The following is a 51626-nucleotide window of genomic DNA, read 5'->3' on the forward strand; positions in this document are numbered from 1 at the left end:
AGCGCGGCCTTTCGCAGGAAGAGGCGGTCGGCCTCGTCGTCAACGGCTTCGTCAAGGACGTGCTGCAGCAGCTGCCGATGGAGTTCGCGGTGGAAGCGCAGAAGCTGATCTCGATCTCGCTCGAAGGAAGCGTCGGATGACGATATTTGGACCCAGCAGGCAGGGAGAAGTGTGATGACGGCGCTCCTGGAGATTCGCGGACTGAAGGCCGAAATCGACGGCCGCCAGATCCTGAACGGGCTCGATCTCACCGTGAACAAGGGCGAGATCCACGCCATCATGGGCCCGAACGGCGCCGGCAAGTCGACGCTGTCCTATGTGCTGTCGGGCAAGCCGGGCTACGAGATCACCGGCGGCGACGTGTTCTTCAATGGGGATGACCTGCTTGCCATGGATCCCGACGAACGGGCGGCCAAGGGGCTGTTCCTGGCCTTTCAATATCCGCTCGAAATCCCCGGTGTCGCCACGCTGACATTCCTGCGCACGGCGTTGAATGCCCAACGCAAGAAACGCGGCGAGGAGGAACTGTCGTCACCCGACGTGCTGAAGCGAGTGCGTGAACTCGCCAAGCAATTGAGTATCGACCCGGAGATGCTGAAGCGGCCGCTCAATGTCGGCTTCTCCGGCGGCGAGAAGAAGCGCAACGAGACGCTCCAGATGGCGCTCCTGGAGCCAAAATTGTGCGTGCTGGATGAGACCGATTCCGGGCTGGACATCGATGCGCTACGCATCGTCGCCGATGGCGTCAACCGCCTGCGCGCGGCCGACCGTGGCATGATCGTGATCACCCACTACCAGAGACTGCTGGACTATATCGTGCCAGATGTCGTGCACGTGCTGTCGGCAGGACGCATCGTCAAGACCGGCGGCAAGGAGCTTGCGCTCGAGCTGGAGGCGACCGGCTACGCACAATATCAGCACGAAGCGGCGTGACTCCATGAATGCTCAGATCCGTCCCGTGAAGACTGCCGCCGAAATTGGCTTCGCCGATTTGTTCGCGGCTGTACTCAAGGACCTGCCCGGCGGCAGCAGTACCCAGGCGATACGGTCTGATGCCTTCGATCGCTTCGCGGCACAGGGACTGCCGCATTCCCGGGTTGAGGCGTGGAAGTATACCGACCTGCGGCGTCTGGTGTCCGATGCCAAGCCGCTGGCGTCGCGGCCTGATGCGGCCGCCAAATCCGCGGCCGGCGGAGCCGGGGCAGTGTTCGCCGGTGTTGACGCTCGGCGGCTGTTGATTGTCGATGGTGCCTTTGTACCCGAATTGTCCGATCTTGCTGCTCTCGAAGCCGGTGTCGCCATTCGCGCGACGGTCGAGGCGCTGGGGGCGGAGGAGATCCCGCTTCCATTTGGCATGGCCAGCACCGATCCGGTCGCGGCCCTCAATACCGCGCTCGCCGGCGACGGTGTCTTGATCACGGTTGCCGCCGATGTCATCGTGGAGCGGCCGATCCATCTCGTCTTCGTGACGACGCGCACTGCGCCGGGAGCGATGTTTACGCGATCTCGGCTGGAGCTTGGCAGCGGTGCCTCGCTGACGCTGGTCGAGACCCATGAAGGACCGGATCAGTCGGACTACCAGGTCAATGCGGCCCTGCAGGTGGACATCGGTGACAAGGCCAGCCTGGATCATATCAAGATCACCAGCGAAGGCGCGGCAGCGCTGCATCTTGCGACGCTGGAGGCGCTGATCGGCGCGGGTGCGAATTACCGCGAGTTCGGGCTCACGATGGGCGGTGCCGTGGTGCGCAACCAGCTCTTCCTGAGACTTGCCGGCGAGGGAACCAACACCAGCGTGCACCAGGCGAGCCTTCTGGCCGGCGATCAGCACGCGGATACCACGCTCACCGTCGATCACGCCGCCGCCGGCTCGCAGAGCCGGGAGGTGTTCAAGGCCGTGGTCGACAACGAGGCGCGCGCCGTTTTCCAGGGCAAGATCACGGTGCAGCAGGGTGCGCAGCAAACTGACGCCAGGATGATGGCGCGGGCGCTGCTGCTGTCGGACGATGCCGTCGTCAATTGCAAGCCGGAGTTGGAGATCTTCGCAGATGACGTGCAGTGCGGGCACGGCACCACGACGGGCGCGCTCGACGATCAGTTGAAGTTCTACCTGATGGCCCGCGGCATTCCGGAAAAGGAGGCCGAGACGCTGTTGATCGAAGCCTTTGTCGGCGAGGTGATCGACGCCGTCGCGCACGATGATCTGCGCGATGCATTGTCGCAGACGATGCTCGCCTGGCTCAAGAGACGGAAATGATGCGATGCATCCCGCGGTGAGCAATGGAAGCTATGACGTCACCCGAGTTCGCCAGGACTTCCCGATCCTGTCGATGCAGGTGCACGGCAAACCGTTGGTCTATCTCGACAATGCCGCCTCGGCCCAGAAGCCAAAGGCGGTGCTCGACCGGCTGACGGAGGCCTATACCAGCGAATACGCCAACGTCCATCGCGGCTTGCATTACCTCGCCAACGCGGCCACCGAAGCCTATGAGGGCGCGCGCGACAAAGTCGCGAAGTTCCTGAACGCGGAGCGGCGCGAGGAGATCGTGTTCACTCGTGGCGCCACGGAGGCGATCAATCTCGTGGCCCAGACGTTTGGCCGCGAGCGGATCGGCGCAGGCGACGAGATCGTGCTCTCGATCATGGAGCACCACGCCAACATCGTGCCATGGCACTTCCTGCGCGAACGGCAGGGAGCCGTGATCAGATGGGCGCCGGTTGACGATGATGGCAATTTCCTGCTCGACGAGTTCGAGAAGCTGCTGAACGAGCGTAGCAAGCTGGTCGCGATCAGCCAAATGTCGAACGTGCTCGGCAGCATCGTCCCGGTCAAGGAGATCGTTCGCCTGGCGCATGCGCGCGGAATTCCCGTCTTGGTCGACGGTTCGCAGGCCGCCGTGCACATGGACGTCGACGTCCGCGATATCGGCTGCGACTTCTACGTCATCACGGGCCACAAGCTGTATGGACCGACCGGGATCGGCGCGCTCTATGGCAAGTACCAGCATCTCGCAACGATGCCTCCGTTCAATGGCGGCGGTGAGATGATCCGTGAGGTCTCCCGCGACACCGTCAGCTATGGTGAGCCGCCACACCGCTTCGAAGCCGGGACGCCGCCGATCGTGCAGGCGATCGGCCTCGGCGCGGCCATCGACTATTTGGAATCGATCGGCAAGGGACGGATCCGCAAGCACGAGAACAGCCTGCTGGACTATGCTCAGGAGAGGCTGCGCGGAATCAATTCGCTGCGGATCATCGGGAGCGCCGCCGACAAGGGGCCGGTCGTGTCGTTCGAGATGAAGAATGCGCACGCCCACGATTTTGCAACCGTCATCGACCGCTCCGGCGTTGCGGTGCGGGCCGGCACCCATTGCGCGATGCCGCTGCTCGACCGCTTCGGCGTGTCCGCGACCTGCCGCGCCTCCTTCGCGCTCTACAACACCATGGAAGAGGTCGACGCGCTGGCCGAGGCCTTGGTCAAAGCCCAGGAGATGTTCTCATGAGCGACCAGATCGCAGCCAAACCGCGGCCTATCTCCCGCATCGTCTGCGATGCCCGTCGGCGGCGAACTAGGCAGAGCATGGAACGGCGGTTCACTGGCGAATTCTCGCTTGGCGAGCCTGTCCGCGCCGCGACCGTGATCAGGAACGACGGCACGTATCCGCACAAGGACATCGGCGAGCCGCTGGTGCATCCCGGCGATACCGGCATCGTCCGCGAAAGCTGGAGCTTCCTCGGCGAGATCTACTATACCGTTGAATTCATGGCCCGGTCAGTGTTCGTCATCATGCGTGGCCACGAAATGGCGCGAATGGGAACCACGTTCGACGTGGTCTGACCGGTTGGCGGATATCACGCGGCGTCGACCAGCACGGCAGTCGCGTCTGCGCGCATCCGGGTTACCATCGACCGGAAGCCGTTCGACCGCTGCGGCGTCAAGTGCTCGCCGAGTCCGAGGCGCGCGAACAGGGCGAGGGGGTCTTCGCTCGCGATCTCAGAGGCGGACCGTCCCGACAAGAGCGCGATCAGGATCGCAACCAGGCCGCGGACGATATGCGCATCGCTGTCGCCGAGGAATGTGAGGACCGGCTGCCCGTTCCGATGCCCGACGGTGGTCGCCAGCCAGACCTGGCTGGCGCAGCCCTGCACCTTGTTCGCATCCGAGCGGAGCGCCTCGGGAAACGCGGGTAGCTGGCGTCCGAGCTCGATGACATAGCGGTAGCGATCGTCCCATTCATCGAGCAGTGAGAAGTTCTCGATGATGTCCTCGATGTGTGTCGGTCGGGAAGTGGTTTCAAGCTGCATGGTCGCCTCGATGCGTTGGTGAGATGCATCAAGCAAGCTCCATACCGCGGCCGGTCGATGTCTCCGGGCAGGAAAATTCATGTTCGAAGCCGTCCGGCAGCGGTGCATTGTTTTGTTTCGGACAGCCTTTCCGCGCACGCGCATGTCGACATGATGCGATGTCGGGTTTGCAACAATCGAAGGCTTCCAAGCTATCTGTCTCCAATCGCTTCGTTTTTTGTCGTGCGAAGCCGCTGGCACACTCGTTGCAAAAGTCCTTATGCAAGGCGACCTCGCGGAGAGATCGCGAGAGCGGCGCGCCGGTTGAGGCGTCCGATCGTTCACACAGGGATAACCGAGGGATATTCGTATGAGCCTAGCAACCACCGAGAGCGTCGCCGAGATCAAGGCCCGCAACAAGCAACTGATCGACGAGGTCTTGAAGGTCTATCCCGAGAAGACCGCCAAGCGTCGCGCCAAGCACCTCAACGTCCACGAGGCCGGCAAGTCCGATTGCGGCGTCAAGTCGAACCTGAAATCCATCCCCGGCGTGATGACCATCCGCGGCTGCGCCTATGCCGGCTCCAAGGGCGTGGTGTGGGGTCCGATCAAGGACATGATCCACATCAGCCACGGCCCGGTTGGCTGCGGGCAGTATTCCTGGGCGGCCCGGCGCAACTACTATATCGGCACGACCGGCATTGACACCTTCGTCACCATGCAGTTCACCTCCGACTTCCAGGAGAAGGACATCGTGTTCGGCGGCGACAAGAAGCTCGCCAAGATCATCGACGAGATCCAGGAGCTGTTTCCGCTCAACCACGGCATCACCATCCAGTCGGAATGCCCGATCGGCCTGATCGGCGACGATATCGAGGCCGTGTCGAAGGTGAAGTCCAAGGAATACGACGGCAAGACCATCGTTCCCGTGCGCTGCGAAGGCTTCCGCGGCGTCTCCCAGTCGCTTGGTCACCACATCGCCAACGACGCCGTGCGCGACTGGATCTTCGACAAGGTCAACCCGGAAGCCAAGCCGGCATTCGAGCCCACGCCCTACGACGTCGCGATCATCGGCGACTACAACATCGGAGGCGATGCCTGGTCCTCGCGCATCCTGCTCGAAGAGATGGGCCTGCGCGTGATTGCGCAGTGGTCCGGCGACGGCAGCCTCGCCGAGCTGGAAGCGACGCCCAAGGCGAAGCTCAACGTCCTGCACTGCTACCGCTCGATGAACTACATCTCCCGCCACATGGAAGAGAAGTTCGGTATTCCGTGGTGCGAGTACAACTTCTTCGGACCGTCCAAGATCGCGGAGTCCCTGCGCAAGATCGCGAGCTTCTTTGACGACAAGATCAAGGAGGGGGCCGAGCGTGTCATCGCAAAATACCAACCTTTGATGGATGCTGTGATCGCCAAGTATCGCCCGCGCCTCGAAGGCAAGACCGTGATGCTGTTCGTCGGCGGCCTCCGCCCCCGCCACGTCATCGGGGCCTACGAGGACCTCGGCATGGAGGTGGTCGGCACCGGCTACGAGTTCGGTCACAACGACGACTACCAGCGCACCGCCCAGCATTACGTCAAGGACGGCACGCTGATCTATGACGATGTCACCGGCTACGAATTCGAGCGCTTCGTCGAGAAGATCCAGCCAGATCTCGTCGGCTCGGGCATCAAGGAAAAGTACGTCTTCCAGAAGATGGGCGTGCCTTTCCGTCAGATGCATTCCTGGGATTATTCGGGTCCCTATCACGGCTATGACGGGTTCGCGATTTTCGCCCGTGACATGGACATGGCGATCAATTCCCCGATCTGGAAGAAGACCAAGGCACCCTGGAAGGATGCCCCGCGGCCGAGCCTGATGGCGGCGGAATAGCAGCACGGCCCGGCTCCTCCCGAGGGAGGGGCCGGGGCAGGCGATCGAACACGAAATCAAACCAAGGTGCCATGATGACACAGAATGCCGAACACGTGCTCGATCACTTCGAGCTGTTCCGAGGTCCGGAATACCAGCAGATGCTGGCCAACAAGAAGGCGCTTTTCGAGAATCCGCATGACCCTGCGGAAGTCGAGCGCATCCGCGAATGGGCCAAGACGCCCGAATATCGGGAGAAGAACTTCGCTCGCGAAGCCCTGACCGTCAATCCCGCCAAGGCCTGCCAGCCGCTCGGCGCGGTGTTCGTCGCCGTCGGCTTCGAGGGCACGCTGCCCTTCGTGCACGGCTCGCAGGGCTGCGTCGCCTATTACCGCAGCCATCTGTCACGGCACTTCAAGGAGCCGAGCTCCTGCGTGTCCTCCTCGATGACGGAGGATGCGGCGGTATTCGGCGGCCTGAACAACATGATCGACGGCCTCGCCAACACCTACAGCATGTACAAGCCGAAGATGATCGCGGTTTCCACCACCTGCATGGCGGAGGTGATCGGCGACGACCTCAACGCTTTCATCAAGACGGCAAAGGAGAAGGGATCGGTTCCGGCGGAGTACGACGTTCCGTTCGCTCATACGCCAGCTTTCGTCGGCAGCCACGTGACCGGCTATGACAACGCGCTCAAGGGAATCCTTGAACACTTCTGGGACGGCAAGGCCGGCACCGCGCCGAAGCTCGAGCGCAAGGAGAACAGCAAGGTCAACTTCATCGGCGGCTTCGACGGCTACACCGTCGGCAACATCCGTGAGATCAAGCGCATCTTCGAGCTGATGGGGATCGAGTACACCATCCTCGCCGACAACAGCGACGTGTTCGATACGCCGACCGACGGCGAGTTCCGCATGTATGACGGCGGTACGACGCTCGAGGACGCGGCGAACGCCATCCATGCCAAGGCGACCATTTCGATGCAGCAATACTGCACCGAGAAGACGCTGCCCTTCATCCAGGGGCATGGCCAGGAGGTCGCAAGCTTCAACCATCCGGTCGGCGTCAGCGCCACCGACGAGTTCCTGATGGCGCTGTCGCGCATCACCGGCAGGCCGATCGCGAAGGCGCTGGAGCAGGAGCGCGGCCGCCTCGTCGATGCCATGGCCGACTCCAGCGCCCATATCCACGGCAAGAAATTCGCGATCTACGGCGATCCCGATCTCTGCTACGGGCTCGCAGCCTTCCTGCTCGAGCTTGGCGCCGAGCCGACCCATGTGCTCTCCACCAACGGAAACAAGGCCTGGGCGGAGAAGATGGAAGGGCTTTTCGCCAGTTCGCCGTTCGGCAAGAACTGCCATGCCTACCCGGGCAAGGATCTCTGGCATATGCGCTCGCTGCTGTTCACCGAGCCGGTCGATTTCCTGATCGGCAACACCTACGGCAAGTACCTCGAGCGCGACACCGGCACGCCGCTGATCCGCATCGGATTCCCGGTGTTCGATCGCCACCATCACCACCGCTATCCGGTGTGGGGCTATCAGGGCGGCATGAATGTGCTGGTGAAGATTCTCGACAAGATCTTTGACGAGATCGACAAGAACACCAACGTGCCTGCCAAGACCGACTACAGCTTCGACATCATCCGCTGATGTCGCGAAAATCTGCCGCCGCCTCACGTGCAGGCGGCGGCAGACCACAAGTCTAGCCAGAGCGATCGAGACTGCGGGGCGAAGTGCTCGCGCAGCGGGTCCAAGAACGGGAGAGACGAATGAGCTCGCTGTCGGCCACCATCCAGGACGTCTTCAACGAGCCGGGTTGCGGCAAGAATGCCAACAAGACGGAGGCCGAGCGCAAGAAGGGTTGCACCAAGCAGCTCCAGCCCGGCGGGGCCGCCGGCGGTTGCGCCTTCGACGGCGCCAAGATCGCGCTCCAGCCCTTCACCGACGTCGCCCATCTCGTCCACGGCCCGATCGCCTGCGAGGGCAATTCCTGGGATAATCGCGGCAGCGCCTCGTCGGGCTCCGATCTCTGGCGGCGCAGCTTCACCACCGACATGAACGAAACAGACATCGTGTTCGGCGGCGAGAAGCGGCTCTACAAGGCGATCAGGGAAGTCATCGAGAAATACGATCCCCCGGCGATCTTCGTCTATCAGACCTGCGTCCCCGCCATGATCGGTGACGACATCAATGCGGTCTGCAAGGCTGCCGCAACAAAGTTCGGCAAGCCGGTCATCCCGGTCAATTCGCCGGGCTTTGTCGGCCCGAAGAACCTCGGCAACAAGCTCGCCGGCGAGGCGCTGCTCGAGCATGTGATCGGCACTGAAGAGCCCGACTATACGACGCCTTACGACATCAACATCATCGGGGAGTACAATCTCTCCGGCGAGTTCTGGCAAGTGAAGCCGCTGCTCGACGAGCTCGGCATCCGCATCCTCTCCTGCATCTCCGGTGATGGCAAATATCGCGAGCTCGCCTATTCGCACCGTGCCAAGGCTGCGATGATGGTGTGCTCCAAGGCGATGATCAACGTCGCGCGCAAGATGGAGGAGCGCTACGGCATCCCGTTCTTCGAGGGCTCGTTCTACGGCATCCAGGACTCCAGCGACTCGCTGCGCGAGATCGCGCGCATGCTGATCGAACGCGGCGCGCCGGCGGAGCTGATGGAGCGGACCGAGGCGGTGATCGCGCGAGAGGAGGCCAAGGCCTGGGCCGCGATCGAGCGCTTCAAGCCGCGGTTCAAGGACAAGAAGGTGCTGCTGATCACCGGCGGCGTGAAATCGTGGTCCGTGGTCGCCGCGCTCCAGGAGGCGGGGCTCGAGATCGTCGGCACGTCCGTGAAGAAGTCCACCAAGGAGGACAAGGAGCGGATCAAGGAGCTGATGGGCCAGGACGCCCATATGATCGAGGACATGACGCCGCGCGAGATGTACAAGATGCTGAAGGACGCGAAGGCGGACATCATGCTGTCCGGCGGCAAGTCCCAGTTCGTCGCCCTGAAGGCGGCGATGCCCTGGCTCGATATCAATCAGGAGCGCTGCCACGGCTATATGGGCTACATCGGCATGGTCAAGCTGATGGAGGAGATCGAGAAGGCGCTTTACAATCCGATGTGGGCGCAACTCCGCAAGCCGGCTCCATGGGACGATGCCGGCGTCAACTGGCAGGCCAAGGCAATGGCGCAGATGGACGCGCAGGCTGCCGAGATCGCCGCCGATCCGGTCCGCGCCGAGGAGGTCAGGCGCGCCAAGAAGATCTGCTTCTGCAAGACGGTCGACCTCGGCACCATCGAGGATGCCATCGCCGCGCACGGCCTTGCCACCGTCGATGGCGTCAAGGAGCATACCAACGCCTCGGGCGGCTGCGGGGCCTGCAAGGGACGGATCGAGGACATCCTCGTCGCGCAGCCGGCGCCCGTGCTTCAGGCGGCGGAGTAGGGCTCGGCCGATGGCGATTGTCACCGCTTCGAAGAAGGCCTGCTCGGTCAATCCGCTCAAGATGAGCCAGCCGATCGGCGGCTCCTTCGCATTCATGGGTCTGCGCGGTGCGATGCCGCTGCTGCATGGCTCGCAAGGCTGCACCTCGTTTGGCCTGACGCTGTTCGTGCGGCACTTCAAGGAAGCGGTGCCGATGCAGACCACCGCGATGAGCGAGGTCGCGACCGTGCTCGGCGGCTATGAGAATGTCGAGCAGGCGATCCTCAACATCTACAACCGCACCAAGCCGGAGATCATCGGCATCAACTCGACCGGCGTCACCGAGACCAAGGGCGACGACGTCGAAGGCTTCATTCGCTTGATCCGGCAGAAACATCCCCATCTCGAGAAATTTCCGCTCGTTTACGTTTCCACGCCCGATTTCAAGGATGCGTTCCAAGATGGCTGGGAGAAGACGGTTGCGCGCATGGTCGAGGTGTTGGTCGATCCCGTCGAGGCGGGGGCTGCGCGCGATTTGGCGCGCGTTAACGTGCTGCCGGGCTGCCATCTCACGCCCGGAGATCTCGATGAGCTGCGCACGATCTTCGAGGATTTCGGTCTCAAGCCGTCCTTCCTGCCTGATCTTGCCGGCTCGCTCGACGGCCATATCCCCGACGAGTTCACGCCGACCACGATCGGCGGCATTGGCGTGGACGAAATCGCCTCCATGGGGCAGGCGGCCTGGACCATCGCGATCGGCGCGCAGATGAAGCGCGCGGCCGAGGCCATGCAGGAGAGAACCGGCGTGCCTTTCCGCCTGTTCGAGCGGCTCTGCGGCCTCATCCCCAACGACGAATTCATCGCCTTCCTGAGCGAGATCAGCGGCCGGCCGGTGCCATTGAAGTACCGCCGGCAACGTGGCCAGCTCGCGGACGCGATGCTGGACACGCATTTTCATATCGGCGGCCGCAAGCTCGCAATCGGCGCCGAGCCCGATTTGCTGTTCGACCTGTCGAGCATGCTCTACGAGATGGGCGCCGAGGTCGCAGCGGCGGTCACCACGACGACCTCGCCCGTGCTGGAACGTGTCAAGGCGCAGGAGGTGCTGATTGGCGATCTCGAAGATCTGGAAGACCTCGCCAAGGCGCGCGACTGCGATCTCCTCATCACCCATTCGCACGGCCGCCAAGCGGCGTCGCGCCTGAAGATCCCGTTCTACCGGGCGGGTTTCCCGATGTTCGACCGGCTCGGCGCCGGCCACCAGCTTTCGGTCGGCTATCGCGGTACGCGCGACCTGGTGTTCGATCTCGCCAATCTCGTCATCGGCGACCGCGAGGCCAACCACCAGCCGACGCCCGACACCTGGCGGACCACGGACAGCGGCCTTCAGGTCGTCCCACCGCAACTGCACTGACGGAAGAAGAGGACCAGACCGATGAAAGTCGCCTTTGCCACCCAGGACCTGAAGCGCGTCGATGCGCATTTCGGCTGGGCCAAGAACATCGCCATCTACGACGTAAACCCGGACGGCCATCGCTTCGTCGAGGCGATCCAGTTCGACGGCGATCTCAAGGAAGACGGTAACGAGGACAAGCTGGCGCCGAAGATCGAGGCGATCAAGGACTGTACGATCCTCTACGTCGCCGCGATTGGCGGATCGGGCGCGGCCCGGGTCGTCGCCAACAACATCCACCCGATGAAGGTGGCGCAGCCCGAGGCGATCGACGACCTCTGCGTCAAGCTCGAGGACGTGCTGAAGGGTTCGCCGCCGCCGTGGCTGCGCAAGGTGCTCGCCAAGGGCCAGGAACGCAGCTTTGATTTCGAAGACTGAAGGAGCCCGCCATGACTGAAGCGGCTGAACTGATCCAACCCGACGCCGCGGCGGAAGCGCCGTTCGTCAAGGAGCTCGTCAAGATCTGGCGGGCCCAGGATACCCACGGCGCCTGGGAGGGCAAGAAGGACCTCGACCTGCTCGAGCCCTACATCCTCGACAAGGAGAAGCGTCGTGCGCTGCCCATCGTCGGCGATCCCGACCCTGACACGATCTGGCGCATGGAGCTGTTTTTCAATGCGGTGGCGCTTTCGATCGAGAAGGCGACCGGCGTGATGATCTCGCCGATGCTGAAGATGCACCATGAAGGTTTCGGTCGCATGGTCCTGATCGGCGGCCGGCTCATCGTCGTCAACAAGCAGCTCCGCGACGTGCATCGTTTCGGCTTCGACAATCTTTCCAAGCTCGCGGCTGAAGGCGACAAATATGTCGCCGGCGCGGTCGAGATGATCCGTAAATTTCCCGATGTGGCGAATTATTGAGGTTTGAGCATGAGCGATCTTGAAACCCTGAAAGCCGAGATCAAGAAGCTGTCGGCCAAGGCCACGCAGGCCAAGATGGATCTCCACGATCTCTCCGAGGAGCTTCCAATCAACTGGACCTCGATCCTGAGCGTGGCGCAGAAGGCCCACGACGCCTTCGCCGAGCTCGAGCGCAAGCGCGAGGACCTCAAGACGCTCGAAAAGGCCTGAGGCGGGATCCCGACCATGTCCTACGCAACCCGCGACGGCCGCGACTGGAAGCCGGACTATCTGGTGTCGATCGATGCCCAGAAGTGCATCGGCTGCGGCCGCTGCTACAAGGTTTGCGGCCGTGAGGTCATGACGCTCAAGGGTATCAACGAGGACGGCGAGATGATCGACCTCGACGACGATGATGACGAGGTCGAGAAGAAGGTCATGGTGATGAACGACGACGGCGCCTGCATCGGCTGTGGCGCCTGCGCACGGGTCTGTCCGACCAACTGTCAGACCCACGCCCCCGCAGCGGCTTGAACGCCGTGGCGGACCGCCCGATGAGAAAGACCAGGTTTGCCAGGTACAATATCGGCCAGGTGATCCGTCACCGGGTCTACGCGATGCGCGGCGTTATCTTCGACGTCGACACGTCTTTCGCCGGTACGGACGGCCAACCCGTGCCTGACGGGACGGCGGCCGATCTGGTGTACCGGTTGTTCGCCGAAGACGACGAAGTCCCTTATGTCGCGTGCATCGCCGAGCACGATCTCGAGCCCGACGATTCCGGCGAGCCGGTCGGCCACCCCAGCCTTGGCGCGATGTTCGAGATCGGCGAAGCCGGCGGTTATCGCCGGCACCGCCGTGCGTTGAACTGACGCGCCACCTACTCGATCCCCTGTTCTCGCGCTTTCATCATCGCAGCAATACGGAAACGCTCGTGGATGGCGACGGGATTGGCCAGCATTCCAGCTTCCGCCTGCCTGAAGGCCGCGAAAACGATCTCGGCTTCCGCTTGCGTCAGGGGCACACGGCCGGCTATGTGGGTCGCCTCTGGAGCAGCGGCGCGGATCGCGCGGCGATACGGGTGATCCTTCACCTCGATCAATTCGTTCGCTTCGAGCTTGCCGCCGAGGGTGATCGCGAGCCCGACGACCTCAAGCTTGCGGCCGTCCTGCGTTATCTTGACCAGGATCGCCATCACGGTACCTGCGGCATGGCAAAACCGGGGCGGGGATGGGCGTCGTAATAGTCGGGCCGCTCCGGCCAGCCGCCCTCTGCGATGAACTTGAAGGCGGTGATCTTCACCGGTGCGCCTTGCGAGCAGGAGACTTCGGCAAACTTGATCTCCCGCGGGCCGGGCCCGGCGGAAAAATCCGCGACCACGGTGCCGTCGGCCTTGCAGGCGCGGGCAAAGCCCGGCGTGCCGACGCTGCTCGCCGGCACGGGATTGGCGACCAATTTCTCGCCGTCCGCAGCGAAGGCGGGGCTCGCAAACCTGAACGTGGCGAGCACGCCGCTGCGATCGACGGGACGATCCGCCGTGATCGGGCGCGCGACCGAGTAGACCGTCAGCGTGCCGCCATCGAGCAGCGCCTTGATCTCGTCTTCCGAACAGGCGGCGAATTCGGATGCGACATTCATATCGTTCTCCATGCCAAGAGGTCCGACTGAACAACATCAATTTCCATGCCACCTCGCGCGTGCATGCCAAGGGGCGAGGCGCCTTCGAACGCGATGGAATCGGCTCGCATATTGCGCCCGTGCGCCGAGTTGGGGCCGGTCGCCGCGACAACGACCGACGTGCGTGTCGGATTCCGGACAGAACGACAGGAGCGCATCACGGCGCGCCTAGCGCGATTCTTGCAACGGGTCCGAGACGTCTGCCAAGACGTCTGCCCAAAACATCTACCCAAGACATCCTGCCGCAAACGAGGACAGCATGGACCAGAGTACCGCCTACGCGATCTGCGCGTTCAATGACATTCCAAGCCAGCGGGCGATCGGCTTTCATCTCATGATCCTCGGTGAGGACGGCGAGCCTCGGCCGTGGCCGATCGTGATCGTGCGCTGGGGCAAGCAGGTGTTCGGCTATCTCAACCGGTGCCCGCACAATGGCGTGAATCTGGACTGGGAACGTAACCAGTTTCTCGATGGGAACGGCACCAGGCTGATGTGCGGCAAGCACGGCGCCACCTTCGAGCTCGGCACCGGCAATTGCGTGAACGGCCCTTGCAAGGGCGAGAGCCTGACGCCGATCGCGCTCGCCGTGCTCGACGGCGATATCTGCGTGACCGGCGTGACGCTGGTCGAGGAGGACGAAGCGGCCTGCGAGGAAGAGGTCTGACGCGGATGCGTCAGACCGGGCGGTTCTCGTTCCGGTTCTTCACCGGCTCCATCTTCGCGACACCGTCTTCGAAGGAAATCTCGGTGTAGGATTCATTGAGGTTCTTTGCGGCATCAAGCAGATAGTCGAGCTTGCCGGCGGTGTCGAGCTTCTTGATGTCGTTCTTGTCGACGCCGGCAAGATCCATCATCTCTTTCCATACCGTGGATTCGTCGCACGGCAGGATTCGGAACTCGATATCGCCGATCCTGGTGCGGTATTTCGCCAGGAGGTCGATGTTGTTACAGAACATGAAGTAGCTGCCCTTCGGGCTCAGTGCGCCGTCCAGGACCTTGGCGACGTCGGCAAGATAGGCGTAGGAGTGCAGATAGCCCGCGAGCACGGGAATGGTCTCCTCGCCCTCCTGCGCCACGGTCAGCACCTGTTCGATCGAGTAGTCCGGCGGGCGCTTCTCGTCGGCGACCTGGGCCTGGAACTTCAGTGCGATGTCGCCGCGAAAGCCGAAGCGGCCGGGCTTGGTTGTGTCGCCCTTCAGCACCGCGTTCAGCAGCCGGCCCTCCTTGTCCAGGCGGCCAAGGGCGGTGTTGTCGATCGTCGTCATGAATCTCTCCTGGTCTCATCTGCCGCGCGGCTGTCTGCCGGCGCGAAGGGTTCGATGGCGCTTGTGTTCGATGGCGCTTATGCAAGGAGTTTGCCGACCGCGCGTGGATGCGCCGAAAGTTCGACTGCAGCAGGAATCCGCGCCGGCTGGTGTGGCCGCGCTGCGTTAGCTGGTATCGCTTTGCCGTTCCGCTCGTCGCCGGCGCACCACGACCGCCTGTCGCAAACCCGACAAGCGTCGCAAAGGCAACAGGCGCACCCTGGGCGAAAACGCAGCGGTTTCAGACATATGCGCTCTGGCACGGGACTTGCGATCCCTCATTGCAACAGACCCAGACAGCGAGGGCGAGCGATGATCAACCTGACGGACAGCGCGGTAAATGCGGTGAAGACCGCGATCTCCTCCGCGGCGCAGCCGGCGAGCGGCTTGCGTATCATGGTCGAGACCGGCGGCTGCGCCGGCTTCAAGTACATGATGGGTCTCGCCGAGGAGGCCAAGCCGGACGACACCGTGATCGAGCGCGGTGGCGTCAAGGTGTTCGTCGACAATGCAAGCCACGAGCATCTCAACGGCACCACGATCGACTTCGTCGTCGCCTTGGAAGGCTCCGGCTTCACCTTCGACAATCCCAACGCGAAGTCGAGCTGCTCCTGCGGCAAGTCGTTCAGCTGAGCTGCGTCCGTCGATCCGATCCGTCACAGAGAGAATTTGAAATGCTCGTCGAATCCGAACAGCAGAAACAGTCGCCTGCCGCCGAACCCTCGAGCCGCGAGCAGATCGTCCGCGCCGTGCTCGACGAGATCAGACCCAATCTCAAGCGTGACGGCGGCGATTGCGAGCTGCTCGAGATCGACGGCAACAAGATCATGGTCAGGCTGACCGGAGCCTGCGTGTTCTGCAAGCTTGCCAGCGCCACGCTGGAGGGCATCCAGGCGCGCCTGATCGAACGGCTCGGCGAGTTCGTCCGCCTGATCCCTGTTGCCGGAGCGGCCAAGCCCCGTCACTGAGCAAGCTTCGTCACTGAAAAGAGGGTTTCGTGCGGCCGATCTACCTCGACAACAACGCGACGACCCGCACGGATCCTTCGGTCGTCGCGGCGATGCTGCCGTTCTTTTCGGACCAGTTCGGCAACGCATCTTCGGTGCATGCTTTCGGCAGCGACGTCGCCCAGGCGGTGAGGGAGGCGCGTCGCAGCGTCCAGGGACTGATCGGCGCAGCGTTCGATCACGAGATCGTCTTCACCTCGGGCGGAACCGAGTCCGACAATACGGCGATCCTGTCCGCGCTTGCCGTGCAGGAAGGGAGGGACGAGGTCGTCACCACCGCCGTGGAACATCCCGCTGTGCTGTCGCTGGTCGAGGATCTCGCGCACCGCGGCATCAAGAGCCATCTTATCCCCCTGGACACGCGTGGCCGCCTCGACATCGAGGCCTACCGTCGCGCGCTCGGTCCGCGCACCGCGATCGCCTCCGTGATGTGGGCGAACAACGAGACCGGCACAATTTTTCCGGTCGAGTTCCTGGCGAAGATGGCCCGCTCGGCGGGCGCGCTGTTTCACACCGATGCCGTGCAGGCGGTCGGGCGGATTTCGATCGACCTGAAGGCAACCGAGATCGACATGCTGTCGCTGTCGGGCCACAAGCTGCACGGTCCCAAGGGCATTGGCGCGCTCTATGTGCGCAAGGGCACGAAATTCAAGCCGCTGATCCAGGGCGGTCCGCAGGAGCGGCGCCGCCGCGCCGGCACCGAGAACGTCCCCGGCATCGTCGGCTTGGGCAAGGCGGCCGAACTCGCCGCGAGCCAGCTGGAGCAGGAGCGGCCCGCGGTTGCCGTACTGCGCGACCGACTGGAGCAGCAGATTCTGCAGTTCGGCCACTGCATGGTGCTTGGCGACATCAAGTGCCGGCTGCCGAATACCTCCAACATCGCATTCGAGCATCTCGAAGGCGAGGCGATCATTCATCATCTGAACCGCGCCGGCATTGCCGCGTCGCTGGGATCGGCCTGCGCCTCCGGCTCGATGGAGCCCTCGCATGTGCTGCGCGCGATGCATGTGCCGCCGCAGTTATTGCGCGGCGCGATCCGTTTCTCCCTGTCCCGCGAGACCACGGCCGATGAAGTCGATCGGGTCTTGCTGGTGCTGCCGGAGATACTGTCGAAACTGAGAGCATTGTCTCCTTCGTGGCAAGAGCGCGCGAGCGACACCTCTCGTCCAGCGGAGATTAGTCTATGAAAGTCATGATTCGCCGTTCCCCAGAGACCGGCCTGTCGATCTACGTGCCGAAAAAGGATCTCGAGGAGCCGATCGTCGAATCCGAGCACGAGACCCTGTGGGGCGGCTGGATCAAGATCGCCAACGGCTGGGTGCTCGACTTGCCGCAGATGGCCGCCGATACCAATTTGCCGATCACGATCAACGCCAAGAAGCGCGGCGGAGAGGGAGACGAGTGATGAACGCGCCGATCCCGCAGATCGACTTCACCAATCCCGCCGACGCAGAGGCGATCCTTCACGGCGTCGTCACGCAGCTGCGGGGCGGCACCGTTATTCCCTATCTCGGGCCGGGCGTCGCCGAGCTCGCCGAACCGGCCGTGCCGATGAACCCGGAAGCCTTGGCGGCCTTCTTCGGCACCAAGGTGGCGCTGCCGCGCCGCGCCCGCGGCAATGCCTGGGCCTCCGCGCAGCACATCGAGAGCACCAGGCACCGCGCCACCGTGACCGCGCTGATGGCCGATGCCTTTTCCAGTCCGGTCGCACCGACCGCGCTGCATCGCCATCTCGCTACCTTGCCGCTGCCGCTGATCGTCGACAGCTGGTACGACGGCGCGATGCGAAGTGCGCTCGCCGGGCGCGGCGACTGGGGCGAGATTCAGGGCATCACCCGCGCCGGCATCGGCGAGGACCGCTGGTACCGGTTCTACGATGCCAGCGGCCAGGAGGTCGATCGCGCGCAGGCCAAGGGCTGGACCACGATCCTCTACAAGCCCCATGGCAGCGTCGCGCCGGCGAAGAATTTTCTGATCTCCGACGCCGATTATGTCGAGGTGCTGACCGAGATCGACATCCAGACACCCATCCCGGACGAGGTGAAGGCGCGGCGCACTGGCCGCAGCTTCCTGTTCCTCGGCTGCCGCTTCAACGACCAACTGTTGCGCACCTATGCGCGACAGGTCTCGAAGCGTTCGAGCGACACCCACTATGCCGTCGTCGAGCCTGACGCCCTGTCGAAGAACGAATTGCGCTTCCTGGTCAGTCAAGGCCTGACCCCGGTTGCGGTCCCGCTTGCGCGCGCAGTCGAGATCGTGCTGGCGGGCTGACCCTTCATCGACTCGTCGATCTGACGATCTCCGCGCGAACGATCTTCGCGCGGAGATCGCGTGCGCATCGACGTATCGTGTCGACGATGTCGCGTCTGTCATCTTTCCAACATGCGTTGGCAATCCGACACTGTTCGGTGAACTCGCTAACCCCTTGAAGCAAGCAAAGAAAGTCGCCGACGCGACGGTGGCATGCGGGTTGCTAATACCTTTCTAGAACGACTCTTAGGACGCTTCTCGAAATCCGAGCCCCGTAAAATCTGTCGGGCTTGCAAGGAGAATTGAGCACATGGACGTTTCAGCGCAACACGACGCGAGCAACAGCAATGTCGGCGAGATCATGCAGGCCATCGCCGAGCATAAAGGCTGCGGCACCACAGGCGGCAGCGGCAAGGCGAGTTGCGGATCGTCTGCGGGGCAGGGCGACCTGCCGACCGAGATCTGGGAGAAGGTGAAGAACCATCCCTGCTACAGCGAGGAGGCGCACCATCACTACGCACGCATGCATGTTGCGGTCGCGCCGGCCTGCAACATCCAGTGCAATTACTGCAATCGCAAGTACGACTGCGCCAACGAATCCCGTCCCGGCGTGGTCAGCGAGAAGCTGACACCCGAGCAGGCTGCCAAGAAGGTGCTGGCCGTCGCCTCTACCATTCCGCAGATGACGGTGCTCGGTATCGCCGGCCCGGGAGATCCGCTGGCAAATCCGGAAAAGACCTTCAAGACGTTCGAGCTGATCAGCCAGACCGCGCCCGACATCAAGCTATGCCTCTCGACCAATGGCCTTGCACTGCCGGACCACATTGACGCGATCGCAAAATTCAACGTCGATCACGTCACCATCACCATCAACATGGTCGATCCGGAGATCGGCGCGAAGATCTATCCCTGGATCTTCTACAAGCACAAGCGCTACACCGGTTACGAGGCCGCCAAGATCCTGACTGACCGGCAGCTCCAGGGCCTGGAGATGCTCACCGAGCGCGGCATCCTCTGCAAGATCAACTCGGTGATGATCCCGGGGATAAACGACCAGCACCTGGTCGAGGTCAACAGAGCCGTGAAATCGCGCGGCGCGTTCCTGCATAACATCATGCCGCTGATCTCCGCGCCCGAGCACGGCACGGTGTTCGGCCTGAACGGCCAACGCGGGCCGAGCGCGCAGGAGCTGAAGGCGCTGCAGGATTCCTGCGAAGGCGAAATGAACATGATGCGGCACTGTCGGCAGTGCCGGGCCGACGCCGTCGGTCTGCTCGGCGAAGACCGCAGCGCCGAGTTCACCACCGAGAAGATCATGGCCATGGAGGTCAAATACGACTCCGAGACCCGCAAGGCGTATCAGGAGAAGGTCGAGGAGGAGCGGGTTGCCAAGGTCGCGGCCAAGCAGGAAGAGCTCGCCGAGCTTGCTGGCGCGTCCAGCGACATCAAGGTGCTGGTCGCGGTCGCGACCAAGGGCTCCGGTCTGATCAACGAGCATTTCGGTCACGCCAAGGAGTTCCAGGTCTACGAGCTCTCCACCGCGGGGGCAAAGTTCGTCGGCCACCGCCGCGTCGATCTCTATTGCCACGGCGGCTACGGCGAGGAGGACAGTCTGGAGACCATCATCCGGGCCATCAATGACTGCCATGCGGTGTTCGTGGCCAAGATCGGCGGCTGCCCGAAGGCAGACCTGATCAAGGCCGGGATCGAGCCGGTCGATCAATTCGCCCACGAGTACATCGAGAAGTCGGCGATCGCCTGGTTCAGGGCCTATCTCGACAAGGTCAACAGCGGTGAGATCACCCATGTGGAGCGCGGCGACGCCGCCATCCGCCAGGGTGCGCTGATTTCGGCGGCTTGAGGAGAGCCCGATGCCGTTCAAGATCATCGCTTCGCAGTGCACGAGCTGCTCGGCCTGCGAGCCGGAATGCCCGAATGTCGCCATCCGCGAGAAGGGCGGGACGTTCGTGATCGATCCCAAGAAATGTACCGAATGCATCGGTCATTTCGACGAGCCGCAATGCGTGGCGGTGTGTCCGGTCGACAACACCTGCGTCATCGACACCTCGCTGCCGCGCTATCAGCCGCCCGCCTAGGAGGACAGCCATGAACTTCACGATCACGCCCGCCGCGCAGAAATTCATGCGCATGATGCTCCGCGTCGACGGCGGCGCGGGCAGCGGCTTCCGTCTTGCCGTCAGCCCGGGTGGTTGCTCGGGCCTTGCCGCCGATATCCACGTGCTAGCCGAGCCCCGCGCCGGCGATGCCGTGGTCGAGCGCGACGGCGTCAAGCTGTTCCTGCCGGCCGAAAGCCGGCTGCTGCTTGAGGGCGTGACCATCGATTTCGCGGATACGCCGACCCAGACCGGGCTCGTGTTCCACGATCCGAAGCAGGTTTCCTGCAGCCACCATTGAACACACGCAGATGATGCCCGACACGTTCGTCAGCCCGCAAGTCGAGATCAACGAGGCGCTCGTCACCAGCGCCTTGCTTGGCCGCGGGCTGCCGAGCGAAGCCGAGCATCATTTGTGGGAGGCAGGTCTATCCTATCACCTGGACGACATCGCGGAGCATCATTTGCGGGAAGCCGAGGCAGTCGCGCCCGGCCACGCGGCGGTGCTGATCGGCCTCTATCGATTCTATTTCTACAAGGGGCGTCTCGCCGAGGCGCTTGATGTCGCCCGGCGTTGTCTGCTCAAGGCGGCGCACGAGAACGGCCTTCCCGCCGATTGGCGCCGTGTTCGAGCGGAGGACGCCGAGTTTGGTCGCTATGAAAACATCCTCGCGCGCTTCTTGCTGTTCTCGTTGAAAGGCTACGCTTACTTGCAGATGCGCCTGGGACAGACCGAGGAAGGGCGGATCGCAGTGCAGAAGCTGCTCGAACTCGATCCCACCGACAAGATCGGCGCCAAGGTGCTTCTGGGCGTGCTCGACCGGATGGGGCAGGACGATGAGTGACGACATCGACGAAGCCCTTGATTGGCAGGGCAATCGGGTCGATTGCTCCGGATGCGCGCATCTGGTGCTGAACGGCACCGGCAGCTGCCGGATCCGGCACGCCTGCGTCAATGATCGTTATGCCCGTCGGATCGACCGCTTCTTCACCTGGAATCCCGCTCTCGCCGACGGCTACCTCAGCCATCCGCATTTCGAGGTCCGCGCGATCGCGGCAAAATTTGCCAATTTGTTCCTGCTTCCCCCGCTGCTCGACGATGCCGACGAAACCGTGCGCTGGAACGCGGTTCGCCGCCTGCCCAAACGCTACGCCTTGCAACTGCGCAAGGATCCGCATCGCGAGGTGAGGATGCGAGTTGCCACCCTGATCGAGGGCGACGAGCTGCTGCCAATGGCTGGCGACGAGGACTACTACGTGCGCCTCGTCGTCGCGCGCAGGCTGCCGCCGCTACTACTCGGCCGGATGACCAATGACGAGGAGGCGGAGGTTCGGCGCGTCGTGGCCCGGCGTGTTCCGGATGAATGGCTGCTCGGCATGATCCATGATCGCGACGCGGCCGTGCGGCTCGAGGTCGCGCAGCGCCTGTCGCCTGAGCCTTTGGCGCTCATGCGCCGCGATACGGATTGGCGTATCCGCTACGAGGTTGCGAGCCGCGCAGCAGCCGGAGAGGTTGCGGGGCTGGTCGAGGACCAGGATAGCCTGGTGCGCGAGGTCGCGCGATCGCGCATCGCCGTGCGGCTCGAGCGCGGAACAGGGACTTCCGCATGAGCAACATCGTCCGTGACAGCGACGTCGTCGAGCTGACAGCACCGCCCTTCTTCAATTTCGGCGAGAAGGTGCGGGCCAAGCGCACCATTCGCAATGACGGTACCTATGCCGGCAAGGAGATTGGCGACATCCTCGCCAAGAAGGGCGAGATCGGCTACGTGGTCTCGATCGGCACCTTCCTGCAGCAATTCTACATCTATGGCGTCGAATTCCTCGAAAGCGGCAACCGCGTCGGGATGAAGCGCAAAGAGCTCGACCCCGTTACCCCGCGCGATGCGGTCGAAGACATTCCGCTGCCGGAGGCTGCATCATGATGATCGAACCGAAATTGCCGAAGTATCAATGGGGCCAGCGCGTGAAGGCGGCAGTGGACCTGCACAATGATGGCTCGTTTCCCGATGCACCGGCCGAGGGCCTCCTCGTGGCTGTCGGCGGTGCCGGCGAGATCGTGCAGGTCGGCCGGCATACCGAGGCCAATCTGCCGATCTATCTCGTCGAGTTCGGCGAGCGGCTGGTGGTGGGCTGCCTCGAAGAAGAAATCAGTCCGCTGTAGGGATGCCACGATGAATGCCGCAGTCCGCAGACGAATCGATGCCGCCATGCCGGCACATCCGAACGAGCTGGATTCCAGGCGAATCGAGCGCGCGTTGAGATCGCGGCAGCGTTATCGCTATGTTTCGCCGAACGTCGAGGGTGTCGCCGGCGGCTATCTGATCCAGAGCCCCTGCTGCTCGCGCAACATCGATACCGAAGGCGGCGTGATCGAAATCGCGCTGCTGCACTATGATGGCGCGAGCGCAACCTGGCAGCTGCTCCGCAAGGATCACGAACGGGGCGTGTGGGTGCTGCACTCGATCCACCAGCAGTTGGCCTCGGTGACGGATGTGCTGAACGCCGATCCCGAACGCGTTTTCTGGCAGTAGGGGGAGCGGATGGCTTTGGCAGCGCACGAACTGATCGAGATCGAGCAGGCGCTCGCCGCACCGGATGCGGCGCCGCAAGCGTTCGCGACCCTTCGTCAGAGATTTCCTCACCTCGCCTGGATCCGCTGCGACGCCTCCGACGTGACGGAGACACCGTTCCGCAGCCTCGGGGCGTTCGACTTGCATCTGCTCGACGGCGCCGATCATTGCGCCCAGATCACCGACGATCCGGCGCGTGCGACTGGCATCGTGCTGGCAAAGCGGGCGGTCAAGCCATGACCGAACCGGCTCTCGTCTATGATGACGTCGCGGAGGCCGCCGAGGCACCGGCCGAGGCCGGCCATGACTTCATTCCGCTGTCCGACCCAGACATCACCCTGGCCGAAATCGGGGCGGTGGATGCCGTGCTGCGTGCGCCGCGGATCTCCAACGGCCCGCTTTCGGAAGCATTCGAGGAGGCCTTCGCCGCCTATGTCGGTCGTGCCTATGCGGTCGCAGTACCGAGCGGCACGATCGGCTTGCTGCTCGCCCTGAAGGCTTACGGCATCGGCGCCGGCGACGAGGTCATCGCCTCGGCCTACTCGTTCCGGGAGGCCGCGCACGCGATCAGCCTTGCCGGCGCGCGGCCAGTATTTGCCGACATCGACTATTGGTCCGGCAATCTGGCGCCGGCGAAGGTGGAGGAGCGCATCACGCCGAGCACGCGGGCCATTCTCGCGGCCAATACCAATGGGCACCCGGCGCCCTGGTCGGACCTCCGCGACATCGCGACCCGGCACGGTCTCGTCCTGCTGGAGGATTCCACCGAGGCGATCGGTTCGCGTTACAAGGAGAGGCTGGTCGGCAGCTTCGGCGACGTCGCCGTGTTCGATTTCGCGCAGCCGTCGCTGCTGACCTGCGGCGAGGGCGGCATGGTCGTGACCGACAACATCGACCTTGCCGTGACGCTGCGGCGTCACCGTTCGCATCGGCTGAGCGAGCGATCTTCGGTCGTGGTCGGTTCCGCCGCCCCCTATCAGGTCGGACTCAGCAATCTTGCGGCGGCGCTCGGGCTGGCCCAGCTCAAGCGCATCGACGAGATCATCGAACGCCGCCGGCTGGTCGAGCAGCTCTATGCGACGCATGTGCAGTCGTTCGAGGGTATCAAGCCGCCCTATGTCGCGCCCGATGTGACCGAGGTGAACTGGTTCCTCTATCTCGTGCATCTCGGCACCCGCTTCACCCGCTCGAGCCGGGATGCCATCGCCGAGGATCTCCGGGTCGAGCAGATCGAGGCCGCCGCCTACAGTCATCCCTTGCATTTGCAGCGGCACTATTTCGACCTCGGTTATCGCCGCGGCGACCTGCTGGTGACCGAGAAGATCGCCGATCGCGCCATTGCGCTCCCGTTTCATACCCATCTCACCGACAGTCAGATCGAATTTATCGTCGAGACCATGAAGGATGCCTCGATCAATGTCGGCGCCGGTGCGGCGATCTACTGAACCACGGATACGCATAACAAAGAGAGGATGAAGATCATGACCACACTGACTGTCTTGCCCGAAGGCAAGACTATCGAAGTTACGGAAGGCACAACGCTGCTCGCCTCGCTGCTAGGCGCGGGGATTGCGATACCCCACAAGTGCGAAGGCCAGGCCAAGTGCGGCTCATGCCATATCTTCGTGCAGGAGGGGCGCAAAGGTCTGTCGAAGATCGCAAAGCTCGAGAACGAGAAGCTCGATTCGATCGTTGGCGTCGGCTCGAAATCGCGGCTCGCCTGCCAGGCCACCGTGCTCGGCACCGAAGACGTCAAGATCGAGCTGCTCGGCTTTTCGTCGGGCCTGTGAGCGCGGGAGAGAGACGATGGACACGAAGAACGTCGTTCTTCACGCCCGCTTTGCACCCAACGGCACCGTGGTCGAGATCAGCGAGCGACCCGAGGGTCTCACGCCGCAAGCCTGGTTCAACTTCCTCAGCGATAAGGCCGGCGACGTCTACCAGACGCTTGCGGGCGGGCGGGGCGTTTTCCGGCTGACCCATGACGAGCTGGTGGCGCTGAAGCAGGCGGCCGCGCCAGCGGCGGCGTGACTTCCGGGAGGAGCGCCATGGATCCGGAAGAGATCGACGTCTTCGTCATCTGCGCGAGTGACGAGATTGAGCGCGGCGGCGCGAAAGCATTCAGCCTGTCGCGCCTTGATACGTCCGGCGAAAGCCGGCCGTTCCCGATCGTCGTGATCCGGAGCCACGACAACGCCTATGTCGGCTACGTCAACGCCTGCCCGCATGACGGGGTCTGGCTCAATATCGGCAGTGGCGACTTCTTCACGCAGGATCGCGCGTTCCTGAAATGCGGCCGTCACGGCGCCACATTCGAGATCGACAGCGGGCTCTGCATCGATGGACCCTGCAGCGGCAAGAATCTCCAGCCGATCGCGCTGGCCGTGATCGACGGCGAGGTCTGCCTGTGCGGCGAGCGGCTAGTCGAGGACGACCGCCCCTTCAACGCGTTCGAAGACCATGACGAGACCATGGAAATCATGATCCATCCGGACTAGCGGGGAAAACGGGCGTGACCGTTGCGCAGCTGCTCGATCGATTGAAGGGACTGCCGGAAGACGCCGTGGTGCTGATGGAGAGCGGCGACGGACTTTCGCGCGTGTCGACGCTGGAATTTGTCGCCGATCAAGGCCCGGGGGCACCGGCGGAGGTTATTCTTTCGCCCAGCATGGACGAATAGCGCATGGGGTAGAAGGGATCGGCATGAGCGATACCATGGTCACTGTTTCGATGTTCGAGCGGATCGGCGGTCCTGTAACCATCGACCGTCTGGTGGAAAGCTTCTATCGACGCATGGACGAACGTCCCGAAGCGGCGGGCATTCGCGCCATGCATGCGGACGACCTCACATCAACCAAGCAGGTATTGAAGCGCTACCTCACCGAATGGACCGGCGGCCCGAAGCTGTATTCGCCGGAGAAGGGGCATCCGCGGCTGCGCCAGCGTCACATGGGTTTTCCGATCGGCGGCGCCGAGCGCGATGCGTGGCTGCTCTGCATGCGCGGCGCGTTGGAAGAGACGGTCGCCGATGCAGCCGCTCGCGGCGAGCTCGATGCCGCGCTCACCAAGCTCGCGGACTGGATGCGTAACCAGGCAGGAAATCCGCACGATGCGCGCGTTGGCCACGCCTGAAGATGCATAGCGTCAGTCCGACAGCGGCAAGCCGAAGAACTCCTCCTCGGCGCCGCCCCACGCCTTGTGCAGGGCAAGGCCGCTCCGCCACTTGCCCATCTCGGTTTCGGTCGCCGCCCGGTGCGTGATCTTGCCCTCGGGGCGCTCGGCCAGCAGGAATCCTTTGCCGTTGCGGATGAAACGATTGAGGTCCTTGGTATCGGTTGGCCGCACCACGCAGCGCGGCGCGTCATCGATGAGGATGGTTGTCGGCAGCATCTGGCAAGGCTCCCTCAGTCCAGCGGCGGTCCGAGATCGTCGTCGGCCTTCTTCTTTTTCTTCTTCTCGGTCTTGGCCTGGGCATAGGCGCCGGCATTCTTCAACAGGATCGGCTGCTGTCCTTCGACATATTGCGAGATCCAGAACAGAGTGCGCTCCAGCGCCTTCTCCGCTGCCTCCGGGCGGAAATTGCCGCGCTCGTTGCAGCCGAACCCCTGGGCGGCGTCTGGATAGGTGAAGGCGCTGACGTCGGGACGCCAGGCGCGGAATTGCGTGATGGCTTCGAGCGGCAGCTCCGGATCGCTCTCACCGAAATGCAGCAGCGTCGGGACCTTCCGCTTCTCGCGATAGTCCGCAACGGTCCCGCTGCCGTCATAGCCGATCACGCAGGCAATGCCGTTGACCTTGTTGGCAGCGGTGTAGGCGAGGTCACCACCCCAACAATAGCCGACGACCGCGACCTTGCCGGCGTCCTTCACGGCGTCGACGGCCGTCTGAATGTCCGAGATCGCCTGATCGTTGCCGATCTGCACGCTGATGGCCGCGCCCTCGGCCTTGCCGCCCTCATCGTGATCGAGACTGACGCCGGGCTGGACTCGGTCGAACAGGGATGGCGCGATCGCGACGTAGCCCTTGGCGGCGAAGGCATCGGCGACCTTGCGAATCTCCGGCGTGACGCCGAAGACGTCCTGGAGGACCACGACGGCGCCCTTGGGTGTATCCGCAGGCTCGGCACGATAGGCGGAGAAACTGGCTCCGTCGCTGGCGGTCAGTTCGATCATTGCGTCTTCTCCTCTCCGATGGTCTCGTTGTTATTAGAGCAGGCCGAGTTCGAGCTTGACGTCGTCGGTCATCCGCGATGAGTCCCAGGGCGGATCGAACACCAGCCGTACCTCAACGCTATCGACGCCGCCGACGTCGCTCACTGCCTTTTCAACCCAGGACAGCATCTCGCCAGCGACCGGGCAGCCCGGTGCGGTCAGCGTCATGTCGATCTCGACCAGGCCGCGATCCTTCGGCTCGATCCGGTAGATCAGGCCGAGGTCGTAGATGTTCACCGGGATTTCGGGATCGTGAACGGTCCGCAACGCGGCGACGATGCCGGCGATCAGCGTCTCGTTGTCGGCAAGCGCCGTCGTCATCATCGCTCCCTCACTGCAGTCCCTCGGCGAGCGCTGCGACGACCGGCCAGCCGACCGCGCCGGTGGGATCGAGCCGGCGTAGCGCAGCGAGCAGTTCTCGGGCCTGCTTCTGTTCGTCCTTGCGCAGATGGATGAAGGCGAGGGCCTTCAACGTGTAAAGCGCGAAGCGACCTGCGCCGTCAGGCAGCTCGGCCTGCGGTGGCCAGCTTCGCCAATCCGGGCTCCAGCCGGCCTGATGGGCGGCTTCGCGCAAGCCGCGCTCGGCGATGTCCTGTGCTTCGTCGAGGCGGCCGCGATAGGTGTGGGTCTTGTAGAGGCAGAAATAGACCGCAAGCTCCGTCGGCGCCGCGTCCAGGGCCTGACGGAAGATGCGATCTGCTTCAAGCGGATTGCGGCGATAGCTGACTACGCCCTGCTGTAGCAGCGAGTCGAGTTCCGGCGCCAGCTCGCCGAAATTGATGCCATCGGAATCGACGAGGACGGCCGTCATGCGGCGCTCGCCGTCGCTGAGATGCGGCGTCGAACGTCGGGGCCGCTGCAATCTGTGTGGGACATCTGAATTCCTCGTCTTGCGTATCGGAATACGGGCGTAGCCCCTACGAAGCAAAAGCCGGGCCGGATGTGAATCGCGGCGAAAGTGCTTCGATTCGGGAGGTACCGCGAGGCATCGTCGTTGCGTTCGGGGCAAGGCCATTCGCCTTCGTCACGTCATCGACATGGACACGTGCGGACGTTGTCGGAAGTCGGACATGGCGCCGGATCTCGGGTGCGCAAATCCCTCGGAACACACGCGTTCCGAAACTGGTTTGTCGCTTGCATGGCGCCGTCCCAGAGCAGGAGTGTGCGACATGGCGATGGCGGGACCGGACATCGAAAAATTGATCAGGGAAGCGTTTCCGGACGCCCATGTGATCGTGACGGACCTTGCGGGCGACGGCGATCATTACGGCGCACGCGTGGTCTCGCAGGCCTTTGCCGGCAAAAGCCGCATCCAGCAGCACCAAATGGTCTACGCCGCTCTGAAGGGGCAAATGGGTGCGGCGCTGCATGCGCTCGCGCTCGAAACAGGGGTGCCGAAATGAATATGGAAGGATGTAATCATGAGTGAACCGACCGAGCAACGCATCAAGGACATCATCGCGGGCAGCGACGTCGGGCTGTTCATGAAGGGCGTTCCGACCGCGCCGCAATGCGGCTTCTCCGGAACTGTCGTGCAGATATTGAACGGCCTCGGCGTGCCCTTCACCGGCATCAACGTGCTCGCCGACCCTGACGTCCGCGAGGGCATCAAATCGTTCTCGAACTGGCCGACCATTCCGCAGCTCTACGTCAAGGGAGAGTTTGTCGGTGGCTGCGACATCGTGCGCGAGATGTTCAAGCTTGGCGAGCTGGCGGCGGTGCTGAATGACAAGGGCGTTGCGGTGGCGGCGTTATGAGCGACGGAATGAACGAGGAGTTCGAGCTGCCGCAGCTCTACCGCCATCACGTCTTCGCCTGCCACACGCAGCGGCCGCCCGGCCATCCGCGCGGAAGCTGCGGCGCGTCCGGCGGCGGGCCGCTGTGGGAACGGCTCGGCAAGGCGATCGAGACGAAGGGCCTCACCGACGTCGGCTTCACTGCGGCCGGCTGCCTCGGCTTTTGCGGCGCCGGTCCGCTGATGGTCGTCTATCCCGACGGTGTATGGTACCGGCCGACGACCCCGGAGGACATCGACGAGATCGTTGACGAGCACCTGAAACAAGGCCGGCGCGTCGATCGCCTGGTGATGGTGCTGGCGCGGAGCTGAGTTTTATGGCTCCGCGCAAGGCGGCATCGCCTCCGGTCGCGTGCAGCCCTGAAGATCGCTGCCCTCACCGCCGAGCAAGGATGGCACCGGCTCGCGGTCGAAGCCGGCGCATCTTGCGCCATCAACGTCGATCAGCGGGCGCCGGATCAGCAGGGCATCGTCGAGCATCAACGCGATCGCGTTCGCCGCGTCGATCTCCGCCGGCTTGACTTCGCCGGCTTTGATTCGCGGCGAGGCCGGGTTGAACCAGGACACGGTGGGTGTCGCACCGAAGAAGGCGAGCAGACGCTCCGCGGTCCAGGGCTCGGCCAGCAGGCTCTTCGCGATCACCTGATGGCCGGCCGTCTCCAGCGCGCGGATCTGCCGGGCGTTGGTTCCGCAGCCCGGCTTCTGGTAGAACAACACGGTCGCCACGCAAGTGCTCCTATTTCATCAGGCTGAGCTGGACCAGCGGCGCGGCGCCGCCGCGGCCGAGGATCGTGTCGACTTTCTTGCGCACACCCTCCAGCGTCAGCGGTTTCACCACTGCGCCGGCGGCGCCCGCCTTCATGGCCTCGACAGCGGTGGTCTCGTCGGACTTGTCGGTAACGACGAGAACGCGCACGCCTGGAAATCTCGCGCAGAGCTCGCCAATCAGGGCCACGCCGTGCGCCTTTACCAAGGAGACGCCGAGCAGCACCACGTCGGGCTTCAGCCAGTCAACGCCCTTGGCATAGGCCTCTTCCGGCGTTGCAAGCTCGTGCGTCTCGATCTCGTCATGCAGCATGAACTGGAGCGCTGCGCGGGTGATCTCGTCCTCGTCGATCACGAATACGCGCCGCTGGTCGACGGCCTTGGCTGTCTCGACACCGATCTGCATCTGTCGCTCTCCTCACATCGCTTCGAAATGGGAGTTAGCAATTTCCGTTCCGCATCCGCGCAGCTGATATGGCGGTGCCTTTGCACCGCCATCGCTGCGGTTCTTGTCCGGTTTCTGACAGAAGCCGTACCTCTGTAGGGTTCGACACAGCTTCTGTCTTCCGCGCGCGTTGAAATATTTCGCGAGCGTGATCAGCGCCTTAGAGCGCGCGCGGCGAATGGCACGCCAGTTGCTATTTGGGTGGGGCAACAACGAGTGAGGGCTGAGAACACGCCGACGCTGCTGGCGAGCGATGTTCTCCTTCCCGAACCCCGCGGGCCCACGCTTCTGAGAGAGAAGCAATCTCGCGCAAGCAGCGCGGAGTCATTGGCAATCGGTTGATGGAGAGCAACATGTCTTCACTGAGGCAAATCGCGTTTTACGGCAAGGGTGGTATCGGCAAATCGACGACGTCGCAGAACACGCTCGCAGCGCTTGCCGAGATGGGTCACAAGATCCTGATCGTCGGCTGCGATCCCAAGGCGGACTCGACCCGCCTGATCCTGCACGCCAAGGCGCAGGACACCATTCTGAGCCTCGCGGCCAACGCTGGCAGCGTCGAGGATCTCGAGATCGAGGACGTCATGAAGGTCGGCTACAAGGACATTCGCTGCGTCGAGTCCGGCGGTCCGGAGCCGGGCGTCGGCTGCGCCGGCCGCGGCGTCATCACCTCGATCAACTTCCTGGAAGAGAACGGCGCCTATGAGGACATCGACTACGTGTCTTACGACGTGCTCGGCGACGTCGTCTGCGGCGGCTTCGCGATGCCGATCCGCGAGAACAAGGCGCAGGAAATCTACATCGTGATGTCCGGCGAGATGATGGCGATGTACGCCGCCAACAACATCTCCAAGGGCATTCTGAAATACGCCAATTCCGGCGGCGTCCGCCTTGGCGGCCTGGTCTGCAACGAGCGCCAGACCGACAAGGAGCTGGAACTGGCGGAAGCGCTGGCCAAGAAGCTCGGCACGCAGCTCATCTATTTCGTGCCGCGCGACAACATCGTGCAGCACGCCGAGCTGCGCCGCATGACCGTGTTGGAATATGCCCCCGACTCCAAGCAGGCGGATCACTATCGCAACCTCGCGACCAAGATCCACAACAACGGCGGCAAGGGCATCATCCCGACCCCGATCAGCATGGACGAGCTCGAGGACATGCTGATGGAGCACGGCATCATGAAGGCGGTCGACGAAAGCCAGATCGGCAAGAGCGCCGCCGAGCTCGCGACGGCCTGAGCATCCTACCGGCCTCTCCGCGTTGGGGAGGCCGCCCCTTTTGGGCGACCCTGCGGCATAACCGGCGGAGCCTTCCGTGATCGTGACGCAAGCGAGGACGATCGAAGCGACAGCGCATCCACTGGCGGGCTCGAACGCCTGCAGGCCGCACGCAGGAATAGCATTCTACCGTCTTCTGACCGGTCGAGATCCGGCGGAAGCCGATATCCGCGACGACGCTGATTTCGACCGTCATGTGCTGGCCTCGATTCTGGCCGCTGCAGTGATGGACGGCGGTCCGATCGCCGAGCGCGCCGGTCTTTCGGAGCAGGCGTTCAACGACCTGATCGCTGGCCATTTCCCAGCGGCCATGGTCCGCGCGTTCGTCTGGACGCCCAAACCCGCCTCCGAAGTCGACGACGAGACGACGATGGTGCGCGATCTCCTGCTCACGCAGCGTTCAACCGATGGCGATGTCGGCCGCTGGCTCGCAGCGATGGTGGCGCGGCGCGCCATGGAACCGAACCATCTCTGGGAAGATCTCGGATTGCGCGAGCGGGCGGAACTGTCGCGCCTGTTGATGCGTCATTTTGCGCCGCTGGCAAGCCGTAACACGAAGAACATGCGCTGGAAGCGCTTCTTCTACCGCATGCTCTGCGAGGACGACGGCTTCGTCATGTGTACGACGCCCGTCTGCACCCAATGCAACGATTTCGAGCTCTGCTTCGGCGAGGAGAGCGGCGAAAGCCGCATGGCCGAGCGCCGGCGGGAATTTTTGCGCGGCAGCGGCCATCATGTTGACGGCGTGAGGTGATCATGGACGCGTATCCGGACATGTCCGTCATCGATGTGCCGGACGGGGAGCCGTCAGCTCAGCGCGGATTCTGTCACGGCGAAAGCTCCGCGTTCCGCCGGTTGCGAGATGCCGGCCTGCGGCCCACGCGCCAGCGTGTGCTGCTGGCGGAACTGCTGTTTGGCCAGGAGCATCGTCACGTCACCGCGGAGACGCTCTTTGCCGAGTCTGTCGAGGCCAACGTCCAGCTCTCCTTGGCAACCGTCTACAACACGCTCAACCAGTTTACCCAGGCCGGACTGTTGCGCCGCATCGGCCCGGATGGCTCGCGCTCATTCTTCGACACCAATACGACGGTGCATCCGCATTTCTACCTTCACGGCGAGGATAGGCTGATCGACGTCCCCGAGACGCTTGTCCTCGAGCAGATGCCCGAGCCCTTGCCGGGTCATGAGATCTCACGGCTCGACATCATCATCCATATCCGTCGCAAGTCTGCGGACATCTGACACGTCGCCTGTCCGACGCTGTCGCATTTGCGACAAAGTGGGGCGCGTCGATAACTCTATTGATTTCAAGTGCTTACTGGCCGACCCGACGATGGCACGAGGGTTGCTGAACTCCTGATCGGAATGAATGATGGGAGTGCGCGGATGGTGTTTTCCGACCCGACGAAGCGACTGGACGGTGGTCAGCCTCGACACGTCGTCCTGAACGACACCACGCTGCGTGATGGCGAGCAGGCACCAGGCGTCGCCTTCACCACCGCGGAGAAAGTCTCGATCGCGCGCGCACTGGCCTCGGCCGGCGTCACGGAGATCGAAGCCGGCACGCCTGCGATGGGCCACGACGAGGTGAGCGCGATCCGCGCCATCGTCGAAGCCGGGCTGCCGGCGACCGCAATCGGCTGGTGCCGGATGCGGACATTGGATGTCGACGCGGCCATCGAGGCTGGCGTCTCCATGGTGAATGTGTCGATCCCAACCTCCGACGTGCAGATCGCCGCCAAGCTCGACGGTGGCCGGCCGGCGGCGCTGGAGCAGGTGAGGCGGGTGGTCGGCTATGCCCGCGACAAGGGCCTCGACGTTGCGGTCGGCGCCGAGGATTCTTCGCGCGCCGATGTCGACTTCCTGGCCGAGCTGATCGCAACCGCAAAGGCCGCAGGCGCGCGACGCTTCCGCATCGCCGACACCTTGAGCGTGCTTGACCCCGACGCCGCCTTCGCATTGCTGGCGGCAGTTCGCGCCACCACGGATCTGGAGCTCGAGTTCCACGGCCACGACGATCTTGGCCTTGCGACCGCCAATACGCTGGCCGCGATCAAGGCGGGCGCCACGCATGCATCCGTTACCGTGATCGGTCTCGGCGAGCGAGCGGGCAATGCTCCGCTGGAAGAGGTCGCGGTCGCGCTCAAACAACTCTATGGCTGCGATACCGGCGTGGTGCTGTCCGAACTGGAGAAGGTAGCTTCCGTAGTTGCTGCTGCGGCAGCGCGCGCCATCCCGCTCAACAAGGCGATTGTGGGCGAACATGTCTTCACCCACGAGTCCGGCATTCACGTCGACGGCCTGTTGAAGGATCAGCGCACCTATCAGGCGCTGGATCCGCGCCTGCTCGGCCGCTCCAATCGCATCGTGATCGGAAAGCATTCTGGCCTTGCGGCGATCACCGCGCTGCTCGCCGAGCTGCAGCTCTCCGTCAATGCGGAAGAAGCAAAGACCGTGCTCGCCCGCGTTCGCCAGCATGCCGTGGCGCACAAGGGCGCCGTTGGCCGGGAGACCGTGACGGCGATCTGGCGCGAGGTGCGCGAGCGCTCTCTTCTCAATTGCGCGTGAGGGTATCATGGCCTGTGTCGTCGACATTCCGCTCGTTGAACCATCACCTCCCGGACCGGTACAGCCGTCCGTGCTGAAGTTGATCCGAGAGGACATCGGCTGCGTGCGCCAGCGCGATCCGGCCGCGCGCAGCCACCTCGAGACGATCCTGACCTATCCGGGCATCCATGCCGTGATCTGGTACCGGATCGCGAACCGGCTGTGGACCGGCGGCTGGCGTTTTCCGGCGCGGCTGTTGTCCTGGTTCGGCCGCTTCGCGAGCAATGTCGACATCCACCCTGGCGCGCGTATCGGCCGGCGCTTCTTCATCGACCACGGCGCCTGCGTCGTCATCGGCGAGACCGCCGAGATCGGCGACGACGTCACGCTCTATCACGGCGTCACGCTCGGCGGCACCTCGTGGTTTCCAGGCAAGCGCCACCCGACGCTGGAAGATCGGGTCGTGGTCGGAGCCGGCGCAAAGATCCTCGGGCCGATCACGGTCGGCGCCGGTTCGCGCGTCGGCGCCAATTCGGTCGTGATCGACAGCACCCCACCCGACGTCACCGTTGTCGGCATTCCGGCCCGCGTCGTGCGACCGCAGCTCAGTCATCGCCGCGTGGTTGGCCGGATCGATCTCGACCATCATCTGATGCCCGACCCCGTCGGCGATGCCATTGCCGTGCTGCTCGACCGCGTCGAGTTTCTGGAGGCGCGGCTCACCCACATGCAGAGGCGCGCCAGGGATGCCGGCACGCCCACGACGCAACGCCCAAACGGCACGATGCCGCAGAGCCCGATGGAGAGCGACAATGGCTGATGGAATTCTGGTGCAGCTCAACAGGGCATCGGCGGCCGAAGAATTCTTCGCCCTGCTCGGGGTCGATTACGATCCGAAGGTCGTCAACGTGGCGCGGCTGCATATCCTGCGGCGCATGGGCCAGTATCTTGCCGGAGAGGACTTTTCCGGCGCGACCGACGAAACCGTGGCAGTACGGTGCAAGACCGTGCTCGAGCGTGCCTATGCGGACTTCGTCGCCTCGACGCCGATCGACCAGCGCGTCTTCAAAGTTCTGAAGGACGCCGTCGCGCCACAGCCGAAGCAGACGCCGACATTGGTGCAGATCGGCACGCTGAAGTGAATCCGTGTTCTGTCGCATTTGCGACGCGTGTTGCAGCGACGTTGTCGGCTCAACTGCCCGAGGCGGATGCAAGCGATACCGTCGCTCTTCTAAGTCGCTGCATCAACATCCGTTTTTTATCGCCCGCGCAGTTGGTACGACACTTGCTGTTCTTGCTCTGAACCGAGTTTCTGAAGACGAGTCCTGGAGAAGCACATGCACATCGTTGTCTGCATCAAGCAGGTTCCGGACTCCGCGCAGATCCGCGTGCATCCGGTGACCAACACCATCATGCGTCAGGGCGTGCCCACCATCATCAACCCCTACGACCTGTTCGCACTGGAAGCCGCGCTCGAGCTGCGCGACCAGTTCGGCGGTGAGGTCACGGTGCTGACCATGGGGCCGCCCTCGGCCGAAGATTCCTTGCGCAAGGCGCTGACCTTTGGCGCCGATCGGGCCGTACTTTTGACCGACCGCTTCTTCGCCGGCGCCGATACGTTGGCCACGACCTATGCGCTGGCGACGGCGATCCGCAAGATCTCGACCGAGTTCGGTGCGCCCGATCTCGTCTTCACGGGCAAGCAGACGATCGACGGCGATACCGCGCAGGTCGGTCCCGGCATCGCCAAGCGCCTCGGCCTGTTGCAACTCACCTATGTCGCCAAGATCAGCGCGCTCGATCTGACAGCCCGGACCATCGACGCCGAGCGGCGCTCCGAGGGCGGCGTGCAACTCCTGCGCACCAGGCTGCCGTGCCTCGTTACCATGCTGGAGGCGACCAACCAGATCCGGCGCGGCGCCATGGCCGACGCCCTGCGTGCTGCGCGCGCGCCGATCGTCAAATGGAGCGCGCAGGATGCCGGCGTCGAGGACATCTCGAAATGCGGCCTGCGCGGCTCGCCGACCATCGTCAAGCGGGTGTTTGCGCCTGCGGCCCGCAGCGAAAAGGCGGTGCTGATCGAGGGGGGCGAACAGCCGGCCGAGGCGCTGATCGATGCCATCTTCAAGCGCCAGCCGGCGCTCGACGCCGAGCTCGCGGCGCTGGCGCGCGGCTTTTGAGTCGAGAGGAAGCAAGCACCATGGGCACCGCACCGAAAACCGCAGCTCCTGCCGCCGGCCGCGCCGCGACCAAGAAGGAACTGCCCGAGCATTTCAAGGCCTACAAACACGTCTGGGTCTTCATCGAACAGGAGCGTGGCCAAGTCCATCCCGTCTCCTGGGAGCTGATGGGCGCCGGCCGCAAGCTTGCCGACAAGCTCAAGGTCGATCTCGCCGCGGTCGTGATCGGACCCGAAGGCGAGGCGACGCAGAGCGCGGCCGCGGAGTCGTTCTGCTACGGCGCCGACCTCGTCTACATGGTCGCCGACGATCTGCTGGCCGACTATCGCAATGAATCCTACACCAAGGCGCTGACCGACGTCGTCAACACCTACAAGCCGGAGATCCTCCTGCTGGGCGCCACCACGCTAGGCCGCGACCTCGCGGGTTCGGTGGCGACGACTCTGCTCACCGGCCTGACGGCCGATTGCACCGAGCTTGATGTCGATACCGACGGCTCGCTCGCCGCGACACGCCCGACCTTTGGCGGCTCGCTGCTCTGCACGATCTACACGCTGAACTACCGTCCGCAGATGGCGACCGTGCGCCCGCGCGTGATGCCGATGCCGGAACGCGTCGTGCGTCCGGTCGGCCGCGTCGTCAGCCATCCACTCGGCCTCGTCGAAGACGACATCGTGACGAAAGTGCTGTCGTTCCTGCCCGATCGCGATTCCGCAAAATCAAATCTCGCTTATGCCGACGTCGTCGTCGCCGGTGGGCTGGGGCTTGGTTCACCGGAAAACTTCCAGCTGGTGCGCCAGCTCGCCACCGTCCTCGGCGCCGAATATGGCTGCTCGCGGCCCTTGGTGCAGAAGGGCTGGGTCACCTCCGACCGCCAGATCGGCCAGACCGGCAAGACCATCCGCCCGAAGCTCTACATCGCCGCGGGCATTTCCGGCGCGATCCAGCATCGCGTCGGGGTTGAGGGGGCCGATCTGATCGTCGCCATCAACACCGACAGGAATGCGCCGATCTTCGACTTCGCTCACATGGGGATCGTCACGGATGCCATCCGGCTGCTTCCCGCCTTGACGGCGGCGTTCCGCGCCCGGTTGTCACCGCATTCGCGCGACCGGATCGCGAGCTAGAAAGGGAGAGACGCCATGATCGAGGAGAGATTCGATGCCATCGTCGTCGGCGCCGGCATGGCCGGCAACGCGGCGGCGCTCACGCTGGCCCAGCGCGGGCTGAAGGTGCTGCAGCTCGAGCGCGGCGAATATTCCGGCTCGAAGAACGTGCAGGGCGCGATCCTCTATGCCGACATGCTGGAGAAGCTGATCCCCGACTTCCGCGAGGATGCGCCGCTGGAGCGGCATCTGGTCGAGCAGCGATTCTGGATGATGGACGATCGCTCGCACACCGGCCTGCATTATCGTTCCGACGACTTCAACGAGGAGAAGCCGAACCGCTACACCATCATCCGCGCCCAGTTCGACAAATGGTTCTCGCAGAAGGTACGCGAGGCCGGCGCCACCGTGCTGTGCGAGACGACGGTGACCGAGCTGGCGCAGGATGCCTATGGCAAGGTGATCGGCGTGCGGACCGACCGCGCTGACGGCGAGATCCACGCCGACGTCGTGGTGCTGGCGGAAGGCGTCAACGGCCTGCTCGGCACCCGCGCGCATCTGCGCGAGCGGCCCAAGCCAGACAAGGTCGCGCTCGCTGTGAAGGAGATGCATTTCCTGCCGCGCGAAACCATCGAGGCCCGCTTCAACCTCAAAGGCGACGAAGGCGTGGTGATCGAGGCCGCCGGCACCATTTCACGCGGCATGACCGGCATGGGTTTCATCTACGCCAACAAGGAGTGCATCTCGCTCGGTATCGGCTGCCTGGTCGCGGACTTCCAGCGCACCGGCGAGACCCCCTATGGCCTGCTCGACCGCTTCAAGCGGCACCCATCGGTCGCCCCGCTGATTGATGGCTCCGAGGTGAAGGAATATGCCGCGCATCTCATTCCCGAGGGCGGCTTCAAGGCTATTCCGCAGCTCTATGGCGAGGGCTGGGTGGTGGTCGGCGACGCCGCCCAGCTCAACAACGCCATCCATCGCGAGGGCTCGAACCTTGCGATGACGTCGGGCCGCATCGCGGCGGAAGCAATCTTCCAGGTCAAGTCGCGCAAGGATCCGATGACGGCGGAGAACTTGTCGCTCTACAAGTCCATGCTGGACCAGTCCTTCGTCATCAAGGATCTCAAGAAGTACAAGGACATGCCTGCGCTGATGCACACCCAGTCGCAGAGCTTCTTCCTGACCTATCCCGAACTCGTCTCCAGGGCGATGCAGAACTTCCTGCGTGTCGACGGCACCCCGAAGGTGGAGAAGGAGAAGACGACGTTCAAATCGTTCGTCAAGGCGCGGTCGTGGAGCGGGCTGTTCGGCGATGCCTTCCGGCTCGCGCGCGCCTGGCGGTGAGACGAGAACACAGACCATCAACGACGGAGACAAAACCATGTCGATCGAGCCATCCGTGCGTGTCGAGGACAAGCTGTTCTACAATCGTTATCTGGTCGATGCCGGGCGCGCCCACATCAAGGTGCGGCCGCACACCAAGCCGTCGCCGGAGCTCCTCAGCATGCTGAAGGCGTGCCCGGCGCGTTGCTACGAGCTCAACGACAAGGGGCAGGTCGAGATCACCGTCGACGGCTGCATCGAGTGCGGCACCTGTCGCGTGATCTGCGAGGGGAGCGGCGACATCGAGTGGAGCTATCCGCGCGGTGGCTACGGCGTGCTGTTCAAGTTCGGTTGACCCGCCATGAAACTCAGCGCTCGCAACATTCTGCCGGGGCGGATCGTCGCCGTCACCAAGGGAACGACGACGGCCCATGTGAAGATCGAGCTCGCGCCTGGCCTCGTCGTGTTTTCCGCGATCACCAACGAGGCCGTGGACGACCTCGCCCTGAAGGTGGGTGACGCCGTCTCGGCCGTGATCAAGTCATCCGACGTGATGATCGGCAAGTAGCGCCGTAGCTGCACCGGCGTGCCCGCGCGCCGCGCGTGCCCGCTTCATGCGCGACGACAGGTCGTGCCACCAGCCTTCGATCGCGCTCCGCTCACACAGCAGGCTGGTGCCGATCCCGCCGGTAAAATCGTTCCAGGCGTCCAGGCATTTCTCCGGTACTGCCGTCAGCACGGGAATACCGGCGGCGATCGCGTCGGCCAATTCGTCGCGCAGGCCTTCGCCGGCGGCCTCTTGCTTGGAGAACTTGTTGATCACGACGAGATCAACATCCGCTGCGATCGCGCGGGTGACGGCAACCGCCGCTTCGGCGAGGCCCGCGGCGTCGAGCTTGCAGGCCATCGCGCCCGAGCCGAGCGGCTGGCAGATCGAGATCTCGCGGCCGCTCATGAGATCGATCGCCTGCATGCCGACCTGGCAGCCGGTGCCGTCCTTGACGTTGCGCTGGACGATTCCGCCGATCCGCTCGCCCGATCGCACCAGAGCTTCGGCGAAGCTGGCGAGCAAGCTGTCGACGTCATCCTGCGCGCGGTAGAGGATCGCGGCGAGGCGGTTCGGGTCGATGTCGTGGAAGTCGGTCGGCATGGCGGTCATCCTCGTCGGTTTTCCTACGCTCTTTCGTCGATCCGGGCAATCTCCGTGCCGACCACGATCCGCGGCCGGCCGCAGCCCCGAACGGAGGCTCGTCAGCGGTCCGGAGTCGACAACGCGGCCTCGTTCCATCAGCACCAGATAATCGGCAAAGCGCTCGATCTCCGTCATGTCATGGCTGATATAGAAGACGGGCAGCGACAGGCGATCGTGCAGCCGCTCGAGGAATGGTAAAATCTCGTTCCTGGTGGTGCGGTCGAGCGCGGCGAGCGGCTCGTCCATGAGAAGAAGTTTCGGTTGCGACAGCAGCGCGCGGCCAATCGCAACACGCTGCCGCTCGCCGCCGGAGAGGCGGTGCGGCGAGCGGTCGAGCAGGGCAGTGAGGCCGAGCAGCTCCACGACCTCGTCGAACACGATCTGCGCGCCGGCGGCCTTCGGCGCACCGAACAGCAGATTTCGACGCACCGACAGATGCGGAAACAGGCTGGCTTCCTGAAACACGTAGCCGATCGGCCTCCGGTGCACGGGTCGGAAGCAATGATGGTCCTGCCAGATTTCACCGTCCACCGCGCAAAAACCGTCGGACATATGTTGCAGGCCGGAAATGCAGCGCGCGACCGTGGTCTTGCCGCAGCCGGAAGGGCCGAAGATCGCGGTGAAGCCGGTGGCGGGCAGGCTGACCTCGGCATCCAGCAGGAAATTGCCGAGCTTGCCGCGGAAGCCGGCGTTGATGCGGCCGGGCTCTGCGCTTCTCATGCTGCAGCCCTCGCGGCGCGCTTGTCGACCAGCGTCATGGTCAGGATCACGGCAAAGGCGAAGATCACCATAAGGCCGGCGAGTATGCTCGCCTCGCGCCAGCGCGAAGTCTCGACATAGTCGAAGAGCGCGACAGACAGGACCTTGGTGCGGCCGGGAATGTTACCGCCGATCATCAGCACCAGGCCGAACTCGCCGACGGTGTGCGCGAAGCCGAGCACGGCCCCGGTCAGGAAGCCGGGCCGGGCCAGCGGCACGGCGACGGTCCAGAACGTGCGCAAGGGCGAGGCGCGCAAGGTGGCGGCGACCTCGAGCGGTCGCTCGCCCATGGCCGTGAAGGCATTCCGGATCGGCTGCACGACGAAGGGCATGGAATACACCACCGAGCCGATGACCAGGCCTTCGAAGGTGAAGGCGAGCGTGCGCCCGCCCCACAGGTGTGCGATCCATCCGCCGGGCCCGTCGGGGCCAAGCAGCACCAGCAGATAGAAGCCGAGCACGGTTGGCGGCAGCACCAGCGGCAATGCGACCACGCTCGCGACGATCTCGGTCCACCAGGCTTGCGCGCGTGCCAGCGACCAGGCGAGCGGTGTGGCCAGCACCAGCAGGATCGCGGTCGAAATGGTGGCGAGCTCGATCGTGAGCAGCACCGACTGGCGGATTTCCGTCGACCAGATCTCCATGCACGTCAGCTCTGTTCGTCCAGCACGTAGCCGTACTTCTCGATGATTGCGCGCGCCTCGGGTCCCCTCAGGAAAGTCATGAACGCGCGGGCGGCCTCGTTGCTGGCGCCGGTCGTCAGCAGGACCGCATCCTGCCGGATCGGATTATAGAGCGCCTGGGGCACCACCCAGCGCGAGCCGGCCTCGCTGCCGGTCAATTGCGACAGCGCGACGAAACCGATTTCGGCATTGCCGGTCTCGACGAACTGATAGGCTTGGGTGATGGTCGCGCCCTCCACCAGCTTCGGTTTCAGCGTGTCATAGAGATTCAGCGACTTCATGGTTTCCACGGCGGCAAGGCCGTAAGGCGCCGCGGCCGGATTGCAGATCGAGAGTTTTGCGAAGGACGCAGCCTTCAACGTCTCTTCGCCGGTCACGATTCCCGGCGACCTGCTCCACAATACGAGCTTGCCGATCGCATAGGTGAAGCGGCTGTCCGCGACCGCAAGGCCGTCCTCGACGAGCTTCTTCGGCCGCGAGTCGTCGGCGGACAGGAAAACCTGGAACGGCGCGCCCTGCGCGATCTGCGTGTAGAACTGGCCGCTCGCGCCGAAGCTCAGCACCGCCTCGTGTCCTGTCTTCTGCTTGAAGCTGGTGGCGATCTCCTTCGCGGCATCGGTGAAGTTGGCGGCGACGGCAACATTGGTCTGCCCGGCTTGTGCGGCGGTGGTTGTGAGCAGCAAGCCTGTGGCGAGGGCGATCGTGCGAAACAGCTTCATGATGAACTCCAGCGGACGGTAACCGCCTCCGCGCCAGCCTGATTGCTGCGAGGCGGCGGCCATCACGGGCTCAGCAATCGGCGTGCCGGATGCGACAACCGGGGTCTGGTGCGAGCCTTGCAGAAATCAGCGTCAAAAGCGGAACGTGCTGCCCCTTGCGGCGGCGGACCGACGATCCGTGTCGGGTTTGCGACAAACTCGTCGGCAAGCCGACACCTACGAGGGGAAGGTACGATATGGCAACCGTTGCATCGCGTGCCGAGCTCGAGCGCCTGCTGGAGGACGACGTGCCCTACGGCGATCTGACCACCGAGGCGCTCGGGATCGGTCCGGCCAACGGCGTCATGCAATTTGCCGCGCGCGCGCCGATGGTTCTGGCGCTCGCCGAGGATGCCGCCGCGGTCATCGCGCTGGCCGGCTGCGATGTCGAGCTGTTCGCAGCATCCGGTGCGACGTTGGAGCAGGGGGCGCCGATCCTCGAGGCCCGTGGTCCGGCCGCGAGCCTGCTGCGGAGCTGGAAGGTCGCGCAGACCCTGATCGAGATCTGGTCGGGTGTCGCCAGCGAGGCCCGCGCCATTGTCGACGCGGCGAGGGCGGTTACCCCGCAGATTCCGGTCGCCTGCACGCGCAAGAACGTGCCGGGCACCAAGCCCTTTGCGGTCGCGGCGGTGAAGGCCGGCGGCGCCGTCATGCATCGGCTCGGCCTGTCCGAGACCGTGCTGGTGTTTCCCGAGCACCGCGCGTTTCTCGGCGAGCTGCCGCTGTTTCTGGCGGTCGAACGATTGCGCCGGGCCGCACCGGAGAAGAAGCTCGTGATCGAGGTGAAGACGGCCGCCGCCGCACTTGCCGCGGCGGTCGCCGGTTTCGACGTGATCCAGGCGGAGAAGTTTTCACCGGCCGAGGTCGCGGCGCTGGTCAAGCGCATGTCATCGATGGCCTATGCGCGGGCGCGTCCGATCATTGCTGCCGCTGGAGGCGTCAATGCCGCGAATGCCGCAGCCTATGCAGAAGCCGGCGCCGACCTCCTGGTCACGTCGTCGCCCTATCTGGCTAGGCCGAAGGACGTGCAGGTGCGCATTGTCGCCGCGGATGAGACAGAGATGCTTGACATGCGTTCGCACCATCCCGCCCATACCGTGAGCGGATCGATGGTCATCGGGAACGAAACTCAATTCTTGGCGTAGCTGAAACAAGTGAGCGCCGACGCTGGCGGCCTACTTCTGCCGCGATTCACGCTTTTGCGCCGGCGCGATCACGACGGCTGCGCACGAATCGCGCACCACAAGCTCCGGCGCGAAAGCGAGCCTCCGGGGCTCCGTGTCGGCGGCTTCGATGCGTTCGAGCAGCATTCGTGCGCAGGTCGCGCCGATCTCCGTGAAGTTCCACCGCAACACGGAGATCGCCGGCTCAGCCAGGAGGGCGAGGTCCGAATCCGCCCCGCCGATGACAGATATATCCCGGGGAACGTGCAAATGCGTGGCGCGGATGGCCTTCAGCACGCCAGGCAGCATATCGATGCCCCCCGCGATGATCGCCGACGGCCTATTTGCGCGCTCGAGCGCAACGGCGGTCTCGCGGAATCCCGTGGCTGCATCGAACCCGGCGGTGCGAACGAGCGCCGGGTCGACATCGAGCCTCTGCGCGGCGAACGCCCGCTTGTAACCCTCGACGCGCGCGCGGGCCGGGTAGATGTTCAATGGGCCCGTCGACAGAAGGATGCGTCGATGCCCGAGCGAGAGAAGGTAAGTCACGGCCTGATTTACCCCGCTCGCATGATCGACCTGCACGATGTCATGTGCGCCATCGACCTCGCGGTCGAACATCAGGACGGGAAAGTCGAGATCATTCCGTGCCTGGGCCAGATCCGTGTCGACCTCGGACGATGTCGTGGTGATCAGTCCCTCGATCCGGCGTTGCCGGAACCGCCGCAGCAGCTCGAGTTCGCGATCTTTCCGGTTATCCGACGAGCAGATCAGCAGGCCATAGCCCGCCTCCTCAAACAGATCCTGCGCCGCTCTCACGAAGCTCGCGAGGACCGGCGTCGTGATGTCGCGTACGATGATGCCGATTTCGCGGGAGCGGCCTTTGCGGACCTCTTGCGCTGCGCGGTTCGGCACAAAGCCGAGCGTTTTTATCGCCGCGAGCACTCGTGTCCGATAGGCCGCTTCCACATTCGGCGCACCGTTGATCACCCTGGAGGCGGTTCCAATTGATACGTTCGCCTGCTTGGCAACGTCGCGAATAGTGATCCGTTTCACGCAAATATCTCTCGCTGGGCTGCCATTTCGGCTTGTTATACAAAGTAAAATCCTGCCTGCCCAGCTTTTGAGGCGGCCGGTTTGGCTCCATCATGAAACGTTTTGTTGTCCAGGCCGATCGCCGACGACTGCCTGCCGTCGCTTCGCTGCGCGTGGTTTTCAGAAAAATGCGCGATTGGGCTGCAGCGCTCGACGCTGCGGAATACGGCTTTTCCGTCGTTGCGGCACTCTAAGCTCGCTGCGCGGTCCCGCTGGCAAAATGTGCCTCGTCTCCGGCGATCTTTGGAACGAACCTGCGCGATCGGGAATGGTCCAGATCTCCTCTGGACGGCATTGGCACCGCGCGATGGACGACAAGGTTTACAAATCAGAGCATGGCGCGGGGCAATCGGCCGCCGGATTTGTCCGGGTGCGGGGTGCGCGCGAGCACAATCTGAAGAACGTCGACGTCGACATTCCGCGCGATGCCCTGGTGGTGTTCACCGGCGTCTCCGGCTCAGGAAAATCCTCGCTGGCGTTCGGAACGCTGTACGCGGAAGCGCAGCGGCGATATCTGGAATCGGTGTCGCCCTATGCCCGGCGGCTGTTTCATCAGATGGCCGTGCCCGAGGTCGACGACGTCGAGGGGCTTCCGCCGGCGGTGGCGCTGCAGCAGCAGCGGGGATCGCCGACCACGCGATCGAGCGTCGGCAGCGTCACGACCCTGTCGAACCTGCTTCGGATGCTCTATTCGCGCGCCGGCGACTATCCGAAGTCGCAGCCGCTGCTTTACGCCGAGTCCTTCTCGCCCAATTCGGCGGAGGGCGCCTGTCCGAAGTGCCATGGCCTCGGGCGCGTCTACGACGTCACCGAACGCTCGATGGTGCCGGACGACACGCTCACCATCCGCGAGCGCGCTATCGCCGCGTGGCCGACGGCATGGCACGGCCAGAACTTGCGCGATATCCTGACGACGCTTGGCTACGACATTGATACGCCCTGGCGCGAGCTTCCCAGGAAGACGCGAAATTGGATCCTGTTTACGGACGAGCAGCCCACGGTTCCGGTCTATGCGGGCTATGACCTCAAGGAGGTCCAGCGAGCGCTGCGGCGGAAGGAGGAGCCGAGCTATCAGGGCACCTTCACCGGTGCCCGGCGCTATGTCATAGAGACCTTTGCCAACACGACCAGCGCGATGATGAAGAAGCGCGTCTCGCAATTCATGCTCAGCACCGAATGTTCGGCCTGCCATGGCAAGCGGCTGAAGCCCGAGGCGCTCTCCGTCAAGTTTGCCGGCATGGACATTGCCGACATGGCACGCTTACCGTTGAAGCAGCTGCTGGCGCTGATGCAGCCCTATCGCGGCGGCAAAGCAGGCCGGCAGGACGCCCATCCGGAGAAGGCCATCGTCGTACAGCGGATCGCGCAGGATCTGAGCGCCCGGCTTGGCGTGCTGCTCGACCTCGGTCTCGGCTATCTCACGCTCGAGCGGAGTACGCCCACCTTGTCTCCGGGCGAGCTGCAGCGTCTGCGTCTGGCGACGCAAGTGCGCTCCAACCTGTTCGGCGTGGTCTATGTGCTCGACGAACCATCCGCCGGGCTCCATCCCTCGGACACCGAGGCGCTGCTCCGCGCGCTCGACCGGCTGAAGGCGGCGGGGAACTCGCTGTTCGTCGTCGAGCACGAGCTGGACGTCGTGCGCCATGCCGATTGGATCGTCGATGTCGGACCGGACGCGGGCTGGCATGGCGGCGAGATCCTTTACAGCGGCCCCATCGATGGACTGAGGTCCGTCGAGAGATCGCGCACCGCGAAATACCTGTTCGGCCGGGCCGTTGCGGCACGGCAAAAACAGCGCTCGCCGCAGGGATGGCTGAAGCTGAACGATGTCACGCGCAACAATCTCAGGGGAATCGATGCCGCTTTCCCGCTGGGTGTGCTGACATCCGTCACCGGCGTATCCGGGTCGGGCAAGTCAAGCCTCGTCAGCCAGTTCCTCGTCGCGGCGCTGAGCGCGCATTTTGGGCAGTCTCATGCATCCGACGACGACGAAGATGTTCTTGAACGCGCGCCCGTCGAGACCTCGAGCGGCAAGATCACGGAAGGGCTCGATCGCCTGAAACGGCTTGTCATCGTGGACCAGAAGCCGATCGGACGAACGCCTCGGTCCAATCTTGCGACCTACACCGGTCTCTTCGACGACGTGCGAAAACTGTTCGCGCGGACGAAGGAGGCGCGGCGACGGCGGTTTGATGCCGGCCGGTTCTCTTTCAATCTGCCGAAGGGGCGTTGCCCGAATTGTCAGGGCGAAGGCTTTGTCTGCGTCGAATTGTTGTTCCTGCCGAGCGTCTATGCGCCGTGTCCCGCGTGCCAGGGCGCGCGCTACAACAGCGAGACGCTCCAGATCAAGCTCAATGGCAAGTCGATCGCGGACGTTCTCCGAATGACCGTCGACGAGGCTCACGCGTTCTTCGCCGACGATGCCCACATTGCGAGGTCGCTCGATGTGATCCGGCAGGTCGGGCTCGGATATATCCGGCTCGGTCAGCCGGCGACGGAGCTCTCCGGCGGCGAGGCGCAGCGGGTGAAGCTCGCCACCGAGCTCCAGCGCACCCAGCGTGCGGGCAGCATCTATGTGCTCGATGAGCCGACCACGGGCCTGCACCCATCCGACGTCGAGAAGCTCATCGCGCAACTGGACGGTCTCGTGCAGGCGGGCAGTACCGTCATCGTCGTCGAGCACGACATGAGCGTCGTGGCTGCAAGCGATTGGGTGATTGATATCGGACCAGGGGCAGGCGATGAGGGAGGGCAGGTTGTCGCGGTCGGAACACCGACAGAGGTCGCCCGTCACGCAACCAGTCTGACAGCACCTTATTTGGCGCGGGCACTCAAACAGTATGGCCCGGGAAGGGCTTCCAGCTAAAGAACTGACGCCCCGGATAACGGAGCAACGGCTCCAGCCCTGAGCTGGAGCCGCGCAATTCCAGCCGCCCTCAAGCGGCGCTCGAGGCCTTCGCGTTCACGCCCTTGCGCAGCGCCACCGTATTGAGCTTGGTATTGGCGGCCTTTTCCTCGTTCAGATTGGTGGTCAGGAAGCGCACGATCTCGTCATGGCCGAGCTCTTCCGCCCAAGCGATCAGTGTGCCGTATCGGCACATTTCGTAGTGCTCGACGGCCTGCGCGTTGGCGACGATCGCCGCATCGAGAACCGCCTTGTCCTCGATCTCGCCGGCGGTTTCATCGGCTTCCTTGATGATGCCATCGATCGCCGGGCACTGGGTGCCGCTGGGTTGTTTGCCGAGCTTGGCAAAGACCTTGTCGAGCCGCTCGACCTGCTTGTTGGTCTCCTCCAGATGCATCTTCAGGCCTGAGACGAGGTCGCGGTTGGTGGCCTTGTCGATCATCTTGGGAAGGGCTTTGAGGATCTGTTGCTCGGCATAGTAGATGTCCTGGAGGCCGTGCATCATCAGGTCCTCCATCGATTTAATGTCCTTGGTGAAGATGCCCATATTCGGTGTCTCCTTCTACAATGTTGCTTTGGAACGCCTCGTCCTCGCGCAGGTTCCTAGTACAGGATGCGCGGATACCGGCCAGAATGTCGCGGGAGGCCGACGGTGGAGGACGATGAGGGACAGCCAGTCGGAGGTCGCCGAAATCAGGGATGCAGTCCATCTCTGCATCGACATGCAGAACATCTTCGCGCCGGGTGGGCTTTGGGCGACGCCCTGGATGGAACGCGTTCTGCCCACTATTGCCGAGATTGTTTCGCTGTACCAGGCCCGCACCATCTTTACGCGCTTCATCACGCCGAAGGTGCCGGAGGATCGTCCCGGGCAGTGGCAAAACTATTTTCGGCGCTGGCACCAGGCAACGCGAGATCACCTTCCGTCATATGCTCTTGAGCTGGTGCCGGAGCTTGCCCGCTACGTGCCGCCGGTTCGCATCGTCGACAAGCCGGCGTACTCGGCGTTCAGCAATCCGGCCCTGGCCAGTCTGTTGGTCGAGCGAGGGATCGGAACGGTTGTGATATCGGGCGCGGAGACCGACGTCTGCGTGCTCTCGACTGTGCTGAGTGCCGTCGATCTCGGCTTCAGGGTGGTCATCGTCGAGGACGCGCTGTGCAGCTCATCGGATGTCGGCCACGATGCACTCATGACGATGTATCGCACGCGCTTCCACGGCCAGGTCGATCTGGTGACGTCGGCGGAGTTGACCGAGTATTGGCGCGAATGAGCCACATCGGGATCAGTTCACGGTATCGCGCAGCATGTTCCGAGTGGCGGTCAAGACCGCGGCCATGCCCTCCGAGCCCTGCATCAACGCGATCTCGCCCTGCTGCTCATGGCGGATGGCATGGGCCATCACGCGCAAGCGCGGATCGCCGCGGCTGTGCCACATCTGGTTCGCCATCGTCACCGCGCCGCGGTGGTGGCGGCTCATCATCTCGACGAACATTGCGTCGAACTGATCAGGCGGGACAAGCTTGACCAGTCGCATCTCCGTCGGGGTCAGGAAGCCCGGCATCGCGGCACGTTCGTCGGCGGTGCAATCGGGGATCTCAGTATCGAACCAGCTCAGCCACCAATTCTCGAAAATCCTGATCTCGCCGGTCTGGCTCGCCACCATCAGCATGGCCAGCGTGCGCAGATGCGGATCGCGCGCATGGTCGGCGGCGAATTGGGCCAGCTCGATGCCCTGCTCATGATGCGTCGTCATGTGCCTGATATAGGCCTGATCAGCATCCCGGTCGTGTCCCAGCCACGGCAGCTCGTAGCCACCGCCGCCGAACAGGGCGATGGTCCCCAATAGCACCATGACCGACATTGCGCCCGAGCCCCATGCAGTGGTGAATCGGACGATTTGCGCCGGTGCCTGGCCACGGCGCCAGCGCAACCTGGCGAACAGTGGATACATCACGGCCGAGGAGCTGTGGACCAGCAGGCCGATCCAGTAGGCTTGCTGAAGGCTGAAGATCGGCTGCCAAAACGGAAACAGCGGCACCAGCACGAACCATTCCATGCTCGAAGAGAACAATGCCCAAGGCAAGGCCAGCAACAGGATTGTCCGCGGCCGGAGGTTCGCGGTCCAGCGCCCGAGCACCCCGAAAAAGAAGACGGCCCAGGAAAAATCTGCCCATTGGTGAAAGGCGATCCCCGTCGGGATCGCGCTCCACGACGGCTCTGCGCCAATGGCCCAGTCACCAGCCGGAATGGAGGCAACCGTCATCCAGTCCACCGCGGCATCGCGGCCGATCCGGGCGGCGAAAAGCTGGCTGACGATGGTCGAGAACGTGCTGCTGATCAGCCCAAGCTCGATCGCGGCGAACCAGCGCGAGCGCAGGCGCTGGTCGTTCGCGAGGGCAGCCTAGTCAGGAGGCGACACCAGCGGTCGCGTGCTTGATCAAATCTTTCGCTCCGCTTCGCGTGGCTTCCAACCCTTTGGGAAAGCCGCTCCGATTCGGATAAAGCCTGCGCCTTGCGGTACGGGCCGGCCGCTGCGGCTTGGTCTCCTGCGCGGCGCGATAGTCGAGCATGGCGATGCCGCCGACCATGAGCAGGGCCAGCGCGATGTTGCCCTTCTTGGGATTGTCCGACGTCAATCCGGACAGAAGCGCTGCGGCGTCGAGCCCGTCGCCACCGACGCGGGCCCAGAGACCGGCGTTCTTGTCGACCGAGAGCGACATGATGCCCGCGAGGATCTCGCGGATGCCGAATGCACGGACCATCGTCTCGCTGCCTTCCATGCCCAGCGTTTCCGTCACACGCCGCGGCGCCAGCAGCTCCATGGCACCGAGGCCAATGCTGAACCAGCCAAGGGCGCGTGCGAGCTGGTCTTGCGGTCGCTTCAGGCTGGGTCCGCCCTCGACAATCGCAGGATCACCCTTGGAGCGCACGATGTTGGAGAAATGAAACATGTTGGTCTGCTCCTTCAGGGCTTCAGTACGACCTTGACACAGGAGTCGCGCTTGTCGCGGAACACCTGGTACATCTCGGGTCCTTGGTTGAGCGGCACGGTGTGGGTGATGACGAAGGAGGGATCGATCTCACCCTCTTCGATGCGACGGAGCAGATCGTCGGTCCAGCGATTGACGTGGGTCTGGCCGGTCCGCATCGTCAGGCCCTTGTTCATGAAGGCGCCCATCGGCAGCTTGTCGGAGAAGCCGCTATAGACGCCGGGCACCGAGATGATGCCGCCGGGCCGGCACACATAGATCATCTCGCGCAGCACGTGCGGCCGGTCGCTCTCCAGCATCACCATCTGCTTGGCGCGGTCGAGCACGGTGTCGGGCAGGGTTGCCATGACATGCGATTCCATGCCGACGCAATCGATGCATTTTTCAGGCCCCTTGCCGTCGGTAAGCTCCTGGAGCCGCTCGAGCACGCTCTCGGTCTCGAAATTGATCGTGGTGGCGCCGGCGGCCTCTGCCATGCTCAGCCGCTCGGGCAGGCAGTCGATCGCGACGACCTGGTTGGCTCCGAGCAGGATGGCGCTGCGGATCGCCATCTGGCCGACGGGCCCACAGCCCCAGATCGCGACCGTATCGGTCGGCACGATGTCGCATTGCGCAGCCGCCTGCCAGCCGGTCGGGAAGATGTCGCTGAGGAACAGCAACTGCTCATCCGGAATTCCCGCGGGAACCTTGATGTGGGTGGCATCGGCGAAGGGAACCCGCAGATACTCGGCCTGGCCGCCGGGATAGCCGCCGGTCAGATGCGTGTAACCGAACAAGCCTGCGGTCGAATGTCCGAACACCTTGTCGGCCAGGTGGCGCTTGCGGTTGGTGGTCTCGCAAACCGAGAAATTGCCTCGTTTGCACTGGTCGCATTCGCCGCAAATGATCGTGAAAGGGACAACGATGCGATCGCCCTTCTTCAGCTTGCCGTCGACGCCGGAGCCGACCTCGACCACTTCGCCCATGGTCTCATGGCCCATGATGTCACCCGGCATCATCCCGGGGATGTAGTTGTGAAAGAGGTGGAGATCCGAGCCGCAGATCGCGCAGCTCGTGACCTTGATGATGGCATCGCGGGGGTCCTGGATCTCAGGATCGGTGACCGTGTCACACCTGATATCCTCCTTGCCGTGCCAAACCAGTGCCTTCATGTCCATGCTCCAACTGAATTACGAGGCATCTAAGTCGAGGATGGAACGATGGTTGCTATCCGACGCGCAAATTCTGTAACCGGCCCGCTTGCGTGCAGATAGGAACGAGGAGCTGGCGGAGCGATTGGGCGTCATCACCTCAACCTCAAGGACATCTGCCATGCCCGCCAACCAACTCGCCGTCGTCACCGGCGCCTCCACCGGTATCGGCCTGGAACTCGCCAAATGCTGTGCTGAAGACGGCTTCAACCTCGTCATCGCCGCGAACGAGCCGGCCATCCAGCAGGCCGCCGCCGAGCTCCGCAACAGCGGTGCCAGCGTGGAGGCGGTCGAGGCTGATCTTGCGACGATCGAAGGCGTCGACAAGCTCTGCGCCGCGGTCGGCGATCGTCCGATCGACGCGCTCTTAGCCAACGCCGGTGTCGGCCTCGGCAATGCCTTCCTCGATCAGGACTTCGGCAGGATCAGGCGCGTGATCGATACCAACATCACGGGCACGCTCTATC

Annotated in this window: 71 protein-coding genes and 1 pseudogene (1 of these 72 running past the window's edge); 53 read left to right on the forward strand and 19 right to left on the reverse strand. The window is 63.7% G+C overall.

Going from position 1 to position 51626, the window contains the following annotated elements:
- Positions 1 to 174 precede the first annotated feature (174 nt).
- Genes sufC through G8O24_RS03795 form a run of 4 tightly spaced genes read left to right on the forward strand, consistent with a single transcriptional unit; the run spans position 175 to position 3838 of the window.
- The gene (sufC, locus tag G8O24_RS03780) at positions 175 to 933 is read left to right on the forward strand and encodes a Fe-S cluster assembly ATPase SufC (RefSeq protein WP_188096627.1); all 759 of its coding nucleotides are present in this window, start codon (positions 175 to 177) and stop codon (positions 931 to 933) included.
- Positions 934 to 937: 4 nt separating this feature from the next.
- Positions 938 to 2257, forward strand: a complete 1320-nt coding sequence (gene sufD, locus G8O24_RS03785; protein WP_188096628.1) for a Fe-S cluster assembly protein SufD — start codon at positions 938 to 940, stop codon at positions 2255 to 2257.
- A 4-nt stretch (positions 2258 to 2261) separates the two neighbouring features.
- Positions 2262 to 3503: a cysteine desulfurase gene (locus G8O24_RS03790; protein WP_188096630.1), complete on the forward strand. Its 1242-nt coding sequence runs from the start codon at positions 2262 to 2264 to the stop codon at positions 3501 to 3503.
- Positions 3500 to 3838, forward strand: coding sequence for a nitrogen fixation protein NifZ (locus G8O24_RS03795; protein ID WP_244645725.1), 339 nt, complete (start codon positions 3500 to 3502; stop codon positions 3836 to 3838). The genes G8O24_RS03790 and G8O24_RS03795 overlap by 4 nt, the downstream gene beginning before the upstream one ends.
- A 14-nt stretch (positions 3839 to 3852) precedes the next feature.
- On the opposite strand, the gene G8O24_RS03800 is transcribed toward G8O24_RS03795, so the two are convergent.
- Positions 3853 to 4305 (reverse strand): SufE family protein, encoded by a 453-nt coding sequence (locus tag G8O24_RS03800; protein WP_188096631.1) that lies wholly within the window; start codon positions 4303 to 4305, stop codon positions 3853 to 3855.
- Between the two features lie 349 nt (positions 4306 to 4654).
- On the opposite strand from G8O24_RS03800, the gene nifD reads away from it, so the two are divergent.
- From nifD to hspQ, 9 genes are all read left to right on the forward strand, one after another.
- A complete protein-coding gene (gene nifD / locus G8O24_RS03805; protein ID WP_025037826.1) occupies positions 4655 to 6157 on the forward strand; it encodes a nitrogenase molybdenum-iron protein alpha chain in 1503 nt (500 codons plus the stop codon).
- A gap of 74 nt (positions 6158 to 6231) precedes the next feature.
- The gene (gene nifK / locus G8O24_RS03810) at positions 6232 to 7791 is read left to right on the forward strand and encodes a nitrogenase molybdenum-iron protein subunit beta (RefSeq protein ID WP_188096633.1); all 1560 of its coding nucleotides are present in this window, start codon (positions 6232 to 6234) and stop codon (positions 7789 to 7791) included.
- 119 nt (positions 7792 to 7910) lie between these two features.
- Positions 7911 to 9578 carry a nitrogenase iron-molybdenum cofactor biosynthesis protein NifE gene (nifE, locus tag G8O24_RS03815; protein WP_188096634.1) on the forward strand — a complete coding sequence of 556 codons (1668 nt, stop codon included), beginning with the start codon at positions 7911 to 7913 and terminating at the stop codon, positions 9576 to 9578.
- A 10-nt stretch (positions 9579 to 9588) separates the two neighbouring features.
- Positions 9589 to 10971, forward strand: coding sequence for a nitrogenase iron-molybdenum cofactor biosynthesis protein NifN (gene nifN / locus G8O24_RS03820; RefSeq protein ID WP_188096636.1), 1383 nt, complete (start codon positions 9589 to 9591; stop codon positions 10969 to 10971).
- 21 nt (positions 10972 to 10992) lie between these two features.
- Complete coding sequence (gene nifX / locus G8O24_RS03825) at positions 10993 to 11388, forward strand: nitrogen fixation protein NifX (protein WP_100178669.1); 396 nt, start codon at positions 10993 to 10995, stop codon at positions 11386 to 11388.
- 11 nt (positions 11389 to 11399) lie between these two features.
- On the forward strand, positions 11400 to 11870 hold the full coding sequence (locus tag G8O24_RS03830) for a NifX-associated nitrogen fixation protein (RefSeq protein WP_188096638.1): 471 nt from the start codon (positions 11400 to 11402) through the stop codon (positions 11868 to 11870).
- 9 nt (positions 11871 to 11879) lie between these two features.
- The gene (locus G8O24_RS03835) at positions 11880 to 12080 is read left to right on the forward strand and encodes a CCE_0567 family metalloprotein (RefSeq protein ID WP_028137114.1); all 201 of its coding nucleotides are present in this window, start codon (positions 11880 to 11882) and stop codon (positions 12078 to 12080) included.
- Between the two features lie 15 nt (positions 12081 to 12095).
- Entirely contained in the window at positions 12096 to 12383 is a 288-nt protein-coding gene (fdxB, locus tag G8O24_RS03840; RefSeq protein WP_188096640.1) for a ferredoxin III, nif-specific, read from the forward strand.
- 20 nt (positions 12384 to 12403) lie between these two features.
- Positions 12404 to 12721, forward strand: coding sequence for a heat shock protein HspQ (gene hspQ, locus G8O24_RS03845; protein WP_188096642.1), 318 nt, complete (start codon positions 12404 to 12406; stop codon positions 12719 to 12721).
- Positions 12722 to 12729: 8 nt separating this feature from the next.
- On the opposite strand, the gene G8O24_RS03850 is transcribed toward hspQ, so the two are convergent.
- Together G8O24_RS03850 and G8O24_RS03855 are read right to left on the reverse strand one after the other, a co-directional pair.
- Positions 12730 to 13044: a hypothetical protein gene (locus G8O24_RS03850; protein WP_191093048.1), complete on the reverse strand. Its 315-nt coding sequence runs from the start codon at positions 13042 to 13044 to the stop codon at positions 12730 to 12732.
- The gene (locus G8O24_RS03855; RefSeq protein ID WP_188096645.1) at positions 13044 to 13487 is read right to left on the reverse strand and encodes a hypothetical protein; all 444 of its coding nucleotides are present in this window, start codon (positions 13485 to 13487) and stop codon (positions 13044 to 13046) included. Before G8O24_RS03855 ends, G8O24_RS03850 begins: the two co-directional genes overlap by 1 nt.
- Before the next feature lie 298 nt (positions 13488 to 13785).
- Between G8O24_RS03855 and G8O24_RS03860 the strand changes: the two genes are divergently transcribed.
- Positions 13786 to 14190: a Rieske (2Fe-2S) protein gene (locus G8O24_RS03860; protein ID WP_188096646.1), complete on the forward strand. Its 405-nt coding sequence runs from the start codon at positions 13786 to 13788 to the stop codon at positions 14188 to 14190.
- Between the two features lie 10 nt (positions 14191 to 14200).
- On the opposite strand, the gene G8O24_RS03865 is transcribed toward G8O24_RS03860, so the two are convergent.
- Positions 14201 to 14791 carry a hypothetical protein gene (locus G8O24_RS03865; protein WP_188096648.1) on the reverse strand — a complete coding sequence of 197 codons (591 nt, stop codon included), beginning with the start codon at positions 14789 to 14791 and terminating at the stop codon, positions 14201 to 14203.
- A gap of 351 nt (positions 14792 to 15142) precedes the next feature.
- Here G8O24_RS03865 and G8O24_RS03870 point away from each other — a divergent pair, with 351 nt between their 5' ends.
- The 20 genes from G8O24_RS03870 to G8O24_RS03965 all read left to right on the forward strand — a co-directional run bounded on the left by G8O24_RS03870 (position 15143) and on the right by G8O24_RS03965 (position 25906).
- The gene (locus tag G8O24_RS03870; protein WP_080136068.1) at positions 15143 to 15463 is read left to right on the forward strand and encodes an iron-sulfur cluster assembly accessory protein; all 321 of its coding nucleotides are present in this window, start codon (positions 15143 to 15145) and stop codon (positions 15461 to 15463) included.
- 41 nt (positions 15464 to 15504) lie between these two features.
- A complete protein-coding gene (locus G8O24_RS03875; RefSeq protein ID WP_188096650.1) occupies positions 15505 to 15798 on the forward strand; it encodes a NifU family protein in 294 nt (97 codons plus the stop codon).
- Positions 15799 to 15827: 29 nt separating this feature from the next.
- Positions 15828 to 17024 (forward strand): cysteine desulfurase NifS, encoded by a 1197-nt coding sequence (gene nifS, locus G8O24_RS03880; RefSeq protein WP_188096651.1) that lies wholly within the window; start codon positions 15828 to 15830, stop codon positions 17022 to 17024.
- Positions 17021 to 17242: a putative nitrogen fixation protein NifT gene (gene nifT / locus G8O24_RS03885; protein ID WP_100178678.1), complete on the forward strand. Its 222-nt coding sequence runs from the start codon at positions 17021 to 17023 to the stop codon at positions 17240 to 17242. Before nifS ends, nifT begins: the two co-directional genes overlap by 4 nt.
- Positions 17242 to 18108, forward strand: coding sequence for an SIR2 family NAD-dependent protein deacylase (locus tag G8O24_RS03890; RefSeq protein WP_188096653.1), 867 nt, complete (start codon positions 17242 to 17244; stop codon positions 18106 to 18108). Before nifT ends, G8O24_RS03890 begins: the two co-directional genes overlap by 1 nt.
- Before the next feature lie 289 nt (positions 18109 to 18397).
- Positions 18398 to 19948 (forward strand): nitrogenase cofactor biosynthesis protein NifB, encoded by a 1551-nt coding sequence (gene nifB, locus G8O24_RS03895; RefSeq protein WP_188096655.1) that lies wholly within the window; start codon positions 18398 to 18400, stop codon positions 19946 to 19948.
- A 10-nt stretch (positions 19949 to 19958) separates the two neighbouring features.
- Positions 19959 to 20183: a 4Fe-4S binding protein gene (locus G8O24_RS03900; RefSeq protein ID WP_188096657.1), complete on the forward strand. Its 225-nt coding sequence runs from the start codon at positions 19959 to 19961 to the stop codon at positions 20181 to 20183.
- A gap of 10 nt (positions 20184 to 20193) precedes the next feature.
- Positions 20194 to 20502 carry a HesB/IscA family protein gene (locus tag G8O24_RS03905; RefSeq protein ID WP_188096659.1) on the forward strand — a complete coding sequence of 103 codons (309 nt, stop codon included), beginning with the start codon at positions 20194 to 20196 and terminating at the stop codon, positions 20500 to 20502.
- 13 nt (positions 20503 to 20515) lie between these two features.
- Positions 20516 to 21046, forward strand: a complete 531-nt coding sequence (locus G8O24_RS03910; RefSeq protein WP_188097050.1) for a hypothetical protein — start codon at positions 20516 to 20518, stop codon at positions 21044 to 21046.
- Positions 21039 to 21812 (forward strand): 4Fe4S-binding leucine-rich repeat protein, encoded by a 774-nt coding sequence (locus G8O24_RS03915; RefSeq protein WP_188096661.1) that lies wholly within the window; start codon positions 21039 to 21041, stop codon positions 21810 to 21812. Before G8O24_RS03910 ends, G8O24_RS03915 begins: the two co-directional genes overlap by 8 nt.
- Positions 21809 to 22126, forward strand: coding sequence for a nitrogen fixation protein NifZ (locus tag G8O24_RS03920; protein WP_188096663.1), 318 nt, complete (start codon positions 21809 to 21811; stop codon positions 22124 to 22126). The genes G8O24_RS03915 and G8O24_RS03920 overlap by 4 nt, the downstream gene beginning before the upstream one ends.
- Complete coding sequence (locus G8O24_RS03925) at positions 22126 to 22365, forward strand: nitrogen fixation protein NifZ (RefSeq protein WP_188097052.1); 240 nt, start codon at positions 22126 to 22128, stop codon at positions 22363 to 22365. The genes G8O24_RS03920 and G8O24_RS03925 overlap by 1 nt, the downstream gene beginning before the upstream one ends.
- Before the next feature lie 10 nt (positions 22366 to 22375).
- Entirely contained in the window at positions 22376 to 22735 is a 360-nt protein-coding gene (locus G8O24_RS03930) for a DUF3024 domain-containing protein (protein ID WP_188096665.1), read from the forward strand.
- Positions 22736 to 22744: 9 nt separating this feature from the next.
- Positions 22745 to 23014, forward strand: a complete 270-nt coding sequence (locus tag G8O24_RS03935; protein ID WP_188096668.1) for a DUF6129 family protein — start codon at positions 22745 to 22747, stop codon at positions 23012 to 23014.
- Positions 23011 to 24219 (forward strand): DegT/DnrJ/EryC1/StrS family aminotransferase, encoded by a 1209-nt coding sequence (locus tag G8O24_RS03940; RefSeq protein ID WP_188096670.1) that lies wholly within the window; start codon positions 23011 to 23013, stop codon positions 24217 to 24219. The genes G8O24_RS03935 and G8O24_RS03940 overlap by 4 nt, the downstream gene beginning before the upstream one ends.
- A gap of 36 nt (positions 24220 to 24255) precedes the next feature.
- Positions 24256 to 24564: a 2Fe-2S iron-sulfur cluster-binding protein gene (locus G8O24_RS03945; protein ID WP_188096672.1), complete on the forward strand. Its 309-nt coding sequence runs from the start codon at positions 24256 to 24258 to the stop codon at positions 24562 to 24564.
- A 16-nt stretch (positions 24565 to 24580) separates the two neighbouring features.
- Positions 24581 to 24805 (forward strand): hypothetical protein, encoded by a 225-nt coding sequence (locus G8O24_RS03950; RefSeq protein ID WP_188096674.1) that lies wholly within the window; start codon positions 24581 to 24583, stop codon positions 24803 to 24805.
- A 17-nt stretch (positions 24806 to 24822) separates the two neighbouring features.
- Positions 24823 to 25272, forward strand: a complete 450-nt coding sequence (locus G8O24_RS03955) for a Rieske (2Fe-2S) protein (RefSeq protein WP_188096676.1) — start codon at positions 24823 to 24825, stop codon at positions 25270 to 25272.
- 14 nt (positions 25273 to 25286) lie between these two features.
- Positions 25287 to 25454, forward strand: coding sequence for a hypothetical protein (locus tag G8O24_RS03960; protein ID WP_181769333.1), 168 nt, complete (start codon positions 25287 to 25289; stop codon positions 25452 to 25454).
- Positions 25455 to 25477: 23 nt separating this feature from the next.
- Entirely contained in the window at positions 25478 to 25906 is a 429-nt protein-coding gene (locus G8O24_RS03965; RefSeq protein ID WP_188096678.1) for a group II truncated hemoglobin, read from the forward strand.
- 12 nt (positions 25907 to 25918) lie between these two features.
- On the opposite strand, the gene G8O24_RS03970 is transcribed toward G8O24_RS03965, so the two are convergent.
- Genes G8O24_RS03970 through G8O24_RS03985 form a run of 4 tightly spaced genes read right to left on the reverse strand, consistent with a single transcriptional unit; the run spans position 25919 to position 27796 of the window.
- Positions 25919 to 26164 (reverse strand): hypothetical protein, encoded by a 246-nt coding sequence (locus G8O24_RS03970; protein WP_188096680.1) that lies wholly within the window; start codon positions 26162 to 26164, stop codon positions 25919 to 25921.
- A 14-nt stretch (positions 26165 to 26178) separates the two neighbouring features.
- Positions 26179 to 26946, reverse strand: coding sequence for a dienelactone hydrolase family protein (locus G8O24_RS03975; RefSeq protein WP_188096682.1), 768 nt, complete (start codon positions 26944 to 26946; stop codon positions 26179 to 26181).
- A gap of 33 nt (positions 26947 to 26979) precedes the next feature.
- Positions 26980 to 27309: an iron-sulfur cluster assembly protein gene (locus G8O24_RS03980; protein WP_188096684.1), complete on the reverse strand. Its 330-nt coding sequence runs from the start codon at positions 27307 to 27309 to the stop codon at positions 26980 to 26982.
- A gap of 7 nt (positions 27310 to 27316) precedes the next feature.
- Entirely contained in the window at positions 27317 to 27796 is a 480-nt protein-coding gene (locus G8O24_RS03985; protein ID WP_188096686.1) for a hypothetical protein, read from the reverse strand.
- Positions 27797 to 28154: 358 nt separating this feature from the next.
- Between G8O24_RS03985 and G8O24_RS03990 the strand changes: the two genes are divergently transcribed.
- The 3 genes from G8O24_RS03990 to G8O24_RS04000 are packed head-to-tail and all read left to right on the forward strand — an operon-like array spanning position 28155 to position 29092.
- Positions 28155 to 28388: a BolA family protein gene (locus G8O24_RS03990; protein WP_188097053.1), complete on the forward strand. Its 234-nt coding sequence runs from the start codon at positions 28155 to 28157 to the stop codon at positions 28386 to 28388.
- 18 nt (positions 28389 to 28406) lie between these two features.
- A complete protein-coding gene (gene grxD / locus G8O24_RS03995) occupies positions 28407 to 28742 on the forward strand; it encodes a Grx4 family monothiol glutaredoxin (protein ID WP_188096688.1) in 336 nt (111 codons plus the stop codon).
- Positions 28739 to 29092, forward strand: coding sequence for a (2Fe-2S) ferredoxin domain-containing protein (locus G8O24_RS04000; protein ID WP_188096690.1), 354 nt, complete (start codon positions 28739 to 28741; stop codon positions 29090 to 29092). Before grxD ends, G8O24_RS04000 begins: the two co-directional genes overlap by 4 nt.
- Before the next feature lie 3 nt (positions 29093 to 29095).
- Here the strand turns inward: G8O24_RS04000 and G8O24_RS04005 are convergent, their stop codons facing one another.
- Entirely contained in the window at positions 29096 to 29506 is a 411-nt protein-coding gene (locus tag G8O24_RS04005) for an ArsC/Spx/MgsR family protein (protein ID WP_188096693.1), read from the reverse strand.
- 10 nt (positions 29507 to 29516) lie between these two features.
- Positions 29517 to 29951 carry a response regulator gene (locus tag G8O24_RS04010; RefSeq protein ID WP_188096695.1) on the reverse strand — a complete coding sequence of 145 codons (435 nt, stop codon included), beginning with the start codon at positions 29949 to 29951 and terminating at the stop codon, positions 29517 to 29519.
- 392 nt (positions 29952 to 30343) lie between these two features.
- Here G8O24_RS04010 and nifH point away from each other — a divergent pair, with 392 nt between their 5' ends.
- The 11 genes from nifH to G8O24_RS04065 all read left to right on the forward strand — a co-directional run bounded on the left by nifH (position 30344) and on the right by G8O24_RS04065 (position 38991).
- The gene (nifH, locus tag G8O24_RS04015) at positions 30344 to 31228 is read left to right on the forward strand and encodes a nitrogenase iron protein (protein WP_188096697.1); all 885 of its coding nucleotides are present in this window, start codon (positions 30344 to 30346) and stop codon (positions 31226 to 31228) included.
- 76 nt (positions 31229 to 31304) lie between these two features.
- Positions 31305 to 32021, forward strand: a complete 717-nt coding sequence (locus G8O24_RS04020) for a nitrogen fixation protein NifQ (protein WP_188096699.1) — start codon at positions 31305 to 31307, stop codon at positions 32019 to 32021.
- A 2-nt stretch (positions 32022 to 32023) separates the two neighbouring features.
- Complete coding sequence (gene irr / locus G8O24_RS04025) at positions 32024 to 32509, forward strand: Fur family transcriptional regulator Irr (RefSeq protein ID WP_244645726.1); 486 nt, start codon at positions 32024 to 32026, stop codon at positions 32507 to 32509.
- Between the two features lie 144 nt (positions 32510 to 32653).
- Positions 32654 to 33835, forward strand: coding sequence for a homocitrate synthase (nifV, locus tag G8O24_RS04030; protein WP_188096700.1), 1182 nt, complete (start codon positions 32654 to 32656; stop codon positions 33833 to 33835).
- 7 nt (positions 33836 to 33842) lie between these two features.
- Positions 33843 to 34634, forward strand: coding sequence for a serine O-acetyltransferase (gene cysE / locus G8O24_RS04035; protein WP_188096703.1), 792 nt, complete (start codon positions 33843 to 33845; stop codon positions 34632 to 34634).
- Complete coding sequence (gene nifW / locus G8O24_RS04040) at positions 34627 to 34956, forward strand: nitrogenase stabilizing/protective protein NifW (protein WP_188096705.1); 330 nt, start codon at positions 34627 to 34629, stop codon at positions 34954 to 34956. Before cysE ends, nifW begins: the two co-directional genes overlap by 8 nt.
- Before the next feature lie 195 nt (positions 34957 to 35151).
- Positions 35152 to 35994 (forward strand): electron transfer flavoprotein subunit beta/FixA family protein, encoded by an 843-nt coding sequence (locus G8O24_RS04045; protein WP_188096706.1) that lies wholly within the window; start codon positions 35152 to 35154, stop codon positions 35992 to 35994.
- Positions 35995 to 36014: 20 nt separating this feature from the next.
- On the forward strand, positions 36015 to 37121 hold the full coding sequence (locus G8O24_RS04050) for an electron transfer flavoprotein subunit alpha/FixB family protein (protein ID WP_188096708.1): 1107 nt from the start codon (positions 36015 to 36017) through the stop codon (positions 37119 to 37121).
- A gap of 15 nt (positions 37122 to 37136) precedes the next feature.
- A complete protein-coding gene (locus G8O24_RS04055) occupies positions 37137 to 38444 on the forward strand; it encodes an FAD-dependent oxidoreductase (RefSeq protein WP_188096711.1) in 1308 nt (435 codons plus the stop codon).
- A gap of 37 nt (positions 38445 to 38481) precedes the next feature.
- A complete protein-coding gene (locus G8O24_RS04060; RefSeq protein WP_188096714.1) occupies positions 38482 to 38778 on the forward strand; it encodes a ferredoxin family protein in 297 nt (98 codons plus the stop codon).
- A gap of 6 nt (positions 38779 to 38784) precedes the next feature.
- Entirely contained in the window at positions 38785 to 38991 is a 207-nt protein-coding gene (locus G8O24_RS04065) for a TOBE domain-containing protein (RefSeq protein ID WP_080136000.1), read from the forward strand.
- On the opposite strand, the gene G8O24_RS44010 is transcribed toward G8O24_RS04065, so the two are convergent.
- The 4 genes and pseudogenes from G8O24_RS44010 to modA all read right to left on the reverse strand — a co-directional run bounded on the left by G8O24_RS44010 (position 38965) and on the right by modA (position 41776).
- A complete protein-coding gene (locus G8O24_RS44010) occupies positions 38965 to 39582 on the reverse strand; it encodes a DUF2478 domain-containing protein (protein ID WP_306666290.1) in 618 nt (205 codons plus the stop codon). The two genes, G8O24_RS04065 and G8O24_RS44010, sit on opposite strands and share 27 nt — an antisense overlap.
- 78 nt (positions 39583 to 39660) lie before the next feature.
- A pseudogene (gene modC / locus G8O24_RS44015) lies at positions 39661 to 40335 on the reverse strand (molybdenum ABC transporter ATP-binding protein); the annotation flags it as partial.
- Positions 40332 to 41018, reverse strand: a complete 687-nt coding sequence (gene modB / locus G8O24_RS04075) for a molybdate ABC transporter permease subunit (protein ID WP_188096718.1) — start codon at positions 41016 to 41018, stop codon at positions 40332 to 40334. The gene modB and the pseudogene modC, both read right to left, overlap by 4 nt.
- 5 nt (positions 41019 to 41023) lie before the next feature.
- Positions 41024 to 41776 (reverse strand): molybdate ABC transporter substrate-binding protein, encoded by a 753-nt coding sequence (gene modA / locus G8O24_RS04080; protein ID WP_188097057.1) that lies wholly within the window; start codon positions 41774 to 41776, stop codon positions 41024 to 41026.
- Positions 41777 to 42012: 236 nt separating this feature from the next.
- Between modA and modD the strand changes: the two genes are divergently transcribed.
- A complete protein-coding gene (modD, locus tag G8O24_RS04085; protein WP_188096720.1) occupies positions 42013 to 42960 on the forward strand; it encodes a ModD protein in 948 nt (315 codons plus the stop codon).
- A 30-nt stretch (positions 42961 to 42990) separates the two neighbouring features.
- Here the strand turns inward: modD and G8O24_RS04090 are convergent, their stop codons facing one another.
- On the reverse strand, positions 42991 to 43968 hold the full coding sequence (locus tag G8O24_RS04090) for a LacI family DNA-binding transcriptional regulator (RefSeq protein WP_311972339.1): 978 nt from the start codon (positions 43966 to 43968) through the stop codon (positions 42991 to 42993).
- Between the two features lie 412 nt (positions 43969 to 44380).
- On the opposite strand from G8O24_RS04090, the gene uvrA reads away from it, so the two are divergent.
- Complete coding sequence (gene uvrA / locus G8O24_RS04095; RefSeq protein WP_188096722.1) at positions 44381 to 46939, forward strand: excinuclease ABC subunit UvrA; 2559 nt, start codon at positions 44381 to 44383, stop codon at positions 46937 to 46939.
- 70 nt (positions 46940 to 47009) lie between these two features.
- Here the strand turns inward: uvrA and G8O24_RS04100 are convergent, their stop codons facing one another.
- Positions 47010 to 47525 (reverse strand): YciE/YciF ferroxidase family protein, encoded by a 516-nt coding sequence (locus tag G8O24_RS04100; protein ID WP_188096724.1) that lies wholly within the window; start codon positions 47523 to 47525, stop codon positions 47010 to 47012.
- A gap of 115 nt (positions 47526 to 47640) precedes the next feature.
- On the opposite strand from G8O24_RS04100, the gene G8O24_RS04105 reads away from it, so the two are divergent.
- Positions 47641 to 48249: a cysteine hydrolase family protein gene (locus G8O24_RS04105; protein ID WP_188097062.1), complete on the forward strand. Its 609-nt coding sequence runs from the start codon at positions 47641 to 47643 to the stop codon at positions 48247 to 48249.
- Positions 48250 to 48261: 12 nt separating this feature from the next.
- Here the strand turns inward: G8O24_RS04105 and G8O24_RS04110 are convergent, their stop codons facing one another.
- Complete coding sequence (locus G8O24_RS04110) at positions 48262 to 49071, reverse strand: DUF305 domain-containing protein (protein ID WP_244645727.1); 810 nt, start codon at positions 49069 to 49071, stop codon at positions 48262 to 48264.
- Between the two features lie 133 nt (positions 49072 to 49204).
- Between G8O24_RS04110 and G8O24_RS44240 the strand changes: the two genes are divergently transcribed.
- Positions 49205 to 49384 (forward strand): hypothetical protein, encoded by a 180-nt coding sequence (locus tag G8O24_RS44240; protein WP_244645728.1) that lies wholly within the window; start codon positions 49205 to 49207, stop codon positions 49382 to 49384.
- Here the strand turns inward: G8O24_RS44240 and G8O24_RS04115 are convergent, their stop codons facing one another.
- Both G8O24_RS04115 and G8O24_RS04120 read right to left on the reverse strand, forming a co-directional pair.
- Positions 49385 to 49930, reverse strand: a complete 546-nt coding sequence (locus G8O24_RS04115; RefSeq protein ID WP_188096727.1) for a hypothetical protein — start codon at positions 49928 to 49930, stop codon at positions 49385 to 49387.
- A 14-nt stretch (positions 49931 to 49944) separates the two neighbouring features.
- Positions 49945 to 51120 (reverse strand): zinc-dependent alcohol dehydrogenase, encoded by a 1176-nt coding sequence (locus tag G8O24_RS04120; RefSeq protein ID WP_188096729.1) that lies wholly within the window; start codon positions 51118 to 51120, stop codon positions 49945 to 49947.
- A gap of 160 nt (positions 51121 to 51280) precedes the next feature.
- Between G8O24_RS04120 and G8O24_RS04125 the strand changes: the two genes are divergently transcribed.
- Positions 51281 to 51626 carry the 5' end (the start) of an SDR family NAD(P)-dependent oxidoreductase gene (locus tag G8O24_RS04125; RefSeq protein ID WP_188096731.1) on the forward strand. It continues 437 nt past the right edge of the window, so 346 of the gene's 783 nt are visible here — the first part of the coding sequence; its start codon is at positions 51281 to 51283; the stop codon falls past the right edge of the window.

This window comes from Bradyrhizobium campsiandrae (assembly GCF_014529705.1).
In the GTDB taxonomy this organism is placed as follows: Bacteria; Pseudomonadota; Alphaproteobacteria; order Rhizobiales; family Xanthobacteraceae; genus Bradyrhizobium; species Bradyrhizobium campsiandrae.

Excerpts from the sequence above, each read along its gene's own strand:
- sufC (WP_188096627.1), top strand. The coding sequence starts at position 175 with ATGACGGCGCTCCTGGAGATTCGCGGACTGAAGGCCGAAATCGACGGC.
- sufD (WP_188096628.1), top strand. The coding sequence starts at position 938 with ATGAATGCTCAGATCCGTCCCGTGAAGACTGCCGCCGAAATTGGCTTC.
- G8O24_RS03790 (WP_188096630.1), top strand. The coding sequence starts at position 2,262 with ATGCATCCCGCGGTGAGCAATGGAAGCTATGACGTCACCCGAGTTCGC.
- G8O24_RS03795 (WP_244645725.1), top strand. The coding sequence starts at position 3,500 with ATGAGCGACCAGATCGCAGCCAAACCGCGGCCTATCTCCCGCATCGTC.
- G8O24_RS03800 (WP_188096631.1), bottom strand. The coding sequence starts at position 4,305 with ATGCAGCTTGAAACCACTTCCCGACCGACACACATCGAGGACATCATC.
- nifD (WP_025037826.1), top strand. The coding sequence starts at position 4,655 with ATGAGCCTAGCAACCACCGAGAGCGTCGCCGAGATCAAGGCCCGCAAC.
- nifK (WP_188096633.1), top strand. The coding sequence starts at position 6,232 with ATGACACAGAATGCCGAACACGTGCTCGATCACTTCGAGCTGTTCCGA.
- nifE (WP_188096634.1), top strand. The coding sequence starts at position 7,911 with ATGAGCTCGCTGTCGGCCACCATCCAGGACGTCTTCAACGAGCCGGGT.
- nifN (WP_188096636.1), top strand. The coding sequence starts at position 9,589 with ATGGCGATTGTCACCGCTTCGAAGAAGGCCTGCTCGGTCAATCCGCTC.
- nifX (WP_100178669.1), top strand. The coding sequence starts at position 10,993 with ATGAAAGTCGCCTTTGCCACCCAGGACCTGAAGCGCGTCGATGCGCAT.
- G8O24_RS03830 (WP_188096638.1), top strand. The coding sequence starts at position 11,400 with ATGACTGAAGCGGCTGAACTGATCCAACCCGACGCCGCGGCGGAAGCG.
- G8O24_RS03835 (WP_028137114.1), top strand. The coding sequence starts at position 11,880 with ATGAGCGATCTTGAAACCCTGAAAGCCGAGATCAAGAAGCTGTCGGCC.
- fdxB (WP_188096640.1), top strand. The coding sequence starts at position 12,096 with ATGTCCTACGCAACCCGCGACGGCCGCGACTGGAAGCCGGACTATCTG.
- hspQ (WP_188096642.1), top strand. The coding sequence starts at position 12,404 with ATGAGAAAGACCAGGTTTGCCAGGTACAATATCGGCCAGGTGATCCGT.
- G8O24_RS03850 (WP_191093048.1), bottom strand. The coding sequence starts at position 13,044 with ATGGCGATCCTGGTCAAGATAACGCAGGACGGCCGCAAGCTTGAGGTC.
- G8O24_RS03855 (WP_188096645.1), bottom strand. The coding sequence starts at position 13,487 with ATGAATGTCGCATCCGAATTCGCCGCCTGTTCGGAAGACGAGATCAAG.
- G8O24_RS03860 (WP_188096646.1), top strand. The coding sequence starts at position 13,786 with ATGGACCAGAGTACCGCCTACGCGATCTGCGCGTTCAATGACATTCCA.
- G8O24_RS03865 (WP_188096648.1), bottom strand. The coding sequence starts at position 14,791 with ATGACGACGATCGACAACACCGCCCTTGGCCGCCTGGACAAGGAGGGC.
- G8O24_RS03870 (WP_080136068.1), top strand. The coding sequence starts at position 15,143 with ATGATCAACCTGACGGACAGCGCGGTAAATGCGGTGAAGACCGCGATC.
- G8O24_RS03875 (WP_188096650.1), top strand. The coding sequence starts at position 15,505 with ATGCTCGTCGAATCCGAACAGCAGAAACAGTCGCCTGCCGCCGAACCC.
- nifT (WP_100178678.1), top strand. The coding sequence starts at position 17,021 with ATGAAAGTCATGATTCGCCGTTCCCCAGAGACCGGCCTGTCGATCTAC.
- G8O24_RS03890 (WP_188096653.1), top strand. The coding sequence starts at position 17,242 with ATGAACGCGCCGATCCCGCAGATCGACTTCACCAATCCCGCCGACGCA.
- nifB (WP_188096655.1), top strand. The coding sequence starts at position 18,398 with ATGGACGTTTCAGCGCAACACGACGCGAGCAACAGCAATGTCGGCGAG.
- G8O24_RS03900 (WP_188096657.1), top strand. The coding sequence starts at position 19,959 with ATGCCGTTCAAGATCATCGCTTCGCAGTGCACGAGCTGCTCGGCCTGC.
- G8O24_RS03905 (WP_188096659.1), top strand. The coding sequence starts at position 20,194 with ATGAACTTCACGATCACGCCCGCCGCGCAGAAATTCATGCGCATGATG.
- G8O24_RS03910 (WP_188097050.1), top strand. The coding sequence starts at position 20,516 with ATGCCCGACACGTTCGTCAGCCCGCAAGTCGAGATCAACGAGGCGCTC.
- G8O24_RS03915 (WP_188096661.1), top strand. The coding sequence starts at position 21,039 with ATGAGTGACGACATCGACGAAGCCCTTGATTGGCAGGGCAATCGGGTC.
- G8O24_RS03920 (WP_188096663.1), top strand. The coding sequence starts at position 21,809 with ATGAGCAACATCGTCCGTGACAGCGACGTCGTCGAGCTGACAGCACCG.
- G8O24_RS03925 (WP_188097052.1), top strand. The coding sequence starts at position 22,126 with ATGATCGAACCGAAATTGCCGAAGTATCAATGGGGCCAGCGCGTGAAG.
- G8O24_RS03930 (WP_188096665.1), top strand. The coding sequence starts at position 22,376 with ATGAATGCCGCAGTCCGCAGACGAATCGATGCCGCCATGCCGGCACAT.
- G8O24_RS03935 (WP_188096668.1), top strand. The coding sequence starts at position 22,745 with ATGGCTTTGGCAGCGCACGAACTGATCGAGATCGAGCAGGCGCTCGCC.
- G8O24_RS03940 (WP_188096670.1), top strand. The coding sequence starts at position 23,011 with ATGACCGAACCGGCTCTCGTCTATGATGACGTCGCGGAGGCCGCCGAG.
- G8O24_RS03945 (WP_188096672.1), top strand. The coding sequence starts at position 24,256 with ATGACCACACTGACTGTCTTGCCCGAAGGCAAGACTATCGAAGTTACG.
- G8O24_RS03950 (WP_188096674.1), top strand. The coding sequence starts at position 24,581 with ATGGACACGAAGAACGTCGTTCTTCACGCCCGCTTTGCACCCAACGGC.
- G8O24_RS03955 (WP_188096676.1), top strand. The coding sequence starts at position 24,823 with ATGGATCCGGAAGAGATCGACGTCTTCGTCATCTGCGCGAGTGACGAG.
- G8O24_RS03965 (WP_188096678.1), top strand. The coding sequence starts at position 25,478 with ATGAGCGATACCATGGTCACTGTTTCGATGTTCGAGCGGATCGGCGGT.
- G8O24_RS03970 (WP_188096680.1), bottom strand. The coding sequence starts at position 26,164 with ATGCTGCCGACAACCATCCTCATCGATGACGCGCCGCGCTGCGTGGTG.
- G8O24_RS03975 (WP_188096682.1), bottom strand. The coding sequence starts at position 26,946 with ATGATCGAACTGACCGCCAGCGACGGAGCCAGTTTCTCCGCCTATCGT.
- G8O24_RS03980 (WP_188096684.1), bottom strand. The coding sequence starts at position 27,309 with ATGATGACGACGGCGCTTGCCGACAACGAGACGCTGATCGCCGGCATC.
- G8O24_RS03985 (WP_188096686.1), bottom strand. The coding sequence starts at position 27,796 with ATGACGGCCGTCCTCGTCGATTCCGATGGCATCAATTTCGGCGAGCTG.
- G8O24_RS03990 (WP_188097053.1), top strand. The coding sequence starts at position 28,155 with ATGGCGATGGCGGGACCGGACATCGAAAAATTGATCAGGGAAGCGTTT.
- grxD (WP_188096688.1), top strand. The coding sequence starts at position 28,407 with ATGAGTGAACCGACCGAGCAACGCATCAAGGACATCATCGCGGGCAGC.
- G8O24_RS04000 (WP_188096690.1), top strand. The coding sequence starts at position 28,739 with ATGAGCGACGGAATGAACGAGGAGTTCGAGCTGCCGCAGCTCTACCGC.
- G8O24_RS04010 (WP_188096695.1), bottom strand. The coding sequence starts at position 29,951 with ATGCAGATCGGTGTCGAGACAGCCAAGGCCGTCGACCAGCGGCGCGTA.
- nifH (WP_188096697.1), top strand. The coding sequence starts at position 30,344 with ATGTCTTCACTGAGGCAAATCGCGTTTTACGGCAAGGGTGGTATCGGC.
- irr (WP_244645726.1), top strand. The coding sequence starts at position 32,024 with ATGGACGCGTATCCGGACATGTCCGTCATCGATGTGCCGGACGGGGAG.
- nifV (WP_188096700.1), top strand. The coding sequence starts at position 32,654 with ATGGTGTTTTCCGACCCGACGAAGCGACTGGACGGTGGTCAGCCTCGA.
- cysE (WP_188096703.1), top strand. The coding sequence starts at position 33,843 with ATGGCCTGTGTCGTCGACATTCCGCTCGTTGAACCATCACCTCCCGGA.
- nifW (WP_188096705.1), top strand. The coding sequence starts at position 34,627 with ATGGCTGATGGAATTCTGGTGCAGCTCAACAGGGCATCGGCGGCCGAA.
- G8O24_RS04045 (WP_188096706.1), top strand. The coding sequence starts at position 35,152 with ATGCACATCGTTGTCTGCATCAAGCAGGTTCCGGACTCCGCGCAGATC.
- G8O24_RS04050 (WP_188096708.1), top strand. The coding sequence starts at position 36,015 with ATGGGCACCGCACCGAAAACCGCAGCTCCTGCCGCCGGCCGCGCCGCG.
- G8O24_RS04055 (WP_188096711.1), top strand. The coding sequence starts at position 37,137 with ATGATCGAGGAGAGATTCGATGCCATCGTCGTCGGCGCCGGCATGGCC.
- G8O24_RS04060 (WP_188096714.1), top strand. The coding sequence starts at position 38,482 with ATGTCGATCGAGCCATCCGTGCGTGTCGAGGACAAGCTGTTCTACAAT.
- G8O24_RS04065 (WP_080136000.1), top strand. The coding sequence starts at position 38,785 with ATGAAACTCAGCGCTCGCAACATTCTGCCGGGGCGGATCGTCGCCGTC.
- G8O24_RS44010 (WP_306666290.1), bottom strand. The coding sequence starts at position 39,582 with ATGACCGCCATGCCGACCGACTTCCACGACATCGACCCGAACCGCCTC.
- modB (WP_188096718.1), bottom strand. The coding sequence starts at position 41,018 with ATGGAGATCTGGTCGACGGAAATCCGCCAGTCGGTGCTGCTCACGATC.
- modA (WP_188097057.1), bottom strand. The coding sequence starts at position 41,776 with ATGAAGCTGTTTCGCACGATCGCCCTCGCCACAGGCTTGCTGCTCACA.
- modD (WP_188096720.1), top strand. The coding sequence starts at position 42,013 with ATGGCAACCGTTGCATCGCGTGCCGAGCTCGAGCGCCTGCTGGAGGAC.
- uvrA (WP_188096722.1), top strand. The coding sequence starts at position 44,381 with ATGGACGACAAGGTTTACAAATCAGAGCATGGCGCGGGGCAATCGGCC.
- G8O24_RS04100 (WP_188096724.1), bottom strand. The coding sequence starts at position 47,525 with ATGGGCATCTTCACCAAGGACATTAAATCGATGGAGGACCTGATGATG.
- G8O24_RS04105 (WP_188097062.1), top strand. The coding sequence starts at position 47,641 with ATGAGGGACAGCCAGTCGGAGGTCGCCGAAATCAGGGATGCAGTCCAT.
- G8O24_RS44240 (WP_244645728.1), top strand. The coding sequence starts at position 49,205 with ATGGCCCAGTCACCAGCCGGAATGGAGGCAACCGTCATCCAGTCCACC.
- G8O24_RS04115 (WP_188096727.1), bottom strand. The coding sequence starts at position 49,930 with ATGTTTCATTTCTCCAACATCGTGCGCTCCAAGGGTGATCCTGCGATT.
- G8O24_RS04120 (WP_188096729.1), bottom strand. The coding sequence starts at position 51,120 with ATGAAGGCACTGGTTTGGCACGGCAAGGAGGATATCAGGTGTGACACG.